Origin of the sequence: Rhizobium sp. CF080 (assembly GCF_000282095.2) — a bacterium.
In the GTDB taxonomy this organism is placed as follows: domain Bacteria; phylum Pseudomonadota; class Alphaproteobacteria; order Rhizobiales; family Rhizobiaceae; genus Neorhizobium.
On the sequence record NZ_AKKC02000004.1, the window covers coordinates 517,993 to 575,288 of the forward strand.

Here is a 57,296-nt window from a genome sequence, read left to right on the forward strand (position 1 = left end):
GGCCGTCGAGAAGTTCGCCGAGCCGGTCACCACGATCGGATCGGCGCCGAGCGGATCATGCAGCATGAATTTCGAATGGATGTAGCTTACATGGAGGTTGAGGCCGAGCGCCCGCGCATTGGATTCGCGGGTCCAGCGATAGAGCGGATCCTCGATATACGAACCCCATGCGGCATAGACATTGTTGCGCGCACCGAGCCGGACGAAAGGCGTGCGCGCGCCCTTGCGCGCTTCGTCCTTCTTCTCGAGCATGAGGAAGGTGAGCGGCCCTTTGCCGTCGTTGAGCACGAGCTTGTCCTTGAACAGGGCGCTGATGCCGAAGGCAAGTGTGATGCATCCGAGCGTCGAGGACTCGTCGAGGGCCGCCGCGTACATCTCAAGCACCTCGCCGCCGGCCCGCGGGCTGAATACCGGCGTGGTCCCCGAGGGGATTGTCTTCCAGTCGGTCGGGGTCGCCAATAAATCGCCAACGGCCTTGCGGCAGGCGGCCATCACTTTCCTGGCGCCCGTGGCGTCCTCGTCGCCGGTTTTACCCGGATCCGTCGCCAGCAGCTCCCAGTAGGCCTTGAAATGGCCTGCGACGGCGGGATCCCGCAACCAATGGCCAACATTGGTCTGTCCGTGAATGCCACCTGTCGAAAGATTGGTCGATCCCGTCCAGACTTCGGCCGGTGCCGACGCCGCGCCCTTCAGCAGGACCATGAACTTGTTGTGGGCGATCGCGTCGGGATTGCGCTCGCGCCAACACGCGACCGCACTCTTTGGAAGCTTGGCATCCTTCACCGTCGTCAGATTGTCATCGCGCGGGAAGTCGGGATGCACCTTGCCCTTTTTGTCCGTGTAGCCGTTCTTCTTGGCGTCGAGAACGAGTTTCACGGACACGCCGCGGTCGATCGCAGCCTTGAGCCGCTCGGCCACCGGCAGGTAGCGGAATTCGTAGAAGGCACCGAGGAGAGTGTCTCCCGCTTTGGCATTGTCGATGAAGGCGAGGATCGCCTCGTCGAGTGACCTGCTCAGCCATTCGAGCGCCTGCGTGCGATCGGGCTCGGCCAACTTGTCCGGTGCCTTGTTTTTGAATTTGCGCGCATAGGCTTGGCTACTCGCGATGCCGCGATTGAAGAAGACGTCGTGGGTGCCGGTGGTGAAGAGCTTCTCGGTTGTCACCGTGATCGGGATCGGCTTGGCCGAGCGGTCGAGATTCTTGGGCGTGCCCTTCAGTGGGTGGAAATAGTAGGTGTAGGGCCGCCCGTCCTTCGCCGTGAAATCGTCCCAGACGAAACTCTGCACCGGTTGTGAGAAAGTCGAGACCTGAAGGTCCTCGCCAGGATTGGGATAGATGCTCTCGAAGACCTTGAAGCCGTACATGAAGTACCGCTCGTTCTCGACAGTATCCTCGCGCTCGACGGCGAAGCCGAGCAAGCCGTTTACGGTGTTCCGGTCAAAGTCGATGCCAAACGAAACCGTGTTGGTGCCGCTGACCGCGAAGACCTGGAACCCTCCAACCTTCTTTGATTTGAAACGCATGATCATTTCCCCCAAAGGCCCGCGTTCCACATACCACAACTCATGCGCTAGTAAAACAATGTGTGATATGGTCCTTCAGCTATAAGGTACCCCGCTGCCTTCCTCCGAAGATTCGCTTTAGAAACCAGGAAACCGCCGACAAAGGTGACGATAACGACGATCGTCATCGGCTGACGGAAGCTCACATTGCCGCCGCTGAGGCTCGAGGCCACGGGCTGGCCGGCACCGTTACAGGTCATAGGCGTTGTGCGGGGGCCTTGTCACGATGACTGTAAGCGCTGCTGCTTCGTTCTGTTGCGTGAGCGCAGGCTCTGCAGCGGAATAAGGTTCGTACTCAGGAAAGGAGTAAGGAGAAGAGGTGTCGGAATGCTGCCGATACCGACAAGTCTGCGATAGGCGGCCTTCATCGCTGTATATGGTTCCGCCGAGCCAGTCCGTTGGCGATCTCAGTCGTTGAAAAACGAACACGGTCGAAGAAGACCCGCGAATAAGCCAGAACCAGTTCCGGTTGAAGTGTAAAAAGCGCACTTATCACAACGGCCACGGTCGTCGCGACGATCCGACCTCGTTCGGCTGTGACGTAAGGGAAATTCGCTCGGATTGTCCATGTAAATGCAGACTTTGACGGACTTGAATTCGATTGTTCCAGCATGCCTTGGCACCTTCTCTAGTGAAGCCGCTTAAGCTCTACGGGGACAGCCCATGTCGTTGTGCTAGGTAATGTTGAGAAGTGTTATGTTTTGTTGACCGCACTCCGAACAAGTAGCAGGAGACCGCTCGGCGTAGGTGGGGGGCGCCAGCCGCAGCAAACGGCCTATCCCGATGCCGATCGTGAGATAGGAAACCAGCACCGGATAAGGTTGGATGCCGTTGATTTGCTGCGGCTTTCTGGACTTCTAGAACTTGTAACCGACCATCAGCATCGCAGACGGCTGCACGTCGTTCTGAACGATCGGGCTGTCCTTCGCATCGCCGGTGAGGAAGCCCACTCCTGCCTGGCCGCGGATAACCCAGTGTTCCGTCGCCATATATGTCACGGACGCCTCGATATCGAAACGTTTCAGCCCGGCGCTGGCCTCATATTGCCGCAACCCCGATCTTGCGGACTGGGCAGCGGTGACTCCAAAATAGCTTTCCATATGGTTGTCGTCGGCGAAGGTCGCGGAAGCGCCTGCGGAAAAAATAAAGCGATCATAGTTATGGGAGACATTTGCTCCGACCTGACCGAGGAGGCCGTCGCTGCCGCCGATCGTTTTGTCGATGGACGCATAAAGTTCCATCGGTCCCCATTCATACGAGAGCTTCGTTCCGACGACAGCGCCGGCGTCGATATCACCGAGCCCTTTCAGATGAGAGGAATCGTCTTCATCGCGCCCACCCCCTAACTCGTAACCGCCCTTCGCCGTGAGCTTGAAACCCTTGGCTGCCAGCACGTCGATGCTTAGCCCACCCGGATCGACGGTGACGCGATCACCGAAGGTTGCGGAGATCATTGGGATGGGGACGATTTCAAACTCGTCGGATCCTTCGAATTTCGGCGCATAAATGGCTCCGGCGCCGACCATGACGTTCCAGTCGGAAAGCTTCTGGCGGATGCCGCCGAAGCGCCCCTTGTCGAAGTTCTCCGACGGGGGAATGGCCGCCGCCTCACTCTCGTAAAGGTCGGCAGCGCGTGCCTCAAACAGGGGGTAGGCAACCACCGCGAGCCCGGCAGCGATGACTATCTGCCGCGGGCAGCTTAAAAAGGGCTTGGTCAATGACATTCGAATTGGTTCCTTGAGTCTGACAGAGAGTTTTCAATGGGCGGGAGTATGAAAGCCCGACGCGCCTTGCCTCTCGCGGTCGCACAATCTCGAACGACGCCGTTAACTTGGGTTTTGTGATGTTAAGAAATGTTGCCCAGATCGACGCTGGCGACCTTGCCGGTGCTTTCGGTATTCAACTCGACCGGCGCGCGGCCGAAGGCGTAGCGGCGCCTGGCGACGGGTCAGTTGCAGCTTAACATATCAAAATATCTTTACCCCGTGACTTCAGGGGTGTTTTCGCGACAATGAAACACGAAGGGTTTGAACACCTGTCGATACACTATGCAGGGCGAATACATGACAGCTCAACATCTCATCGCGCCAGAGGCCGTATCTCGCATTCTTCTTGTCGAGGACGACGACGAGATCGCTGCGATGGTCATCGAAATGTTGACGGAGAATGGTCTCGAGGCTGTTGCGGTTGGCTCAGCCGCCAACATGGATATTATCCTGAGGAAGCAATCCTTCGATTTGGTTGTGCTCGACGCCATGCTGCCAGGAGAAGATGGTTTCAGCATCTGCCGTCGGCTGCGGGCATCATCAACGATCCCTATCGTCATGCTCACGGCGCTCAGCGATGAAATCAACCGCATCGTTGGGATCGAGCTTGGAGCCGACGACTATATTACCAAGCCGTTTCACCCGCGGGAACTCATGGCGCGCATAAAGGGGCTGCTGCGGCGTGCATCATACGGAGCAGAAAGACTTGCACAGCAACCAGCCCTGCAGTTCGCCGGCTGGCAGATCGATCCGCTTCTGCGACAACTCTTGAACCCTGAGGGGGTGCATGTTTCGATGACGACGGCCGAGTTCGACGTTCTCCTCGCATTTTGCCAAAATCCGGGTCGTGTGATGACGCGCGAGCAGCTTCTTCGACTGACCCATGCCGGCCTTGCAGGTCCGGTCGAACGCAGCATCGATGTCCATATCAGCCGCGTTCGGCAGAAGATCGAAGCCAATGTTCGCGAGCCGACCTTCATCAAGACGGTCCGGCTAGGGGGTTACATGTTTACCCCGAAGGTCGAGGCCTGCTGATGTTTACACGTTTTCGGGTTGGATCGATCCGCCGACAGATCGCAGCTCTCGCTATTGGCCCCATCACAGGACTCGTCACCCTGGGTGCCATTTCTGAATGGGCGTTGCGCGACGATCTTGAGAGTATTTCCTATGCCCGAACGACGGCATTGAAGATCGAGACGGTCATCGATCAGGTAAGAGAGTCCGCTTCCGCAGTGCAAAGGGCCGCGATCCTGGACGCAACGTCCAGGACGGGGCTTCGGGTGGAAGAAGTCGCGACGGCGGAGCTTTCACGGGGTGAAGCAGACATTTCCTTTGAGGATGTCCGCCACCTTGTGCAGGACAACCTGCCAGACAGCTTCGCAACGGCTTTCCGCCCGGAGACTTCTGCCGGAAAACTGCACAATGTGCTTGTCGTTGGGATCGGTGACGATCGAGCTCTGGCGTTTCTGCCCGCGTCACCTCCTCCCGATGCCTGGATCAGCGACCAGCAAGTCAGTGTCGTCCTGCAACTGATGGCTCTTGTCCTGCCGGTGATCCTCCTGTCGCTGTATGCGGCACGGGTGATTTCGGCTCCCCTCCTTGAATTTGCGAAAGCTGCAGAAACGCTGAAGCCCGATGACGGGCCTGACAGACCTTTCGACGAACGTGGTGCGGCCGAAATTCGAACTTTGGCCAAATCACTGAACGACATGCGCAGCCGCATACGCAGCATGATCGACGACCGCACGCGCATGTTGCGCGCGATAAGCCACGACCTTCGCACCCCGCTGACGCGCCTGCGCCTGCGCGCCGAACGCTCGACGCAGCCGGAGCTGAAAGCAGCGCTTTTGAAAGATATCTCCGCTCTCGGCGACATGATCAACGATACGCTCACCTATCTCAGCAAGGAAATGGCAACGGAGAAACCGGTCAATGCTGACCTGCCGAGTTTATTGGCAACCGTATGTTCCGACTTTACCGACATAGGCTTCAATGTGAATTATGTCGGGCCGGAACGCTTTACCTATCGCTGCAAACCGCGATCGCTGGCGCGCGCGATTACAAATCTCGTCGAGAATAGCACCAAGCTCGCCCAGGATATCTCGGTAGAGCTTTCGGTCCTTGAAAATGGGACCGTGCGAATGAGCGTTGTCGATGACGGCCCTGGCCTTCCAGGCGGTTTGCGCACCCGCGTGTTGGAGCCCTTTTTCAAAATCGATGCGGCGCGAACCTCCTCCGACCGCAGCGGGTTCGGTCTCGGGCTCTCGATCGTCGACGACATCGTGCGGGCCCATGGCGGCACGATCGAACTTCTGAACAGAGCGCCGCACGGCCTTGCGGCACATATGGATTTTCCTGCCGAGGGGCATGCTGGGTGCGCCGCCGCACCCAAGAAATCGGCTGGCAATTTCGCCCGTGCCGGTTGACCGAAGTCCAAAGGTGGACTGTAAGATTGACGTCAGCAAAGGCGTGAGAGCTATTCGGTTCCCAGCGCTGATGAGTGTTCTGTCGATGGACGCTGGCCATCATCGCCAAGGCGATATAAAAGCCGACACCACCAACAGGCAGATCGCGATGGATGACTCGATCAAGATAGACAATCGCGGCGACTTCGGGCTCTGGGCCATCGAAGTGGCCAAGCAGATCGTCAGCGAACAGGGTTTTGAATTGGCCAGAGCCGCGCGAGACGGCACGGACGACGAGTTGCGCGTCGCCGGCAACGCGCTGGGGCAGGCGATCACCAATGCACTCATCGAGGTTTACGATGGTCTGCTCGAAGGAGCGCCTGAAGAATAGAGCCGCGAGTCCTCCATAAACGGCGCCAAGATCATGGTCGATGGCGGCATTCATGTGACGGTTTGGTGAGCCGGGACTTAACCCAGGCGGTGCTGACATGCTCTATTGTGTTTGGACTTGAAGACCCGATACCGGGCAGGCTGGTTTAGTCCGAGACTTGGCCGGCCTCTCGGGTATGGACCGCCACGCAGTTGCGACCGGTCTTTTTTGCAAGGTAGAGCGCCGCATCCGCCTGACGCTGAAGCTGCTCTGCCGACATAAACTCACTGCCTTGCATCAACGCCGCCACTCCGGTGCTGACGGTGACATAAGGAAGGACGCGAGAGGTGGGGTTCGGAAGAGAGGCAGCCTCTACTCGGCTGCGAATTCTCTCAGCGACCACCCTGGCTTGTTGTTCATCAGCGCCCGGGAGGAAGACGAGAAACTCTTCGCCGCCGTAGCGGGCGACCTGGTCCCGCTCGTCTCTCATACTGCTCTGAATGATGCCGGCAACCTTCACGAGGCAGCGGTCGCCTTCGGCATGCCCGAGATTGTCGTTGAGGCGCTTGAAGTCGTCGACATCGCACATCAGCATGGCCGCGCCTCTGGTTCGGGTCAGGTCCTCGTTCCAGAAACCATGCAGCGTTTCCATCATCGAACGCCGGTTGGCGACACCAGTCAGCGGGTCGGTTCGCGCAAGCAATTCCAGCTGGGAATTGGCATCAGCAAGTGCCGCGAGGCGACTTCGATCTCGCAGCTCGAGCAGGAAAGTCTTGTGCGCCAAGATCGTTGCGGTGCGTCGGGCCACGATGGTTGCGACCACGCCGCTCGCAAAAAACAGCGTGCCAGCCAGGGCACTTCCCATGTCGATGTCTGGATTGCGCAGTTGAAACACCAGGTAGATACCGAGGGCAGAAGCGCCGATCACCATCGCCCAACGGAGGGGAATGGGAAATATGATGATGGCAGTGACGGCCACAAAAAGCATGATGGTCAAATGGCGCTCGTAGAACTCGCCACCGGTGTTGACGCCCACCAAGGCGACAGACAGGAGGATGAGAAAAACAGCCGAGAGGATGCAAATTCCCTGCAGCCACAAAGCATGTGGCCGCCGGAAGACTATCGCCGCAAAAAGAGCTGCGGGGGGAAGGATAGACGCCGGCCAAAGCATCGACATCACAGTTCCGGTCGGAAGCAGGATCGCGTTGAGGCCCAACGTCAGCCCGTCGAGCACGATGACCCAAACCATCCACGCGCGGATGATCTTGGCAGTCTGCGGCCATGAGCGTTCGCGAAAAAGCTGGGCCAGGTCCCCATTGAGCCGGATATCACGTGTGCGACCACCAAGTAAGCGCTCGACTTCGGCCACAATGGGCGGGCTCAACCTCTGGAGAGGCTTCCGCGGAGACGCTCTTACCGGATTGACAGAACCTGTGGTTCGCTCGGCGTCCATGTGTCGGATCTAGGGTGCAGATCATCGGAGACAAGACGGGCGCTGAGTCGGCCGGAAAAGACGATATGCTTGTCCGATGATTTTATCGCGTGACGTCGGGTCGGGCGCCTAGCCTGGCAGGCATGCGGGTCCGATGGGATCGAATGTCTTATAGGTCAGGATGAACTCGCGATGGCCGAGCAGTTCGGACTTGGTTGCCTGGCCGTTCGCGACGGAAAGGACCAGGTCAAAGATCTCGTCTCCAACTTCGGATAGTTTTGCGCGGCCTTCCAGGATGCGGCCGGCATCCACGTCCATGTCGCCCGAGAGCCGACGGTAGGTTTCCGGATTGGCGCAGATCTTGATGACCGGCGCGATCGCCGAGCCGGACACGGAACCGCGGCCGGTGACGAAAAGGGTGAGATGACAGCCGGTCGCGATCAGCTCGACGATTTCGGCATTGTCCGAGACATTCGGAAAGCCGAAACGCACGTCGCCGTCCGGCACGACATCCATCAGGTAGAGCCCGCCGCGCGGCGGAATGTCGCCCGGCTTGATCAGGCCCGAAATAGGCGAGGAGCCCGACTTGGCATAGGCGCCCATCGATTTTTCCTCGATCGTCGAAAGCCCGCCATCGGCGTTGCCGGGCGCGAAACTGCCATAGCCCAGGGTGGCATAGTAGCGGGCGGCCTTCGCCACGGAGGCCCGCAGCTCGTCGCCAAGCTCCAGCGTCACCGCCCGGCTGGCCATGATTTCCTCGCATCCGATCAGCTCGCCGGTCTCCTCGAAAATGCACGCGGCGCCCGCCTCTACCAACCGGTCAAAGGCAAGGCCGGCGGCAGGGTTGCCGGTCATGCCGCTCGTGCCGTCGGAGCCGCCGCAGATTGTGCCGATGATCAGTTCGCTCGGGTCCATGGGCACTCTCGTGACCCCATCCAGCTCTTCCAAGCGTTGGGCGACCCAGTCGATGCCGTCGGTAATCGTCGAAAGCGTTCCGCCATTCTCCTGGATCGTGAGGGTCGCAACGGGTCTGCCGCTCGTCTCCACGATACGGGAAAGCGAGAACTTGTTGAAGCTCTCGCATCCGAGCGACAACAGCAGGGCTGCGGCAACGTTGGGGTGCGTACAGAGCCGTTCCATCATGCGCTGGGCATAGGGGTTTGGAAAACAGCCCGGAAAGCCGATCAGATGGACGTCCTTGCCGCGGAAATGACTGACGATTTCCCGACCGACGTGATGAGCGCATTCCACCAGATAGGCGACGACCACGATGTTGCGGATACCCTTGCGGCCATCGGGCCTCAGATAGCCGAGAATGGGGGCCCGTTCGCCTGTCATGACGCGGTATCCGCGATCAGGTGCGTCCTGATGTAGTCGCTCTTCAGATTGTGGATGTGCACGTGCTCGCCGGGCTCGATCGCCCGTGTCGCGGAGCCGATCGGGACACCGTATTTGACGACCTTTTCACCCGCTCCGATTGAACATCGCGCCAGCTTGTGGCCGAGTTCGATCGTCTTCGCCAGTACGTGTGGTTTGCGGCCGATGACGATCTTCTCGCCGGCATCGATGCGCCGGCAGGCTATCAGGACATTGTCGCGGTCAGAGAGCAGAAGCAGGCGCGGATCGTTCATTGCCGGCTCACATGACGCCGAAGGTCTGGAATGCGTCGCACGCGCTCATGCCGTTGCGGATGGCCGTTGCAACCTTGTTTTCCGTGCTGACCTTTTCCAGCGCGCGCTCGATCGCCTCTTTTTCGGCCTCGCGGGGAATGACCAGCACGCCCTCGCGGTCACCGAAGATGAGGTCGCCGGGCGTCACCCGGATGCCTTCGATCTCGATCGGACAACCGTAGTCGATGACCTTGCCGCGCGGACCCTGGTCCTGCGCATAGATGCCGCGCGAGAAAACGGAGAAGCCGAGCTTTTCGATCTCCCAGGAGTCGCGAACATAGCCGTTGAGCACTGCCCCGGCCGCCTTCAGCGTCTGGGCTCTTGTGGACATCAGGCCACCCCAGAGGGCATAGCGGAAGGAGGAGCCGCTGGCGATATAGACCTCGTTCTCGGTCAGGCTATCCAACGCTTCCATCATGATGCCGAACGGCTTGTTGGCAAGCGGTCCCTGCGCGTCGGGCGAACCATCGGAAAAGACATCCGCCTCGAGCACGGGCATTGCCCGGCCGATGACCTTCATCTCCGGCTGCAGGGGAGCGATACCGGCCGGCAGGAACTGCCGGCGATGGCCCATGACATCGAGTACGTCGCCGACAACGGCCGTGAAAAGCTCCTTGCGGATAACCTCGAACATCGCCTTGTCGGCTGCGTTTACGTCGGTCGTCATAGTGTTGTTCTCCCTTGAAAGTTTGTCTCAAAAGCCGTGCAGCGCGCCGCCATCGACCACGATGATGTGGCCGGTAACATAGGCGGCGGCACGCGAGGCGAGATAGGTCATGGCCCAGCCAATATCGGCGCCTTCTCCGAAACGGCCCATCGGAATGCGGCTGTTGATCTTGCGAGCCCGTTCCGGATCGGCAGCGGTTGCCTGGCGCAGCAGGGCGGTGTCAATCCAGCCCGGCGCTACGCCGTTGACGCGAACGCCGACGGGCGCAAGTTCTGTGGCCAATGCCCGCACCATGCCGACATAAGCGGATTTCGCAGCGGAATAGCCGATCACGTTGGGAATGCCGAGGAACGAGCTCATCGACGCGGTGAAGAGAATGCTGCCTTCTGCTTCGGTCACTTGCGGCAGGAAAGCGCGCGACAGGGCGAACGCACCTCCGACGTGGACGTTCAGCACGGAGTTGAATGCCTCAACGCTCATCTCGCCTAGCGGCTTCTTGACCGTGTTGCCGGCATTGTTGACGAGGATCGAGACTTTCCCGAATTTTCGTTCGATGTCGCGGGCGAAGTCTTCCGCGCCCGCCGTGTCGGTCACGTCGAAGACATGATTTTGAGCGGAGGGGCCGAGCGTTTCGCAGGCCTTTACCAGCTTGTCGGCATTGGTGCCGACGATCGTAACCCTGGCGCCGGCCTGGACAAAGCAGGTGGCGATCGCAAGGCCAAGTCCGCTTCCGCCGCCGGTGACGAGCGCATGCTCGCCCGTCAGTCCGAAGATATCCTGAAGGCTCATACGTCTTCCCTCGCGTCGATCCGGACGACGATCTTGGTAAAGCCACCGGGGTCCTTGTCCCAGGCCTCCATGGCGGCACCGGCCTCCTCGATCGGCACGACACGCGAAATGATGCGGTCGCCGGCATCCGGATGTTGCTTCAGATAGGCAATGACATCCTGGAAATCGGCAAGCTCCGATCCGCGGGAGCCGCGGATATCCATTTCCTTGAGCAGGAAATATTTGGTGTCATAGGCGATCGGGTTCTTGGCGTAACCGACATAGACGACCCGGCCGCAGGATGCGACGAGATCGATCGCCTGCCGGAAGGTCACATCCGCGCCGACCGCCTCGATCACGGCCTCCGGGCCGTCGCCGTTGGTGATATCGAGAACATGCTTCAGCACGTCCTCGCGCGATGCGTCGATCGTTTCATCGGCGCCGAGCGCTTCGGCTACGGAGAGCTTGTCGGCGCTTAGATCGACCGCGATCACCCGTGCGCCCCGCCTGACGGCGCCGAGCAGGGCGCCGAGACCGATTACGCCACAGCCGAGGATGACGACCGTTTCCCCCGCCTTCAAGTCGGAGCGGCGGACGGCATGGAAGCCCACGGCGATCGGCTCGATCAGGGCAAGATCCCGCTGGCGCATGCCTTCGACCGGGACGATCTTGGCTACGGGGACGACCACCGTGGAGGTCATCGCGCCTTCGCGCTGCACGCCCATGGTCTGGTTGTTCTTGCAGGCATTCGGCCGGCCGAGGCGGCAGGCATGGCATTTGCCGCAGTTGAAGTAGGGCAGGATGGTCACGGACTGGCCGATCGCCAGTGAGCTGACGCCATCGCCGAGAGCGGCGATCGTGCCGGAGATCTCATGGCCGGGAACGCGGGGGTAGGAGATCAGCGGATTGAGGCCGCGAAACGATGTGAGGTCGGAACCGCAATAGCCCACATATTCCATTCGGACTGCGACTTCGCCGGGGCCGGGTGTCGGTTCGGGCAATTCGACCAGCGAAATTTTTCCGGGTTCATCAAGGCAGACTGCTTTCATCATCTGCTCAGGCCTCGCAGATCGTGCTGTTTTCGATGAGGTCCCAGTCGAGTTCCACCCCGAGGCCGGGACCGGAGGGCGGTGTCGCATAACCGTCCTTGATCGGCAGCGGCTGCTTGAGGCCGAACGCAAAGTTCTCCATCGGATAAAGCACTTCGAAGAAGTCGCAGTTCTTGACCGCCGCCGCGCAATGCAGGTTGACGATCTCCATCGGGTGGAAGATCGAGGTGTGGATTTCGCAGTTGACGCCGAAGGCCTCCGCAAGGCGTGCAGTCTTCATGACGCCCGTGACGCCACCCGTCCAGGACACATCGGCCCGGACACGATCGACCACCCGCGTCGATATGCACTCGGCAATGCTGTAGGGGTGCTTGGCAAGGACTTCCGTTCCGACGACCGGAATCTCAAGCGTGCGCGTCAGCTCGCGAAGCGAATGGACGTCCTCGTCGTAAAGCGGCTCCTCGAACCAGTAGAAGTCGAGGCGTTCCAGCTCGCGGCCGAGGCGGATCGACTGTTCGAGATTGAACATCGAGACCGGATCGGACATCAGGGTGAAATCCGCCCCGACCGCGGCGCGGACCTGCCGGTGTACGTCGATATCGTAGTCGAGATCGAGGCCGGGCGTGTGAAGCTTGTAGGCCTTCAAGCCTTCGGCCTTGGCGCGCAGGGCCTCGTTCACGTAATCCTGCGGTTCGGAGAGGATCATTGAGCTGCCATAGACCGGCACGTTTTCGCGGTATGCGCCGAGATATTTGTAGAGAGGCTGGCCGGCGGCGGCAGCTGAGAGCAGCCAGAGGCAGGTGTCGAACGGTCCATAGGCGTAGATCGGCAGATGGCCCCACCAGCGGTCGGCCACCCGGAAATCATGCCAGGCCTTTTCCCGATCCAGCGGATCGCGACCGATGAAGAACGGGCGGAGCGTATCGGCGATCAGCCTGCCGGCCCCTGGCGCGGATCGGCCCGCAAATCCAAAAGCAGTCGCTTCCAGCCCGATGTCGGTGACCATCGTCACGGTCAGAAATTCAAATTTCTGGAAATCTCCGGTTCGAAATGCGCTGGCGGCAAAGTCGCCTGGTTTGCGCTGGCAGCAGCGCACTTTCACGTCCGTGATCTTCATGGGAAAGCCTTCAATAAGCCGATCGTGGCGGTGTCGGGGCCCGAAATAACACCGGACCCCGGTCATTCTCAGAAACGGGGCAGGTCGACCTCGACGCCCATCCACTTCTTCTGCAAGGCTTGCAGCTCGCCCGTCGACTGGAGCATGAAGAGCTCGGTGTTCAGCCAGTGCAGGAAGTCTGGATCGTTGCGGCGCAGGCCTATGGCCATCGGGGCGGACGCCACCACGAACTGCTTCTTGAGCTTGGGGTTGCGTTCTTCGACGGCACGGGCCAGCGCGCCGCTCGTCACGATGCCTTCGACCTGACCTGCGAACAGAGCCTGCGACGTCGACGCGTCGTCGTCATATCGCTGCAGCTGGACGCCTTCGACGGCCTTCTTCGTCATGACGATGTCATTCGTGCTGGCGCGCGTGACACCGAGTTTCTTGCCCGATAGGTCTTCGATCCTGTTGATTGGCTTGTCGGCCGGGCCGACATAGACCTGCTGATCGACATAATAGGTGTTTGTAAACGCGATCGCCTTGGCGCGCTCGGCCGTGATCGAGAACGAATAGATCACGATGTCCAGCTTGTTGGCCGTCAGATTGGGAATGCGGTTGGCGGCCGTCGTGTCGACCAGGTTGACCTTGACGCCGAGATCACGGGCGATCAGCTTCGCCACGGATACATCGTAGCCATCGGGCTGCATGTTGCCGTCCATGAGGCCATAGGGCGGCGTTCCGAGGCCGACCCCCACATTGATGGTGCCGCGCTGGATGATCGTATCCAACGTACTTTGCGCCTTTGCGGGCAATACGGTCGCCATCACGACAGCAAGCCCGATAGCAAGTTTCTTCAACAGCATGCACTTTCCTCCCTCTAGTGATGAATGAAGCTCAGTTGGTAGTCAGTTGCAGCCGCCGCTCCAGCCGCCGGCTGGTGTAGGACAGGACGGAGCAGATAACGAAGTAGATCGCGGCAACCGTCAGGTAGACCTGCAGCGGCTGGAATGTCGCGCTGGAGACGATCTGGCCGGCCCGCGTCAGCTCGACGAAGCCGACGATCGAGGCGAGCGCCGTATTTTTGACGACCTGGACGGTGAAGCCGACCGTCGGCGGTATGGCGACGCGCAGCGCCTGCGGCACGATGATATCCGTCATCGTATGCCTCCAGCCGAGCGCGAGCACAAACGCGGCCTCCCATTGGCCCTTGCTGATCGACTGGATCGCGCCGCGCCAGATCTCGCCGAGGAACGCGCTACCGTAGAGCGCGAACCCGATGCCGGCCGCATAGATCGCCGGCAGGTCGTAGCCAAGGTTGGCGATGCCGAAATAGGCGATGAAGAGGATGACAAGCAGCGGCGTGCCTTGGATGACGTAGATATAGGCCTGTGCGATCCAGCGAAGCCAGGCGAAGCGCGACAGCCGCATCAGCGCAATCGCCACGCCTCCAAGGCCGCCGCCGATCAGGGCGATCACCGAAAGGACGACTGTCCAGCTCGCGCACTGCAGCAGAAACCCGACATGATTGATGTTGAATGTCTGGAACATGATCTTGCTCAGCGGCCCGCGTAACGGAAGGAAAAGAGGATGCGGTCGAACGCGGCGAAGGCACCTTTGAAGGCGGCCGTCAGGGCCAGATACAGTGCCGCGACGACGAGATATGCCTCAAGGCTGCGGAAGGTCAGCCCCTGGATATCATTGGCGACGCCGGTCAGTTCCGGGACCGAGATAACCGACACGACACTCGAAGCCAGCATGATCAGCACGAACTGGCTGGTGAGCGCCGGGAAGATGGCTGAGATCGCCGGCACCAGGACGACATAGCGAAAGGTCAGGTATGGCGACATGCCAAGAGTCCGCGCTGCCTCCCGCTGGCCCTTGCCGATCGTCTGAATGCCGGCGCGAACGATCTCGGTCACATAGGCTCCCGCGTAGAGCGTGAGCGACAGGATGGCGGCGGTCATTTCCGAAATCCGGATGCCGACCGAGGGCAGCCCGAAATAGACGATATAGATCTGCACCAGGAACGGCGTGTTTCGGATGATTTCCACGTAGGCGGCGGCGATGGACGACATCACTTTGGAGCCCGATAGGCGCATCAGCGCTCCGATCACGCCGACGCACATACCAAGCACGAGCGCCGCGACCGATAGCGCAAGCGTCAGCAGGACGCCGTGTACGAAGAGATCGCTGCGCGCGAACGTCCCGGAAAAATCTAGGTACCCCATACTCGATCCTCAAACTTCAAAAGAGGTTCGGCTCCAACGTCTCCGCAAGAACCTTCACCTGACGAAGGGTGTTCTGGCGGCTTCTCTCGAGGTGTCGTTGCAGCGCGCTGACGATCTGGCTTTTCTTGCCGGCAGTGACCGCGTCGAGAATGTCCTGATGCTCTTCGACGGAGCGGCTGTAGTCCCCCGGAATGGAAACGAAGACCGTATGCGTCTGGCTGACGATGCGCGCGTGGGTCTCCGATATCATCGGTATTCTGGCGGCGCCGACCAGCGCACTGTGAAATGCGCGGTCATACGTGAGCGCTTTCGTGAGATCATCAAGCGACGCGCCTGTCGCAAAACGCCGATGGTTTTGAAGATTGTCCTCGAGTTTCGACCGCAAGGCCTCGTCCAGTCGTCCGGCATCGAACGCCGCCTCGACAGCACCTCGCTCGATCAGCATGCGGGCCGCATAGAGCTCCTCGACGTCTTCCTCGTTGAAGCTGCGGACGACCATGCCGCGGCGCGCGGAGTTCACCAGAAGCCCGTCGGCCTCCAGCCGAAGGCAAGCCTCCTTCACCGGCGTCGGACTGATACCCAGCTGCGAAGCGAGTTCGTTTGGCAGCAGCCGCTGTCCGCCTGAGAGGCGTCCGCTCACGATAAGGGAGCGAAGTTCCTGATAGGCCTGTTCGGCCAAAGTCGTCTTGATCATGCTCATGGCCGGAACATCATCCAGCTTTAAGCACGACGCAAGAAAAAAATTAAAAATAGAAAATTTTTTATTTTCTGTGTTCGGGATTTCAGGCTACAAGGCAAGCCGCAATGAATGAGGAGGGTCCTATGGACGCAAACGGCGGTGCTTTCGTAAAGCTGCGCGATGCGGTGAAGATGTTCGGCGCTTTCCAGGCGCTGGATCATGTGAGCCTGGATGTGGCAAAGGGCGAGAAGATTGTCGTCTGCGGGCCATCCGGTTCCGGCAAATCCACCCTGATCCGCTGCATTAACGGGCTGGAGGAGCTGCAAGCGGGCTCGGTGGAGATCGACGGCAAGCCGCTGGCAGAGAAATCCCGCGGGCGGATCGCCCCGCGCCGTGACATCGGCATGGTGTTCCAGCAGTTCAACCTATTTCCGCATCTCAAGGTGATCGAGAACTGCACGCTCGCACCGATCCGCGTGCTCGGAAAATCGAAGGCCGAGGCGTACGAAAGGGCAATGGAAATGCTGCACAAGGTGCGGATCGCCGACCAGGCGGACAAATTTCCATCACAGCTTTCGGGTGGTCAGCAGCAGCGTGTCGCGATTGCGCGGGCACTCTGCATGCAGCCCAAGATCATGCTTTTCGACGAGCCGACCTCGGCGCTTGACCCGGAAATGGTCAAGGAGGTGCTGGATACGATGGTGTCGCTGGCTTCCGAAGGCATGACGATGATCTGCGTGACGCATGAGATGGGCTTCGCCGGGCAAGTGGCCGACCGCATCGTCTTCATGGACAAGGGGCAGATTCTTGAAGAGGCCGCTCCGAAAGACTTCTTCGCCGCACCCAAACACCAGCGTTCCCGCGAGTTCCTCTCGCAGCTCATTCATTGATCGAATCGGTCGAGGTCAGACATGAAAATCGCTTCCGTCCAACCCTTCATTCTTCATCTTCCGCTCACCTCAGCCTCCATCTCGGACTCGACCCACAGCATCACCCATTGGGGCGTCGTCGGTGCGAAGATCGTCACCACCGACGGCCTGGAGGGTTACGGTTTCACGGGCACGCATGCCCATCTTGCCTCCGACCGGCTGATCACCTCCTGCATCAGCGATTGTTACGCACCGCTATTGGTCGGCGAAGATGCTTCCGATCATCAGCGCCTCTGGACGAAGCTCGCCCGTTACCCGTCGCTGCAATGGGTCGGCCGGGCCGGGATCACCCATCTGGCGCTCGCGGCGGTGGATGTCGCCCTTTGGGATCTGAAGGCGAAGAAGGCCGGAGTGCCGCTCTGGAACTATCTCGGAGGCGCGCGCACGGATGCCCTTGAGGCCTACAATACCGATATCGGCTGGATCTCATTCGACCTGGAAACGCTTTTGCGTGGTTCGGCGAAAGCGGTCGAGGAAGATGGTTTCACCCGGCTCAAGATCAAAGTCGGACACGATGACCCGAATGTCGATGTCGAGCGACTTGCGGCGGTGCGCAGGCGTGTCGGATCGAAGATCCGCATTGCCATCGACGGCAACGGCAGATGGGACCTACCGACCTGCCAGCGCTTCTGCGTACTGGCGCGCGATCTCGATATCTACTGGTTCGAGGAACCGCTCTGGTACGATGACGTCAAAAGCCACGCGACGCTCGCCCGCAATACGTCGGTCCCGATCGCGCTCGGCGAGCAGTTGTATACGCTTGATGCCTTCCGATCCTTTATCGACGCCGGAGCCGTGGCCTATGTGCAGCCGGATGTCACGCGTCTTGGAGGGATTACGGAATATATTCAGGTGGCGGATCTGGCGCTAGCCAACCGGCTGCCCGTCGTGCCGCATGCGGGCGAGATGAGTCAGGTGCACGTGCACATGAGCTACTGGCATCCGGCCTCGACGATTCTCGAATACATCCCTTGGATCAAGGATCATTTCGAGGAGCCTGCGAATGTCGAGGAAGGCGTTTTCAGGCGGCCGCAACGGCCCGGCGCAAGCACGACACCGCTTGCCAAGAGCATGGAGAATTTCGGCAAGAGCCTGCGCTGAGATGGCTTCTCGGTGTCTGTTCCGGTTCACGGGTTCGATCCCGCATCAAAACCGGCGGTTGGCTCTCGGCCAACCTCAAGAATGCCCGCCGCGCGACGTGGCATTCACAGGCTCAGACGCTTACCACTTCCAGCATCGAAAAGGTGCAGTGCAGAGATGCCGCCTCGGACATGCATGACATCGCCCACACTCATCTCCTGGTCTCGGGGAAACTCGACCGCCAGCATCCTCGTGTGCCCGATCTCAATATAACCATAGGTCTGGCTGCCGAGCTTCTCGGCCACCATCAACTCACCGGTAAACCAAGCCTGCTCGGCGGGGCATTGCATCAGGTCTTCCGGCCTTATCCCGAGGACGATGTCCTCGGCCCCATTGCTCGCCAATTCAAGGCCATCCAGCTTGATGGTTCTTCCGAGGACCTGAGCCTCGCCTCGTGGCCTGGAGAGGCTGGCGGGGATGGTGTTCATGGTCGGACTGCCTATAAAGCGGGCGACGAACAGGCTCGACGGCTTGTGATAGAGATCGAGCGGCCTACCGATCTGCTCGACCACGCCTCCGTTCATCACCACGATCCGGTCCGCGAGCGTCATGGCTTCCACCTGATCATGGGTCACGTAAACGGTGGTCGCTTTCATGCGGCGATGGAGTTTTGCAATTTCGAGGCGCATCTCCACGCGCAGGGCCGCGTCGAGATTGGAGAGAGGCTCATCGAAGAGAAACGCCGCAGGCTCGCGGACGATGGCGCGTCCCATAGCGACGCGCTGGCGTTGGCCGCCTGATAGTTGCGCCGGTCGCCGGTCGAGATAGTCCTGGATCTTCAGGATGTCCGCCGCGTGGTTCACGCGGTTGTCGATATCGCGCTGCTCGCTGCCGCGCATCTTCAGGCCGAAAGACATGTTTTCCCGCACGCTCATGTGGGGATAGAGCGCGTAGTCCTGGAAGACCATGGCGATATTACGCTCCGCCGGGGGCAGCAGATTTACCGTTCGCCCTTCGATATCGAGTTCACCGCTGGAGATTTCCTCCAGTCCGGCAATCATGCGCAGCAGGGTCGATTTTCCGCAGCCGGAGGGGCCGACGAGGACCAGGAACTCCCCGCTTTCGATCTCGATATCAATGTCGTGGATGACCCGCAGAGCTCCGTAGGATTTCTGGATTTTCTTCAATGCAATGCCGGCCACGTTTTTCCTCCTCCACACGACTTTCGCGCTTGACGCCAATTATCGATATCAATATCAATAATGATAAGTTCAGGAATGTGCAACCGGCTGGATCGACCTACATGGCGTATTTTTCGTCTCGACCGACATCGAGCAAACCTCCAAAGGCAGGCGCCGCCTTCAACGCCTTGAAGCGCGACATCATGCTCGGAACGCTGGCGCCCGGGACCGGGCTGACCGAGTTGGAGCTGGCCGCGCATTTTCAGTGCAGTCAGGGAACGGTGCGCGAGGCGCTGCTTCAGCTCCAGGAAGAGGGGCTTGTTCGCCGTCAGGGGCATCGAGGCACGCAGGTTTCGGAATGCACCGAGGACGAGGCGATCGAAATGTTCCGGCTGCGCCAGCAGATCGAGGGCAGCGGCATGGTGCGTGTGATGGGTGCGCCGAGCCGGACGCTGGTCAAGGAGCTCAATGTCCTCCTTGAGAAGATGCTTGTTGCGGCCGGTGCGGGCGATGAGCTGGAGCTCGCCTCTTTCGACCGCGATTTCCATCGCCGCATTTTCGAGGATGCCAACCTGCCGGCACTCGATCCTATCCTGCATCGCTGCCTCGTGCACAATCACCGCTTCAAGATTTCCCGCAGCCCGATGGCGCGTGATCTCGAGGCGACGGCGCTGCGCCATCGCAGCATCATCGAGGCGATCGAGGGTGGCGACGTCAGGCGCGCCACCGCCGCCATGCATCATCATATCGCGACGATCGTCGATTTCGGGCCCGAAGTCTTCCCGGAGGTGATCCAGTGAGCGATGGTGTCGAATTATCGGATGTCTTGTCGGACGAGATGGCAGCGCTCATGGAGCGGGTTCTCGCCGAACTGGGGCCGTTACCGGATCCGACGACGCTGCCGCCTCCGCAAGGTCGAGCGCAATCGCTTGCCGCTAATATCCGCTGCAACGTCAACCTGCCGCCGATGGAGAGCGTCACTGAGTTGCTGGTTGCAGAGGATCCGGGCCTTGGTTCAGCACGCTGTCGCCTGAAAGTGCTGGTGCCTCCTGGTGCGACAGCTGGTGCCATTCTCTTTGTCCATGGCGGCGGTTTTGCCTTCTGTTCGCCGGAAACCCACGAGCGCTGCGCACGGGTTCTAGCGATCGAAAGCGGCCTGCCGGTCGTCATGCCTGATTATCGTCTGGCCCCGGAAAATGCCTATCCAGCGGGCCTGGAGGACGTTGTTGCCGCTCTGCGCAACCTCTTTGAGGTGACGGCTGGTGTCGGCGTTCGCCGCGGCCCCTTGTTGATTTCGGGCGACTCCGCAGGCGCGAATATTGCTCTTGCAGCGATGCTGCACGAACAGGCCGAAGGCCGCACATTGCCGGATGCGGCGCTGCTTTTCTACGGCTGTTACGCGCGAAGCTTCACGTCGCCGTCCTATGTCCGCTTCTCCGAAGGCCCAGGACTGACGCTGGGAAAGATGCAGCGCTACTGGTCGTTCTATGCCGGTGGGCGCGTGGTCGAGGAGGACCCGCTTGCCTGCCCTCTCGTGGCGTCCGATGCGGCTCTGGCCGCGCTGCCGCCGCTTTATCTGATGGCGGCGGCCGTGGATCCGCTGCTTTCCGACACCCTGAGCCTGAGCCAGCGCCTCAGGTCTCTTGGCCGTGATGACGAACTGCACATCGTGCCGGGCGTCATCCACGGTTTCCTGCAGAACACCAACGAACTTTCGGCCGCAAGGGAGGCTCTGGCGGCCGCGGGCAATGCAGCAAGGCGACTGACACGACGTCCATGACGTAAACGATCAAGAGGAGGAGACTATGAAATTTCTGAAGACACTGGCGCTCGGCGCCGCTCTTGCGGCGTCGGCCGCTTTCAGCCAGGCAAAGGCGGAAACCGTCCGTTTCTGGTACCATTTCGACAATCCGGCGAACCCGATGTCGGACCTGGTCAAGAAATTCGAGGCAGCCAATCCCGGCATCAAGGTCGAAGCCGAGAACGTGCCGTGGAACAGCTACTACGACAATCTCTACACCGCGCTGGTCGGCGGCAATGCGCCCGACGCGGCGATGGTGAAGCTTTTCGCCCAGCCGCGGCTTGCCGAAATGGGCGCGCTGGAGCCGATCGGCAGGCAGATCGACAGCTGGAAGGGCAAGGCCGACCTCCTGGACAATCTGCTCGAGTTGAACAAGGGGCCTGATGGCAAGCAGTACTATCTGCCGATCCAGTACGTCGTCCTTTATCTCTACTACCGTACCGATCTCTTCCAGGCAGCCGGCCTGCAGCCGCCGAAGACCTGCGAGGAGTTCCGCAACGCCGCCGTCAAGCTCACCAATGCGCCGCAGACCTATGGTTTCGGCCTGCGCGGCGGCAAGGGCGGCTGGGACCAGTGGGGTGCCTTCGTACTGTCGCAGGGCGCCGAACTGAAGCCCGGTGGCCTGACCAAGCCGGAGGCGATTGCCGCCAATCAGTGGCTGGTCGATCTCTTCCAGAAGGACAAGGTCATTCCGCCATCTGCGCCGAATGACGGTTTCCAGGAAATCGTCGCTGCCTTCAAGTCCGGCAAGACGGCGATGACCATCCACCATATCGGTTCGTCCAAGGATCTCGTCGCCGCGCTCGGCGACAAGGTCTCCGCCGTGCCGGTTCCGAAATGCGGCAGCGGCCAGTGGACTTCCTACGGCGACGAGTCTCTCGCGATCTTCTCTTCGTCCTCGGTGAAGGATGCGGCCTGGAAGTGGATTTCCTTCCTGGCCGAAGGCCAGAACAACGTCGCCTTCAACAGCGCGACTGGTCAGCTGACGGTCACGAAGAGCGGTTCCGCCGACTGGAAGCTCCATGAGCGCCGTTTCGTGGAGGCGACCGTCCAGTCCCTGCCGTTCGCCAAGGTGCTGCCGCAGACCTCGGCGGTCTCGGAATTCGTCAACACGGCCTGGCAGACGAACATGCAGCAGGCGCTGACTGGCCAGATTACGCCGAAGAAAATGATGGAACAGCTGCAGACGCTGTTCGCTCAGTAAGGTCGCTCCGGTCCCGGCACAATGTGTCGGGACCTCCTTCTCCGCCTTGATCCGCAGGCAGGATAAGCATGTCCCTATCGATCTCTTCTCCCGTGCAACGCAGTGCCACATCGATCTGGCGTTCCGAGCGGCTGCTGCCCTACCTGCTGCTTGCTCCCGCCGTCGTGGTCACCGTCGTCATCGTCTTCATGCCGATGGTGCAGGCGGTCTTCACGAGCTTCTACGATCTCATCCTGTTCCGGCCGAACGCCAGCAAGTTTGTCGGTTTCGGAAACTACGTGAAGCTGTTCAACGATCCGGTTTTCTGGACGGCGCTCTGGAATACGATCATCTGGATCGGCCTGACCGTGCCGCTGCAGATGGGGCTGGGGCTCGTGGCAGCCATGCTTCTCAACCGTGAATTTCCCTGGCGCGGTCTTGCGCGTGCCCTCATCATCATTCCCTGGGCATTGCCGAGCGTTGTGATCGCACTGATGTGGCGCTGGATCTATGATCCGAATACGGGCGTACTCAACGACATCCTCATCTACCTTTCGATCGTCCAGTCGGCGGTGCCGTGGCTCGCCGATCCGAATGTCGCGATCTACGCGATCATCGCGACGCTGACCTGGCAGGGTTTTCCCTTCTTCGCGGTGATGATCCTTGCCGGCCTGCAGGGCATTCCACGCAGCCAGTATGAGGCAGCCTCGATCGATGGAGCATCGACCTGGCGGCAGTTCGTGCATATCACGCTGCCGGGTATCGCGCCGGTGCTGGCAACGGCCGGGCTGCTCCGGGTGATCTGGGTCGCCAACTCCATGGACGTCATCTTCGTCATGACCGGCGGCGGTCCGGGCTATGCGACGCATACGCTGCCGCTCTATGCCTTCGTCAAGGCGCGCCAGAATCTCGATTTCGGATACGGCACGTCGATCGCCGTCACCTTCACCATTCTTCTGGGTGCTTTCGTGGCTCTCTACCTCGCCCGCACCATGCGCGAGGTGGAACGATGAGACAGCAGAGCACGCTTCGCCGGATCCTCACCACGGACCTGCCCGTCCTCGCGATCGTCCTCTTCGCCATGGCGCCGTTCGCCTGGATGATCCTGACGTCGCTGACGCCGACCGCCGCGCTTTCTGCCACCGGGGTATCGCTGTCGCCCCGGGGCTGGAGCCTCGACAACTATGTGCGGCTCGTCGAGCAGACGTCCTTCCTCAAGAACATGCTCGACAGCCTGATCATCGCGTGCGGCACGGTGGTCGTCGGCCTGATCGTGTCGGTTACAGCCGCTTACGCCTTCTCGCGGTTCCGCTTTCCGGGCCGCAAGCTGCTGATGCTGCAGTTCCTGCTGATCAACATGTTCCCGATCGTGCTTCTCATCCTGCCGCTCTTTGTGTTGATGCGCCGCTTCAACATCCTCGACACCCATTTCGGCTTGATCCTTGCCAACGCGACGGTGGCGATCCCGTTCGCGGTGTGGATGCTGACCAGCTATATCGGTGCCATCCCGAAGAGCCTCGACGAAGCAGCCATGACGGACGGATGCTCGCGGCTGACGGCGCTGCGCAAGATAGTCCTGCCGCTGACCATGCCTGGCATCATCTCCACCGGCATCTACATCTTCATCACCGCCTGGAACGAATATCTCTACGCGCTGACGCTCGGCGGGCGAAACGTGCGGCCGGTCACGGTCGCGATCCAGACGCTGATCGGCGAATACCAGATCGAATGGGGCCTGCTGGCAGCCGGCGCCGTGGTCGGCGCCATGCCTGCGACCATCCTTTTCCTTCTCGTTCAGCGCCGTCTCATCGGCGGCCTGACCCAGGGCGCGGTGAAAGGGTGAAGGTAACCAATGACGAACGCCCTGAGCCGAAGCAAAGGGTCGGGATGACGGACCGGAATGTAAAAAAGGAAATGACAATGAACCCCATCGGGTTGATTTCCATGCAATATGCGAGGCCTTTTACGGCCGAGCATTTCCCGCTGTTTGAGAAGATGCGTGAGCACGGTTTTGATTTCGTGGAGCTTCTGGTTCCCGAAATCGGCGAACTCGACATCAGGGAAACGAAAAAGGCGCTCGATGATGCCGGCCTCGGCGTGGTGCTCGCCGCCCGCGTCAACCTGCAGCGCAATCTCGCATCGGCAGATGCCGAGGCTCATCGCGCCGGTATCGAATACCTGAAATACACGGTCGATTGCGCGGCCGGTCTGGGTGCGACGATCGTCGGCGGTCCGCTGACCGGAAATCCGCTGGTTTTCGCCGGCCGCCCGCCGCAGCCGGTGGAAGAGACCGAGCGTGTGGCCCGCAAGGATCGCTGCGTCAGGGGCTTGAAGGAAGCTGGCGACTATGCGGGCAAGGCAGGCGTACTGCTGGCCGTCGAACCGCTGAACCGCTTCGAAAGCGATGTGCTTTGCACCACCCAGCAGGCGATGGAACTGCTGGACGCGGTCGATAACCCGGCTGTCAAGCTGATGCTCGATACGTTCCACATGCACATGGAAGAAAGCTCCATCGCCGAGGCGATCCTGCTTGCCGGTGACCGTCTCGTGCATTTCCAGGCCAACGAGAACCACCGCGGCTTCCCGGGAACGGGAATGACCAACTGGGTCGAAGTCTGCCGCGCACTTCACGAGGTCGGCTACAAGGGGCCGGTATCGCTCGAGCCGTTCCGGCGCAACGACGACCGTTTTGGCGTGCCATTCGCCCAGTGGCGTCCGCCGCACGAGGACGAAAGTAATCGCCTCGCAGCCGCCAGCGCATTCATGAAATCCCACCTCCTGCTTACGGAATATCGTCGATGACTTTGAAAATCGGTTGGATCGGTTGCGGTATTCACGCAACCCAGATGCTGCTCCCGCAGCTCGTGCGCCATGATGTTGAGCTCGTGGTTATGTGCGATATCGACGGCAAACGCCTGAAGGACGCCGGCCGGCAATTCGGCGTCACCAATCTGACGACGGATGCGCAGACTCTGCTATCGACCTCCGGGATCGATGCGGTTGGAATGGCCGTCGGGCCGGATCAGCACCTCGCCTTCGGCAAGGCGGCGCTCGAACGGGGCCTGCCGGTCTTTATGGAAAAGCCGCCGTCCGGTTCTGCCGCGGGTGCGCGGGAGCTGCTGGCCGCTTCGGAGAAGGCGAAGAAGCCGCTGCTCGTCGGGTTCATGAAGCGATATTCGATCGGCAATCGCATGGCGGCGAATATCGTGAAATCCGGACGCTTCGGAGACGTGCTGGGCCTGACCGGCTACTACATGACGGCCCCGGGCTATTTCGTCGGCAATGTCGACTACACCGGGTTCTTCCTGCACCATTGCGTCCACTACATGGACCTCGTGTCCTTCCTGGTTTCACCGGTTCGTTCGATCTCCACCCGCAAGGTCGAAAAGACGCCGGGGCGCCTGCTTTTCCATGTGGCTTTCGAATTCGAATGCGGTGCCATCGGCAATATCGCCATGGGGACGGTTCAGTCGCGGGGTACGCCGGTCGAGCGGATCGAGCTGATGGGCGATCATCAGCGCATCGAGGTGGATGACGTGATCGAGATCCGCTGGCATCGCAACCCGCCCTTCAAGATCGGCGACCTCGGCGCGACGCTGAAGGAGGATTGCGACACGCTGACCTGGAAGCCGAATTTCACGGCCGCCGCCAACGAGGACCCGAAAGGATATCACGCCTTGCTGGCCGACGTCGTCCCGGCCCTGGGAGGAGCTTCGACGTCCGCTCCGACGATCGCCGAAGGCGTCATCGCCATGGAACGACTGGAAACGATGCGGCGTGAACTGGCACTTTGACCTGACTTGGGCTCGCTCGCCCGGGTTCGACAGTGCGGTGCCTCATGGCGCCGCCTGTAAGAAACGTCTCAAGCAGCCCGGTCCGATCTCGCGCGGGATTGTACCCGCTTGTCGATGCGGAACAGATTGACGATCTCGGCCAGTGCCTCCATTTCCCGGCTTGTCCTCTCGGTGGAGGCTGAAAGATCACCAACAAGCCGGTTGTTATGGGCATTGAGTTCGTCGAGAGCTTTCATGGCGCTCGACAGTTGCCGAAGGTTGGTGCTTTGATTGTTGCTCTCGGTCGTGATCCCGCTGGAAAGCGAAGAGACAAATGCGATGGACGACACGATCTGGGAAAATTGCTCGCTCGCCTGGCGAACCAGTTCGGCACCTGCCTTCACCTCGGCCTGGCTTTTCTGAATGAGTGCTTTTACTTCGTTGGAAGCATTGGCCGTCGACTGGGCGAGAGAGCGCACTTCGGTTGCGACGACCGCGAATCCTTTGCCACTTTCGCCTGCACGCGCCGCTTCGACCCCTGCATTGAGCGCCAGCAGATTTGTTTGAAATGCGATATCCTCGATGACGCCGATGATCTCGGAAATCTTGCCGGAGGAGACCGTGATCTGCGCCATGGCGCTTTCGGCGCCGCTCATGACCTGGCTGCCGTTCTCGGCCATGTGGCTGGTGTCCGAAATCACGCTGGTGGCCTCACCCGCCCGCTTGGAGTTCTGGCCGACAGTTTCGGCAACGGCGTTTGTTGTCACAGTCGTGTCCTGAAGCATCGACGACTGACGCGTAGATCGGGCATTCAATTCAGTCGTCCCGCGCAGAATTTCGTCGCTGGATGAGGAAACGGAGGCGCAAGCATCAGCCAGCCGCGACACGACGTCTGAGAGGCGGCTCGTCACTGCGTTCGCATTGTTCTGCAACTCGGCAAATGCGCCTTTGTGGATGCCTTCAAACCGGATCGTCAGATCGGCATTGGCAAGTGCATCCAGAACGCGGCTGGTTTCATTGAGCCCGCCTTCGAAGCTCGATATCAGTGTATTGAGGCTCTGAGCAAGCTCGTGATGTTCGGGACGGTCGAACGGTCCGCTGACGCGGCCGGAGAAATCGCCCTCGGCGGCCTTGTGGACAACGCCACGCACCTGGCTCTGCAGCAGCCGGGCCTCCGCGGAGACATCGGCGAGATTGGCCGTCTGGGCTCGAGCTTCCTGCTCCAATGTATCACGCATGCGCGCATTTTCACGGAACACGGCCAGGGCATCGATCATGGCGCGAATTTCCTTGGCACCTCGACGCTTGGGCACGACGACCTCGATATTGCCGCCAGCAAGCAGCTTCATCGACGCGGTGATCCGCAGGATCGGACCGGCAATCCGCTGGGCGACAAACAGCAGAAGGATGACGCCCAGTACCGCGAGAGCGGCGGCGGTCGTCAGTTCTTTGCGGATCTCGGTCTCGAGCGCATCCCCGGCGGAAGCAACGCTATCAGATGCCGTCTTGTCCACGAGCGTGTTGATGTCGAGGATCTTCGTCAGGATGGCCGCCCGTGAGCGCGTAAGCTGTTCGGCGGTCGGAATTGCTTTTGCCGGATCGAGTCCAAGCATGATGCGCACATTACGGCGCCACGCAGCATGCAGATCAGTAAGTTTCATGACATCCGCCGATACGGCAGGCGACAGCGAGTTACGGCTAAACTCGGCAAGCGTAGCCTCAAGAGCGCCGTTGGTCGTGTCAAACCGTTTATTGACCTCATCGGCCGAAACAAACGTGGTCATCGCCAGGAGATTTGCGACGACGACCGACACATTCTCGAATTGTGCCCCGGTCCTCGCAGCCAGCGTCTTGGCGGAAATAGCGTCTTGCACGACTCGCTCAACATGTGCCTGTCCGTCAATCGCCTGCGATCCAACGAGAGCGGCAGCACCCAGACCCGCGAGAATGGAGAGAATGAGAGGGAGAAGGATTTGGAAACGGACTGAAAGGGCCATGGCGTGCTACTCAGTTTGGTAATGTCGGCAGGAGCAAATCCTGCTGCTCAGGAGTCAGGGTCTTCAGGAAAGCGATCAAATCTTCCCGTTCGCGATCGGTGATGAAAAATGGAGAAATATCATCCGAGCGTGACGGGCTTTCGACGCCGCCGCTCTCATAGTGAGCAATCACGTCCTCCATGGTCGTCAGACTGCCGTTATGCATGTAAGGGCCCCGATAGAGAGTGTTGCGCAGGCTGGGCGTCTTGAAAGCATACAAGGCTTTGGGATTGTTCGGTTCCAGTTTGGCGCGCCCTATGTCGTTTGTGGGCAGCCCCGTATTGTGAAACTTGTTGTCGGTGAAATTCCAACCGGTGTGGCAAACGGAGCAATTGGCTTTGCCGGTAAACAGTTCAAAACCCCGCTTGGCGCTGTCTGACACCGCGGTTTCGTCGCCGTCCACCCAGCGGTCGAACGGCGACCACGCGGAAACAACGGTGCGTTCATACGTTGCGATCGCCGTCAACATCGTCTCGCTGGTGGCGCCCTTGTCCGGGAATATTTGTTTGAACCAACTGTTGTAGTCGGGAATATTTCTCAAATCGGCGACAATCTGATCAAGCTTGCCGTTCATCTCCGCCGCCGCCGTGATTGGTCCTGCGGCTTGAGCCTCCAGCGTCGGGGCACGGCCATCCCAGAACAAAGGGGTTGTCCAGGCCAAGTTCAGAATGGTCGGCGACTGGCGGGCCAGAGGTGTGTTGGCTGCACCAACCGGCGTCTTGACCGGCACTTCGAACCCAAAGGACGGATTGTGACAGCTGGCGCAGTTCATGTTTTTTGCGCCCGACAGCCGCGGATCGAAAAACAACATCTTTCCCAGGGTCGCCAACTGCAACGAATATGGTGCGACCTTGTCAAACGGAATTGCGAGAGGCCGCTTGAAATCAGCGAGATTACCAGCGGCCGCGCCTTGCAGAGACACGACCGAGAACAGGGTTATGCAGAGAACCGAACGGCGCATGATTGATTATCCAGAAAATGAATTTAGCGCTCGAAGACCGGATTGGCTTGGGCTGGAGCCATCTGGTTGTCGTCTGAGATGAAAGTAACCAGAAAGGGTAAATTTCTGCATAACGGATTTCTAACTCAACTTTTTATTGAAAAATTGACAAATGAAAAAAAGCGGACCGGGCCGGAATTCACCTCGGGATGATCGCCTTATCCAATTGAACAGAATTGATATATTTCAATTCGATTGCATCGCCCGCGCCCAATTTTAGTGGACCTTGCCTTCACCTTCCGGATGGCGATGCGATTGTGGATATACAACCGATGTGCTGGGACGACATTGGTGCCGTGCAGTGCTCTACCACTAGCTTCGGCCCTGCTCCCACGCCTATCGCAACCGGCATTTCGGCCGGCGCCCTTTCCAAGACCCAATAGAGGAGATGCTCAGTTCGCCGGATTCTTGAAAATGGAATCTACTGCGTGAGCGGCACGTGATCATGGCGTTCTTGCAATCTCCGACAGTTCAGGTAATTTTTCAAAAAAAGCATCTTAGACGCGTTTTTATGTTATTTTCACATAATCAGCTTGGGGTACGGGAATGCAGGATCGAAATCGACCAGCAGATCTTGAGGCGCTTGAAGCGCGTCTCGCCCTGGATTTGCTGTGGTTGAATCAGCCGCCGAAGGCCTGGATGCCGTCCCGGGACGTCAACAGCTCGCCAGTTCTCGATGTTGCCGTGATTGGAGCGGGTTTGTGCGGGTTGGTCGCTCTGGCGGCGCTGAAAAAGGTCGGGATATCGAATGTGCGGGCCTACGACCGTAGCCCTCAAGGGTTCGAAGGACCCTGGATGACCTATGCGCGCATGGAGACCCTGCGGACGCGCAAGGATGCCGTCGGTCCCGCACTCGGCATTCCGTCGCTGACGTTCCGGGCCTGGTTCGAGGCGCAATATGGCGCTCAGGCCTATCTCGACATGGGGCTCATCCCGCGTCCGATGTGGATGGAATATCTTGTTTGGTATCGTCGGGTGCTCGGTCTTGATGTGGCCAACGAGACGGTGTTTTCGGGCCTTGAATTTCGCGAGGATGGACTTCTGGCGCTGCAGTTGGAAACCGGCGGGCAGATGCAGAAAGTGTTTGCCCGCCGCGTGGTGCTGGCGACCGGTCTCGATGGATTGGGCGCACCCACCCAGCCGGAGGTCGCTACCCGGGTCTCCCCGTGCTTCGTGAAGCACGGGGCCGACCTCATCGACATGACCTCGCTGAGGGGCAAGCGCGTTGCGATCGTGGGGGCCGGTGCCTCGGCCATGGACAATGCGGCCGCGGCCCTCGAAGCCGGTGCGGCGCGTGTCGATATCTTCGTCCGCCGGCCGGATATCCCGCGCATCGACAAGTTCACCGGTGTCGGCAGCCAGGGAATGACACATGGCTATCTCGGCCTGCCCGATGCGGACAAATGGACCTATATGGTAGCCGGCGAGCGGGCGCAGATTCCGCCACCGCGTCACAGCGTGCTGCGCGTCTCGCGGCACCCGAACGCCTTCTTTCACGTCGCAAGCCCGGTGGACGATCTCGTCGAGACAGGCGACGGTATCGACGTGGTGACGCCGAAGGGCCGCTATGCCGCCGACCTGGTGATTTTTGCCACCGGCTTTTCGGTCGATTTCGGCAAGCGTCCGGAATTTGCGGCGCTACGAGACAGGATCCTGCTCTGGCAGGACGTCTACACCCCGCCCGCCGGCTGGGAACATGCCGGCATCGGCGCAACACCCTATCTCGGCCCGGCTTTTGAGTTCCGGCCCAAACCCGATCTCGACACCGCGACGGCCGACGCGGTCTCCCGGATCTCCTGCTTCGCCTATCCGGCAGTCCCGTCACACGGCAAGATCACGAGCGGCATTCCTTCCATCAGCGAGGGGGCAACGCGCCTTGCGACTGGACTTGCCCGCTCGCTGTTTGTCGAAGACCGAGCCTATCATCTCGGTCGCTTTCTCGGGTTCGATACGCCGGAGCTTCTTGGCGACGAATGGACAGATGCAGACCTCCATGAGGAAATGAGCCGCGCCAATGGATGAACAAGTTCCGGAGCTGCAGATTTTCTACGGCATCTCATCCCCCTGGGCATATTTCGGGGCACGGAAGGCGATCGCCGTCGCCAGCGGCAACGGTGCCCATGTGCGTCTGCGCCCGATCCGCATCATCGAGGCCAATGGCGGCATACCGCTGCGCCAGCGGCCGGACGCACGTCAGCTCTATCATGAGGTCGAGTTGCGCCGCTGGCGGGAATATCTCGGTATCCCGCTGAATCTTAAACCGAAATTTTATCCCTGCCGCACAATCGAACCGGCTGCACAGGCGGTGATCGCACTCCAGAACGCCGGGCTCGACGCCATCTCGTTTTCCTTCGGCGTCCAGCGCGCCCTGTGGGCCGAAGAGCGTGACATCGCCGACACCGACACCTTGCGCGCCATCGCCCGTGCCACGGCCGGCGAAGAAGCTGCCGCATTGGTGGTCGATCCGCAGCCGCAAGCGATCGTCGATGAGTGGCAGGGAAACCTTGCCGCGGCCGAGCGGCTCGGCATTTTTGGGACGCCGACCTATGTCGTCGGCACGGAACTGTTCTGGGGCCAGGACCGCCTCGATTTCGTCGACCGGGCACTGAAAGCCAGCCGAAAAACGACTGAAGCACCGAAGGAATCTGCGTGATGCCCGACACCGAAAAACTGAGCGCCCAGAAATTGCACGAAGATGCCATCATCGTCGATGGCTTGCAGACCTGCCAGTGGAGCCGGTCGATCTTCGAGGAAATGCGTGCCGGGGGCCTGACCGCGGTCAATGTCTCATCGCTGCTCTGGGAGAATTTCCGCGAGGGCATCGGCTACGTTTCCGAATGGAAGCGCTTCCTGCGCGAGAACGACGACATTCTCCGCCCGGTTCGCACCGTCGCCGATATCCATGCTGCCAAGGCGGAGAACAAGACCGGCATCATCATCGGCTGGCAGAACACGTCGCCGCTCGAGGACAAGCTCGACTATGTGGAGATCTTCAAGGATCTCGGCGTCGGGATCATGCAGCTCACCTACAATACCCAGAACTACTCGGGTGCCGGTTATCTGGAGGAGGTCGACAGCGGCCTCACCGGTTTCGGCAAGGAAGTTCTGGCAGAGATGAACCGCGTCGGCGTGCTCTGCGACCTCAGCCACGTGGGCGACAAGACGACCGCAGACGTCATCGCGCAGTCGAAGAGCCCGGTCTGCATTTCCCACATCCTGCCAAGGGCGCTGAAGGACGTGAAGCGCAACAAGCCCGACGAGCTCTTCGTTGCCTGCGCGCAAAAGGGTGGCCTTATCGGTGTCAGCCTGTTCGCACCCGGCCTTGCCGCCGGCAATGATGCCACCGTCGAGGACTACCTCGATGCCATGGCCTATATCATCGACCTGGTCGGCGAAGACCATGTCGGCATCGGCACCGATTTCTCGCTCGATCGCCCACGTCCGGGACCCTGGCTGCTCTGGGCCAACAAGGACAAGGGCACCGCCCGCACGCTCACCGAGTTCGGCTCGGTCAAGATTTCCAAACCGAAGGGCATACAGCGCATGACCGAGTTGCCGAACCTGACGACCCGCATGCTGGCCCGCGGCTGGAGCGAGGACCTGGTGCTGAAGCTGCTCGGAAAGAACTGGCTGCGTGTCCTCGGCAAGGCCTGGACGCCAACCGCATAAATGGAACCGGAAGAAAACTGCAACGCGCCGGATAGCGGTTCGCGTTGGCGCGCTCGATGAATTGCAAACCGATAGACGGCAAGCCTCGGCTAAAACTGGAGAGACGGACATGACGACAAGCATGGAGAATGGGAATTCACGGAACGCGGTTTCGCGGGGCTTGCTCCGTGCTGGCGCGACTGTCGCCGGGCTGCTGGCGCTTCTGGGCGTGGCTCAGGCGCAGGATGCCTCCACCAAAGGTACGGTCAACATCGTCGGCTTTTCCGGCGTGTTCGCCGACAACTACCAGAAGTTCATCATCGAACCGTTCAAGGCCAAACATCCTGGCATCGAGGTAACCTATCAGCAGAGCAAGAACTCCGCGGAGACCCTGGCGCTGTTGACCCTGCAGCGCGCCGATCCCAAGATCGACATCGCGCTGATCGACGTTGCTGTCGCCATCAAGGCCAGCAAGGATGGCATTTTCGCCAAGCTCGACCCCGCCAAAGTCAAAGTACTCGACGAGATGCCCGCCTGGGCCCGTCTCGACGGTGATAAGGCCATCGCCTTTTCGCAGGATAACCTGGCAATCCTCTACAATACGGATACCGTCAAGCAGCCGCCGACCAGCTGGAACGACCTGGCCGACCCCAAATACAAGGGCAAGATCGCCGCAAAGCTTGGCGACACCCGCGGTGTCATCCTGCTGCCGATTCTCGACAAGCTGGCGGGTGCCGACTACAAGCAGAGCATCGACCCCGCGCTCGGCCTCCTGAAGAAGATCGCGCCGAACGTCTCGACCTGGGAGCCGGCTCCGGACTGCTATGCGGTGATCCAGAGTGGCGAAGTCGATCTTTCGATTTGCTGGAACGGCCGTGCGCAGTACCTGCACGACACTCAGGGCGGCAAGATCGGCATCGCCGCCCCGAAGGAAGGCTCGATCGGTCAGACCAACACGATCGGCCTCGTCGAAAACTCCAAAAACGCCGCGGCGGCCCAGCTCTTCATCAACTATGCGCTCGGCACCGAAGCGCAGGCGGCGTTCGCCGAGAAGAGCTTCTATGGTCCGGTCAACACCAAGGTGAACCTGCCGGACGCCGTGGCTGCCCGCATCTACGGCTCGAAGGAGGCGCAGGCTGCGCAGATGTCGCTCGACTGGAATTTCGTCGCCGAGAAATACTCGGCCTGGATCCAGCGCATCAACCGCGAAGTCATCGCGCTCAACTGATCCAACTTGAGGAATCTGGCCGCCATGGCTGATCATCACGTCGTCATCGACAATCTCGTGAAGACCTATCCGGGCGCCCAGAAGCCTTCCGTGGATCATGTCAGCTTCTCGCTGCCGCGCGGCGAGATGCTGGCCCTGCTTGGCCCCTCGGGCTGTGGCAAGACAACGATCCTGCGCATGATAGCGGGCCTGATCGCCCCGACATCGGGGGCGATCAGGCTTGAGGGCAGGGATGTGTCGTCGATTGCCGTCTACAAGCGAAACCTGGGCATGGTCTTCCAGGCCTATGCCCTGTTTCCCCATATGACAGTCGCCCAGAATGTCTCGTTTGGCCTTGAAATGCGCAAGGTCAGCCGCGCCGAACGGGAGGAGCGTGTCCGCAAGGCGCTCGATCTCGTGAAGCTCACCGGACTTGGCGACCGCAAGGTCAACCAGCTATCCGGTGGTCAGCAGCAGCGTGCGGCGATTGCCCGCTCGCTGGTGATCGAGCCGGAACTTCTGCTCCTCGACGAACCGCTTTCCAATCTCGATGCCAAGCTTCGGGACGAGATGCGCGATGAGATCCGCGATATCCAGGCGCGCACGGGCGTCACGGCGATCTTCGTTACCCATGATCAGGACGAGGCCCTGTCCATGGCAGACCGCCTGGCCGTCATGTCTGCAGGGCGTCTGGAACAGGTCGGCACGCCGCGCGAGATTTTCGATCGGCCCCAGACCGAGTTCGTCGCGTCCTTCATCGGAGCCGGAACCTTCTTCGAAGGCCGGGTGGCCGAACCCGGCCTTGCCGTGGTCGAAGGGCTGAAGCCGCTGCGCTTCGTCGGCGAAGCGCCGGTTGGATCAATGGTCAAACTGATGATCCGGCCGCACAGGCTGGTTCTCGCCGGCAGTTCCGGCCTGCCGAACAGCTTCACCGGAACCGTGGAGCACATCGTCTATCGCGGCCAGATGCTGACGCTGAACGTTCGCTGCGGGGGCAGGCTGCTACAGGCCGATCTTCCCACCCATGCCGGCGTATTGCCCGAGAAAGGCAGCGAAGTGACGCTCGCCGTCGCCCCGCAAGACGTTACCCTGGTCGGGCAGGTGGCACCATGAGCGCCGCCGCACTTCCGGCCGCCGGGGCATCATCGGCAAATGCGTCGCGCGGTGTATTGCTGATGCTGCTGTTGCCGGGGCTCGTCGCCCTGGTGATCACCTTTCTCCTGCCGCTGATCTGGCTTTTCCGTGCCTCCTTCGCATCCTCGACGATGGGTGCGTTCAGCGGTGGAGACTGGACGGTGCAATCCTATTCGGCGGTGCTGTTCGATCCGTTTTACTGGCGGGTGGCCTGGAACACGCTGGTGCTCGGCTTCAACGTGGCGATCTTTGCGGTGATCCTGTCCTATCCCATCGCGCTGTTCCTCGTGCGCACGGAAAGCCGCTTTCGCGGTGTCCTGACGGCACTTGCCGTCGCACCGCTGCTGACGTCGTCGGTCGTCAGGACCTATGGGTGGATGGTCATCCTCGGAGATCGGGGCGTGATAAACAGCACGCTCCAGTCTCTTTCGCTGACGGGCGGGGTTATCCGGCTCACCAACAACAGCTTCGGTGCCACTGTCGCGCTGATCGAAATCCTGATGCCCTACGCCATCCTTGCGATGCTCAGCGGCTTCGGGCGGCTGAACCCACAACTCGAGGAGGCTGCCGCCATGCTCGGGGCGAACCGCGTGAAGGTCTTCACGCGCATCATCCTGCCGCTCAGCGCCCCCGGCGTGCTCACTGCAGCGCTTCTGGTCTTCGTGCTGGCGATTTCCTCTTTCGTCACGCCGCGGCTGATGGGTGGCGGACGCGTCTTCGTGCTCGGCACCGAAGTCTTCAACGAGGCAACGGTCACGCTCAACTGGCCGCTGGCGGCGGCTCTATCGGTGATGCTGCTGATCCTGTTCAGCAGCATCATCCTGCTTTACCAGCGCGCCCTGCGCGCCTTGGAGACGTGAGGGGCCATGCAGAGCAATCCACTCCTCGGTCGCATCGCCTGGAATACGCTGATCGCGCTGCTTTACCTGTTCCTGTTGGCGCCGATTATCGTTGTCTTCATCATCTCCTTCGATACACGCCAGTATCTCGCCTTCCCGCCGGAGAGCTTCTCCTTCGGCTCCTATGTAAAGGTCTTCCAGAACGTCAAGTTCATCTCGGCCTTCTGGCGGAGCCTTGTCATCGGCGCGATTGTCGGTTTCGTCGCGGTTTCTGCCGGAATGCTGCTGTCGTTGTCGCTGGTGCGTTACCAATTCCGTGGCAAGGCGGCGGTGGGCTTCCTCATCCTCGCACCGTTCCTGGTGCCGCATATCGTCCTTGCCGTCGGCATCATGCTGGTGATCGCGCCACTCGGCCTGCTGGATAGCTATCCGGGCATCGTGCTCGCCCATCTCGGTATCACGATCCCCTATACCGTCAGAACGATCACCATGAGTCTGATGGCGGTGGATACCCGTGTCGAGGAAGCAGCCCTCGTCCATGGCGCATCGCCACGCATGGTGTTCTGGCGTATCACTCTGCCGCTGGTGCGGCCCGGCCTGATAGCGGGCGGCGTGATTGCCTTCCTCATATCCTTCGACGAGGCGACGATCTCGCTTTTCATCGTGTCGGTCAAGGCTTCGACCCTGCCGACGGAAATCTACCACTATCTCGAATATTCCACCGATCCGCAGATCGCCGCACTCTCCGTCATCCTGATCCTGATCTCGGTCGCGGTCGTGATGATGGTCGAAAAGCTGATCGGCCTACGCAAGGCGCTCTGACATGCTCGTTGAGACAACTGCCGGCACCGTCGAGGGTTTTGAAGAAAACGGCTACGCTGTTTTCCTTGGTGTTCCCTATGCGGCACCGATTACTCCCGAGCGGCGTTTCGCCGCGCCGCAGCCCGTGCCGCGCTGGTCCGGTATCCGGTCCGCCAAGGCGCTCAGCGCGGTGTGCCCGCAGATCCCGACCTATGGTCCCGTGGGCAAGGCAGCCGCTTCGACGCTGGAATTCGGCACCGACTTCCTGACGGTCAATATCCGCACGCCGTCCGTCACCGGCTCGGCACCGGTCCTGGTCTGGATTCACGGAGGCGGTTACGCGGTCGGTTCCGCCAACGAGGCAGTGTTGCAAAGCGGCGCATTCGCCGCCAGCGGCCTCGTCGAGGTGACCGTCAACTATCGGCTCGGGGCACTCGGCTTTCTGCATCTGAACGACGGCTCGCCGGACAATCGCGGTCTTCTCGATCAGATCGCGGCACTGGAATGGGTCCGCGACAACATCTCTGCCTTCGGAGGGGATCCGAAACAGGTAACGTTTGCAGGCCGCTCGGCGGGGGGCTTTTCGATCGCGGCTGTCATGGCGATGCCCGCGGCGCACGGATTGTTTGCCCGGGCGATGCCGCAGAGTGGCGCAAGCACCGGCGTCTCGACGATGGACGATGCGCAGAAGCTCAACAGGCGCATGCTGGACTATCTACAGGTGACCGAAGCGGAGCTCTCAAACGTGCCCTTCGAGAAACTGCTTATTGCACAACGCGACATCTGCAACGAGTCCTACGAACAGCATGACTTCGAGCGGGATGGCTCTGCGTCTATGCTGGGCGTGCCTTTCGTTCCGGTCATTGATGGGGTCTCGCTTCCGCTGCATCCGGAAGACGCGGCCGCGTGCGGAAAGACAGCCGCTGTCCCGATGATGATCGGCTGCACGACGGGCGAATACGTCACGCATGCGACAGCGCAGCCGGAAATGAATTTCGAGCTTGCGGCCCAGCTGCTGCATCAGCGCGTCCTGCCTGCGGGGCTGACCGGTGTCGAGGTCGTTCGGCGATATCGCGAGGTTCTTCCGGAGCACACGGCACGCGGCATCTGGAGGGCCATCGGCGGTGACCTGGTGTTCCAGAACCCGACCACCCGGTTCGCGCGCCTCCATGCCGCGCATCAGCCGGTCTATAAATATCTCTACGGTACCATCGAGCCGGACGAGCTTGGCGCACCGCACGGTGCGGAGGTCGGGGAGGTCTGGTATCGTCAAGGAATGGATGTCAGCCATCTGCCGCCCCGTCAGTCCGTCAAGGACAGGACCTTTGCGACAGCGGTTCACGAGGTCTGGGTTTCGTTCATTCGCGATGCGGCGCCCGAGACGCCTGCAGGCAGGTGGCCTCCCTATTCCGGCGCGAAGCCACAGATCCTGCATATGGAGAAGGGCATGTTCCATCTCCCGATCGATCCCTTCGACGGCAGAACGGCGCTTTGGGAAAGGCCGCTTGCCTAGTCGGGCTTCCTTAGACCCAGCCTGCACCCTGGAGATTGCCGATCTTGTTCAATCCGCCTCTAGCTTCCGTCAAGCAAATCGACCTATGGGTATTGTCGGGCGATCCGAGCCCCTTCACGGAGCCATCTGGTCGGCTTCCGACGAATGCTACGCTGTATGTTCTTGCCGAATGCAGGATTTTGGATGCCCCCTGACTATCTGGATACGAAACAGCTCGAGGCATTCGTTGCCGTGATCTCGATCGGCAGCATGACGGGAGCTGCCAAGGCGCTCGGCAAGTCGCAGCCGGTGGTTACCCGGCTGATCCAGGATCTGGAGCAGGAACTCGGATTTCCAATCCTGCATCGGAACGGCCCACGGATAGCGCCGACGGAGCAGGGGGTCGCCTTCTTTGCGCAGGCGGAGCTGTTCTTAAGCGGACTACGCACGATCAGTGAACGTGCACGGGCGATCGCAACTGCACGGGCGACGCCTATCGAGGTGGCCTCGATCCCGGCCATCGCCGCGAGCATCGTCCCGCTCGCCCTGAGCGACTTACCCGCGGACCAGTTTCCGGATCACGTCCACCTTCAGAGCACGTCGGCTGAAAATGTCGTGCAGGCGGTCGTGGCGCGAACCGCCGATATCGGCATCGCAAGCCTTCCGCTGGATAACCCGGGAGTGGATGTGCATTGGGTGGGCGAAGTGCCTTGCGTTGCGGTTGTCGCCGCAAACGATCCCTTGGCGGGTCTCGATCTGCTTCGCGCGGAAAACCTGAAGGGCCGCCGCCTGATTGCTTCCGCAAATCCGTATCGGCTGAGGATGAGGATCGACAAGGCGCTGGCGGAGCAGTCGATTGAAACGGGTGGCATTATCGATAGCAATGCCACCTATGTCTCGCTCGCGCTGGCCCGATCGGGACTTGGCGTGGCGATCGTCGAGTCCGTGACCCTCACGGGCCTCCCGATCAAGGACGTCGTCATCCTGCCGCTCGCCTTCCACATTCCGTTCTACTGGGGCGTCATCACCGCGACCGGCGTACCGCTGCCTGCGACTGTCGAGCGGCTGATCTCCTCCATCGAGCGCAGGGCAATGGACTTGCCGCATTTTCGCAAGCTCGACGGGATACCGCCGGTTTAACTTTCGCCTAAGGAATAGGCCACACAGGGACACCTGCAACTGGAGTCCTATCCAGGTGAGCGCATATCTGGAAGCAACCATGCCTACCGCCATGTCTCCATGAGCTCTGGAAGTGCAAGCTGTGCGACAGCGCGCAGCCTAGTGGCCTGTTCGACATCGACGAAGCGATAGGGCCATCGCAGCCGCGTGCCCACCGGCCCCCAATCGCCGATCGCCGCGAGCAGTTTGTCGAGTGCCGCGTTGGAATATCCCTGATCGCGACGAAACGGAACGATGTGATAGTCCATGAAGGCACAGATGCGGCTTTCGATCTCGAGCGCTGTGCCGATATCGGTGCGCATGAGGTCCGTCCAGGCTTGCGCTCCCCGGGGGCTGAGGCAGGCGACGTTTGAAAACGCGCCCGCGGCGACCCCGTGTTTTGTGCCGGTTGCCAGATGATGGCCGGGAACGAACAGCGAAAATTCCGCGAGATTCGCACGCGCATCGGCATACCACCGGGCGTCCCCGTCGGCGAGCTTGATGCCGACGACCGAAGGGCAGGGGCCGCAGACATCGGCGAGCTCGGCGGGCGTGAGGACCCGCTTGGCATGCGGTGGATTGTAGAGGATGAGCGGGATACCGTCCGCGACATCCGATGCGCGGTGCAGGAAGTCCATGGCTTCCGGGTTGGTCAGGGGCCACCAGTCGGGAAGGATGACCTGGATGGCCATCGGCTTCAGAGGTACCGCACGGCGCAGGCGATCCAGCATGATATGCGGATCGGGCTGGCAGGCGCCGATGACAAAGGGCATATGGGCCGCTCGGCAACGGCTTGCCAGCGTCTCCTGGATACGGTCGTATTCCGCTTCCGTCTGGTTGTGGAATTCGCCGGCCGTACCATTCGAATAGATGCCGTCGACGTTAGCCGCGATCAGGATGTCGACCTCTTCGCCGAGCTTGGCAAAATCGATGCTGTCGTCTGCCGCGATCGGCAGCAGCAGGCTCGCCCAATTGCCGGCGATCGGGTGTCGGCGCGTCTGCATCGTCATCTTACCTCCCTCAGTCCAGGTCATCGCGGATGCAGGCCTTGAAACGACCAGGCGTCATTTCCCGCAGTTCCGGCACGGTCTCGGTACAGGCTGGCAGCGCGTTCGGACAGCGGGTGCGGAAAACGCAGCCGCTCGGCGGATTGGCCGGGCTCGGGATGTCGCCTTTCAAGATCTGGCGGTTACGGGGCGCGTCCGGATCGGGCGATGGGATCGCCGAGAGCAGCGCCCGCGTATAAGGATGCTGCGGTCGGGCGTAGAGTTCGGCGCTCGGTGCGATTTCCATGATCCGGCCGAGATAAAGCACGATCACCCGGTCGCAGATATATTCGACCACCGCGAGATCATGACTGATGAACAGCATGGTCAGGCCGAGACGCTGCTGCAGGTCACGCAGGAGATTGATGACCTGAGCCTGGATCGATACGTCGAGCGCCGAAACCGGTTCATCGGCAACGATGAATTCCGGTGCCAGCGTCAGAGCGCGGGCGATACCGATCCGCTGGCGTTGACCGCCGGAAAATTCATGGGCGTAACGATTGACCGCATCGCCGGGGAGATCGACCTGTTCGAGCGCCTTGCGCGCCCGTTCAAGTCGTTCCTTCGACGTGCCGAGGCCCTGGATCTTCAGTCCTTCTGTCAGGATTTCCCCGATCGTCATGCGCGGTGAAAGGCTCGCGAACGGGTCCTGGAAGATATACTGCATGCGCGGCCGGGCGCGGCGCATCTCGGATGCCGAGAGGGTAGTCAGTTCGGTGCCGTCGAAACGGACGCTGCCCGCCGAAGGCTCGACGAGTCGCAGGACCGAGCGGCCGATCGTCGTCTTGCCGCTGCCGGATTCTCCGACCAGTCCGACAACCTCGCCCTTGCCGATATCGAAGGAGATTCCCTGCAGGATCGTCAGTTTCGTGCCGCGGGACTTATAGTGTTTCGCAAGGTCGCGGACGGAGAGGAGGGGATCGCTCATCTAAATCTCCCGCCAACGGATGCAGCGGCTCTGGTGGCGCGGATTGACATCGGCAAGCGGCGGCACCGCCACGCGACAGTCCTCGATCGCAAACTTGCAGCGGGGCGAAAAGGCGCAGCCGGCTGGCATATCCATCAGGCTCGGCACGACGCCCGGAATCGCGGCAAGCTTCTCGCCGGCCTGCTTCATGCGGCTTGCATCGCCGAGCTTCGGCATCGAAGCGAGTAGGCCCATCGTATAAGGGTGTTTCGGGTTGCGGAAAACCTCGTCCACCGGCCCGGTCTCGACGATCCGGCCGGCATACATGACCGCGACCCGATGGGCGATTTCCGCGACCACGCCGAGATTATGGGTCACGAAAAGCATGGCCATGCCGCGCTCCCGCTGCAGCTTCTGCAGGAGATCGAGGATTTGCGCCTGGATGGTCACGTCGAGCGCCGTCGTCGGTTCGTCGGCAATCAGCAGCGTCGGATCGCAGGCAAGTGCCATGGCGATCGTCGCGCGCTGGCGCATGCCGCCGGAGAGTTCGTGCGGATATTGCCCGGCTCGGCGTTTCGCATCCGGAATTCCGACGCTTTCCAGAAGGGTAATGGCCGCGTTCATCGCGGCTTTCCGGTCCGCCCCGCGATGAACGCGGATCGGCTCCGAAATCTGGTCGCCGATCGTGTAGACAGGGTTCAGGCTCGACATTGGCTCCTGAAAGACCATGCCGATATCGTCACCGCGAATGGAGCGCATCTCCTGTTCGCTCAATGAAACGAGATCGCTGACACTGCCGTTCTTGCGCTTCAGCTGGATACTGCCCGCGGCGATCACGCCGATCTTCCGGGTCAGCAGCCGCATGACCGAAAGGCTGGTCACCGACTTGCCCGAACCGGATTCACCGACAAGCGCCAGCGTCTCGCCGGCCGCGACTGTCAGATCGATGCCATTGACCGCCGTCATTTCGCCGGCGCGGATGCGGAAGACAGTCCTCAGCCCCTTGACGTCGAGTATGGTGTCGGCGGTCTGTCGCATGGCATCCATCAGGAAAGAAGGCCGGTCGCGCGCAGGATCGCGTCGATCTTCGCGGTTTCGGCTTCGTTGAGGGCGGCACGTGGACGGGGCATGAGCGCGGTATCGATGATCCCGAGGCTCTTCATCGCGGCTTTGAAGGCACCGATGCCGGAGGCTCCGCCGCTGACACGCCCGGCGCCCACCCAGACGATTTCGAAAAGCCTGCAGAGACGCTCCTGTTCCTTGCGGGCGGCGGCCCAATCGCCGCGCTGGGCGGCATCCCAAAGCCGGACATAGCCATGCGGATCGACATTGGCGATGCCGGGCACAACGCCATGGGCACCCATCAGCAGCGCGGTGTCGACGACTATCTCGGAACCCGTCATCAGGAAGACGTCCTTGTTGTCGGCGAGATCGAGCATCACGTAGCGGAAATTGCCATCGTCACCACTGGAATCCTTGACGCCGATGATCGTGCCTTCCCTTGCAAGGGTGACGGTTGTCTGACGCTGCAGTTTGACATGAACGCATACGGGGATGTCGTAGGCGATCAGCGGCACATCGACGGCGTCGCGGATATAGCGGAAGTGATCGATGATCTCGGATTGACTGGTGACGGTGTAATAGGGTGCCGTAACAACAACCGCGTCAGCGCCGGCGGCCTTGGCAATCCTGGCGTGGTTGATGACAAGATCGGTGGTGGCATCGATAACGCCGACGATCAACGGCACCCGGCCGTTGATGACCCTGGCGGAATGCTCGATGATTTCCCGCCGGGTCTTAGCGTCGTGGAAAACGACTTCGCTGGTCGAGCCCAGCACGAAGAGACCGTTGCATCCGGCTTCGATGAGGTTTTCCAGAACCCGTGTATAGGACGGATAATCGACAGTGAAATCCGCATTCAGCGGGGTAATGACGGGAGGAACGACACCCTTGAACTTGCTCATTTTCGCTTTCTTTCGATCGTCAGTTTAGTTCGGCGCGAGGGTCGAATGCATCGCGAAGACCATCGCCAATGAAGTTGATTGCAAGGACGGCGAGCACCAGCGCACCGCCCGGAAACAGCCATTGCCAGGGATATTGCTCCAGCACTGCCGTGGAGCGGGCGGCGTTCAGCATGTTGCCCCAGCTCGCCGCGGGCGGTGCAATGCCGAGCCCGAGGAAGGAGAGGCCTGCCTCCAGAAGGATGGCATTGGCGATCTGCAGCGTCGCGAAGACGACAAGGATGTCGATCGAGTTCGGCAGACCGTGGCGGAAGAGGAGGTGCGGGAGACCGGCACCCATGCCTCTTGCTGCCAACACGAAGTCGCGCTCACGAAGTTCGAGGAGCCGAGACCGTACCATCCGCGCCAAGAGGGGCCAGGAGAGGAGCGAGATCACCAGGACCGTCGGCCGGATGCCGGTGCCGGCGATCGAGGCGAGCACCAGCAGGAATATGACCGGCGGCAGCGTCATGACCAGATCGACGAAGCGCATGGTGACGGCATCCGCCCAGCGACCGGCAAGCGCCGAGACTGCCCCGACCAGAAAGCCGATGATCGCGGAAATGATCGTTGAGGTTATCGCCACCAGGAGTGAGATCCGCCCGCCATCCATGACGCGGGCGAAGATGTCGCGACCGACGCCGTCGGTGCCGAACCAGTGTTTTGTGGTCGGCCCGGCATTCATCGCCAGCAGGTCGATGTCATTGGGCTTGAAGCTCCACCACAACGGATAGGAGAGGATCAGCAGGATCATCGGCACGATCATGCACATGCCAAGGACGGCTGCCCGGTTGAGCAGGAACCGGTGAAGGGACCGTGCGGTCGGACCCGGGCTGCGGGAGGGGGTGCGGGCCAGCATCGTTCAATCCACTTTGATGCGCGGATCGACCACCGCGTAGGCGAGATCCGTGAGGAGGTTGACGATGATGACGCAGGCGCCGATCACCAGTGTCGATCCCATGATGACCGGGTAGTCGCGGTTCTCCACTGCATTGACCATCAGGAGGCCCATGCCCGGCCAGTTGAAGACGCTCTCGATGAAGATCGCGCCACCGATGGCAAGACCGATGGTCGAGCCGATCAACGTAATGACGGGAAGCAGCGCATTGCGCAGAGCATGTTTGGTGATGACCCAGAACTCGTAGACACCCTTGGCGCGGGCGGTGCGCACATAATCCTGATTGAGGACCTCGAGCATTGAGGCGCGCATGTAGCGCATGATCAGCGCCGTCTGGGCGATTGCCAGCAGCATGGCGGGGAGGATGAGATGGTGAAGGAGGTCGCCGATCGAGAACTCTCCTCCGGGCGTCAGCATGCCACCGGACGGCAGCCAGTTGAAGTAGACGGAAAAGAGGTAGAGACCGACGAGGGCGCTCAAGAACGGCGGGCTGGAAATGCCGGTCACGGCAAGCACCGAGAACGAGAAGTCCGCCACCGAATTGCGACGCACGGCGCTGATCATGCCGGTCGCAATGCCGGCAATGATCGAGATCACGATCGCGGTTCCCATCAACAGCACGGTCGGGCCGACGCGCGACAGGACGAGGCCGAGCACCGGCCGGTCGGGCCGCTGGATCGAATAGCCGAGATTGCCCGTCACTGCCTGCTGCAGCCAGGCGAGATATTGCACCGGCAGAGGCTGATCGAGACCGAGCGTCATGCGCAGTTCCGCAAGGTCGGAAGGCGACATAGGCACGTTCGGATCGATATAGGCGTCGATGGGATCGCCGGGTGTGAGGCGCAGCAGTACGAAGATCAGCACGCTCAGAGCAAGCAGCATGCCTACTCCGATCAGCAAGCGCCGGAGACTGTATCTCAGCATGAATTCGTTCCCGTGAGGGGGTATGGCGAGGATGGCCGGGTTCGCGCCCGCGCCATCCTCGGCTTTCACATAGGCTCAAGCCTTATTCGGCAATCGCCCACTTTTCCGGATATGCCTGGTACGGCCCGCCGCCGGGGGCGGGCGTCCAAACAAAATCCTTGAGCTTGGAGGAGGCGATGCCGTAACGATTTGCCACCCATAGCGGCCCCCAGGGGAGCTGGCTGTTCATCACCTTGCAGACGTCCTGGTAGCGGGCGCCGCGTTTGGCGGCGTCCGTCTCGCCGAGCGCGGCATCGAGGGCGGCGGTCAGCTCCGGCATGCGAACGCGCGCAACGTTCGGGCCGGCCGGCGGGATCTGCTTTTCGTTGAGGCCGACATTGATACTGCCCGGGTCCGGACCGTTCTGCAGGCCGGCATAGACCATCTGGAACTGCGCGGTGTCCGGCGTCGGGTTGAGCACGATGCTGTTATAGGTCGGGGTATCGACGGCACGTGGCGTTACGTTGATCCCGACCTGGGCGAGCATCGCCTGGACGGCCGCCATGACGTTGGCCGCGAGCGGCGTGGTGTAATAGGTCAGAAGCGTGATCGGCTTGTTGCCGTTGATCTGATCCCAGCCGGCTTCCTTCAGCAGCTGCTTGGCCTTTTCCGGATTGTAGGCGTAGGTCTCGATGCCCTTCGGCACGACCTGGTCGGCGACATAGGCGCAGTTAGCCGGTTTTGCCGCACCGCCATAGAGGCTCTGGATAATCGCATCGCGATTGATCGCATACATGACGGCCTGGCGGACCTTGATATCTTTCCAGATCGGGGAGTCATGGTTGAACCCCAGATAATTGACGACGAAGGAATCGCCTTCGATGATGCGGAAATCCTTGTTGTTCCTGAACGCCGTCAGATCGTTCGAATCGACGTAGGTAAACTGGATCTCGCCGGCGCGCAGAGCGGCGATCGCCGCCGCCGGGTTGGCGAAATAACGGTTGATGATCCTTTCCAATGCCGGCTTGCCGCCGCGGTAGTCGGTATTGGCGGCAAGTTCGACATACTGGTCGGTGACGTATTTCGTGAATTTGAACGGACCGGTGCCGATCGGCGAAGTGGACCACCAGCTGTTCTTGGCGAGCTGGTCCGGGGCGATCTGCGACAGAGCGTGCTCGGGCAACATCATCACCTTGGTTATCGTGTCCATCAGGCTTGCGGACGGAGTCGACAGCTTGACGACGAGGGTCTTGTCGTCCTTGGCCTCGACCGAGGAAACCGCGCCCAGGCGAGCCGCCAGAACCGAGCCGGTCTTGGCATTCTTGGCAAGCTCCATCGTGAACTTGGCGTCCTTGGCGGTAAACGGCTTGCCGTCGTGCCATTTCGCGTCAGTCAGCTTGAACGTGTAGGTGAGCTGATCGGCGCTGACATCGTAGGACGAGGCAAGCACGCCGACCACCTTCTGCAGCTTTTCGTCATAGGTCACCAGCGGCTCGAAATAGACGCTGAGCCAGGTGAAGCCGCCTGTCGCGGCAAGTGGATTGAAATTGCCCTGGAAGCCGCCGGGGCCGACGTCGAAACCGCCGGACAACGTGGCGGCCTGAGCCGGGGCGATGAAGGCCGGAATGGCCGTGGTCGCCATCATCGCAGCGAACGCGATGGCGGACGATAGTATGGACAGTCTGTTCATTATGCTCCTCCCACATGTGAACTTGTTTTGTTGGCGGCAATCACCCGGGAAATGCCCTCGTAATGGCGATCCAGGCGCATCTGTACTTCCGCAAGATCCTTGACCTCGATGGCATCGACGATCGCCGCGTGATCCCTCCAGGTCGCGACGGGGTCCACGTTCTCGAGGTTCACGAAATCGGATGCCTTGTAGAAGGCCAGCCAGAATACATCGATGAGCCGGGCAAGGGTCTCGTTGTTCTGGCAGCGGAAGAGCAGGGTATGAAAGAGCTGGTCTTCGTCGGCGAAGGATTCTCCACGCTCCGCGTGGATGCGCATCCGATCCACCGTGGCGCGAAGTTCCGCGATATCTTCGTCACTGATCATCTCGAGCGTCTTGCCGATCAGCCCCACTTCCAGCGTGCGACGGATCTCGATCACTTCCTCGATCTGGCGAAGCGCACCACCGAGACCGTAAGCGAGATTGTCGAGCAACGGCTCGAACGAGAAGGCCTTGACGAAAATCCCGACCCCGCGCCGCGATTCCAGCACGCCCAGCGATTCCAGCGCCTTGATGCCTTCCCGCAGGGAATTTCGGCTGACGCCGAGCTGGTTTGCGAGCTCGGATTCGGCCGGAAGCAGGGTGCCCGGCTTCAATCCGTTGTCGCTGATATAGCCGCGAATACTCTCCTGCACGGAAACGTGGAGGAGAGGCGCGCGGGTCAGGGGCTTGATCGATTTCAGCTGCATGCCGGTCTCGTTTCGGGTGTGCACTCGGGATGAATGAGACATATCCACTTGTAGGATATCTGTCAATTGGATATCTATTGAGCATGATCGAGGTAGAAGATGAGCAGCCAAATGATGGTGCAAGGTTTGGTCGTGTCCTGTCAGCCCGTTCCGGGCGGACCGCAGGACAATGCGGATTTCGTGATTGGTTTCGCCAGGGCGGCGCTTGCCGCCGGCGCCACGGCGCTGAGGATCGAATCCGTTGCCTATGTCGCGGCCGTGCGCGCGGTCACTGGCGTCCCGATCATAGGGCTTGTCAAACGTGACCTGACGGACAGTGCGGTGCGGATCACGCCCTTCATCGCCGATGCCGAAGCGCTGGCCGATGCCGGAGCCGATATCATCGCGTTCGACGCGACCGATCGCAAGCGCCCGGCTTCGGTCGAGGCGCTGGTCAAGGCCGTTAAGGGCAGGGGCAGGCTTGCCATGGCAGACTGCTCATGCCTGGAAGATGCGCGCCGGGCTCTTGCAGCCGGTGTGGACTTCGTCGGCACGACCCTGTCCGGCTATGTCGGCGGGCCTGAGCCGGAGGAACCGGATCTGGCACTTATTGCCGCCATCCGCCGCCTGACGCCACATGTCATTGCCGAAGGGCGCATCCGCTCTCCGGAACAGGCAGCTGCCGCAGTTCGGGCAGGGGCATCGGCGGTCGTTGTCGGTTCGGCGATCACCAGGACCGAGCATGTCACGTCCTGGTTCAATACGGCGGTCTCGCGGGCTTTGGCGACAAGGGCGGAAGGCCCCGTATTGGCGATCGATATCGGCGGCACCAAAACGATGGCCGCTCTGGTCTCCGGCTCGGACGTACTTGAGGAAATCAAGATCGCGACTGTACGAGAGGCCGGGCCGGAGGAATGGCTCTCCACCATTGCACGCGAAACGGCGGCGTGGGCCGGCCGCTATAAACGGATTGGAATCGCCGCGACAGGGTTGATCCGAGATGGTCGTTGGTCAGCTCTCAATTCGGAGACACTCGCCATACCGGATAGTTTTCCGCTGGTGCAGAGGGCCGAAGATCTGTTCGGCGTCCCAGTCCAGGCGGTCAACGATGCACAGGCGGCAGCCTGGGGAGAATACCGGTTCGGAGCGGGCCAGGACGCTGACATGGTATTTCTGACGATCTCGACAGGGATCGGTGGCGGCATCGTTGTCAATGGACGCCTGTTGACGGGAATGGCCGGGCACTTCGGCCTCATCCGCAGCCCCTCCCAGGGTATGCATCCGTTGGAAGATCAAACATCCGGCCGATGGATGGCCGCGCAAGCGGCGAAAGCCGGTCACGCGGTCGAGGCGACGGAAGTTTTTGCCCGATGGCGAGCAGGCGACACGTGGGCGAGGGATATCATTTCATGCTCCGCGCGGCGGGCGGCAATGCTCTGCGGCGATATCAAAATGATCCTCGATCCGAAGACAATCGTCATCGGCGGAGGTATTGGTTTGGCCGAGGGTTATCTCGACGAGGTTCTTAAGCATTTGCCCCACCATTTCGACCTCAAGATAGTACCGGCGATGCTCGGCCCCCAAGCAGGGGCGATCGGCGCCGCTGACATTGCAGGAGCGGCTATGGCGCACGACACCCACTCGAAGATCCGTGCAGCTTCGGCTTGACGGCGGTAGCGGAAAAAGGCCGCTGGCGATAAACGCGCTGTCGTGGGCCAGTTGAGCCGTTGCACCTAGCGCATTTCACGCATGGGGCTTGGCAGAAGACTTTCGGGGTATGAGGGTCGGAGCCGAGACGCGGATCCGATCGTCAGCTGAAGCGGCCCCATTTGTGAGCAGATCCAAAGCGTTTGACGCAATCTGCTCGAAGGGAACGCGCAGTGTCGTCAGCGGTGTCGGAAGATGGCTGACGATAGGGATATCGTTGTATCCGACCACTGAAACATCGTTGGGTACGGACATTCCGAGACGCGAAAGACCGGACAGTGCGCCGATCGCGGTGTTGTCGTTCACTGCAAAGATCGCCGTAGGACGATCTTCCAACCGCATGAGCTGCTCGGCCGCATCCGCTCCAGCGTCGATCCCGAAGGTCGACGGAACAATGCAGTCCGGACAGACCGAGACGCCTGCCTCTTCCAGTGCCTGCCTGTAGCCCTCGACGCGTCCGAGCGAGCTGGAGGCATATGACGGACCAGCAATCACGCCGATCCGACGATGACCCAGGTCCAGGAGGTGACGCGTCGCCAAATATCCCCCCAACCGGTCGTCGCCAATCGAAGAAAGGCTCCGTCCGTCGGTGCGCAGAGCCAGGACAAAAGGTACACCTCGGGCCACCAGCTCGTCAGGGAAATCATCATCCTCACGGGCGGTCGAAAGGATCAATCCGTCAACGCCTCGTTTCAGAAGCGACTCGGCAGCAAGCCTGTCGGCCTTGGGCTTGTCATCGGTCGTCGCGACAACGGCGAAGCGGCCGCTTTTGCTGCACGCTTTTGCCAGGGATTCGTAGAGCATTGCCATGACGGTATCGGTCAGCCGGGGCACGATCACGCCGACCGTCATCGTGCTGCCGCGTCTGAGGCTCGCAGCGGAGACATCGCGGACATAACCCATATCCTCCGCGATCTTGCGGACGCGGCGCGCCGTTTCATTATCGGACCGGGGAAGTCGCTCATCGAGGATGCGCGATACTGTCGATTTCGAAACGCCAGCAGCCGACGCAACATCAAGGATGGTCACCCGTGTCTGGCGGCTCGCTTCTTCGGCCATTGAATCCATTTCACTTTTTCCGTTTACAGCTGTCTCGCGATTAACGCCCTCAGCATGCATCAAAAAAAATGTTGACTCCAGTAAAATCGGAAACGATAGTGGGAACGTTCCCATTAACGATCCCATCGCTGGTCGCCAAGGCGGACAGCGTCTATCAAGGAGGAGACAACCTATGCCATCGATGGATTTGAGAGGCCTGAGCCCGGCACCCGTCACCGCGTTCACCCGCGACGGAGAGGTCGATTACGCGGCCAATGCTCGTATCGCCAAGTGGCTTGCAGGCATGGACGGCGTGAAGAGCCTTGTCATTCTTGGCCATGCCGGTGAAGGCACGTTCCTGACCGAGGAAGAGCGCCTGAAGCTCATCCGCACCTATGTCGAAGCCGTCAAGGGCCAGGTTCCGATCATCGCGGGCATTACCGGGGAGGGCACCAGGGTCGCCGCTGAAGAAGCCAAGAAGTGCAAGGCTGCCGGCGCGACCGGCGCGCTCGTCTACCCGAACCACGGTTGGCTGCGTTTCGGGTTTCAGAAAGGCGCGCCGCAGGATCGTTACAAGGCGATCTGGCAGGAATCGGGCCTGGAGTGCATCCTGTTCCAGTACCCGGATGCCACCAAGGCTTCCTACGACCTGGACACCCAGCTTGCGATCGCGACCCAGGACGGCGTCGTTGCCACCAAGAATGGCGTTCGCAACATGAAGCGCTGGTATGTCGAGATTCCGGAACTCAAGAAGGCCAACCCGAACCTGCAGATTCTGAGCTGCCATGACGAATGGCTGCTGCCGACTATGTTCGATATCGACGGCCTGCTTGTCGGCTACGGCAATATCGCACCGGAGCTGCTGATCGACCTGATCAAGGCAGGCAAGGCGCAGAACTATCCGGAGGCCCGCCAGATCTTCGAACGTCTCCTTCCGGTCACCCGTGCCGTCTACCATCGTGGCTCCCACATGGAAGGCACAGTCGCCCTGAAGCTCGGTCTCGTTCATCGTGGTGTGCTTGACCATGCCACCATCCGCGAGCCGCTGAAAAACCTCGGCGAAAAGGCCGAGGCCGAAATCTTTGCGGCCTTCGACGCCGCGGGAATCGGCCGGGTCGAGCAGCTGATGGCGGCTGAGTAGTCGAGAGCGCCCCCGCTTTTCACGCGGGGGCGTTTTCAGGGGGGAGAAAATGCGGCCGCATTCGGGACTGATGCGTCGCAGCCGCACCATCTGTGAGGCTGGTGCAACCCTCGCCGATGAGAGAGCCATGCCTTCCAGATCCGCGGGCAACGTCGTGCCCAAGGATCCCGAAGTTTAAGACATCCAACGCGCAGGTTCGACGCCAGGCCGGGAGGGCCAGGCAAAGGGAGGAAACATGAACATCGAACAACGGATGACCGCGCCGTCGCCGGTCGTCGATACCCAAGCTGAAATCAGCGCCCGCCTTGAACGGCTGCCGGTCACCCGGGAGGTCTTCTGGGCCCGAAACATCGTCGGCGCCGCGACATTCTTTGACGGTTACACCGTCATTGCCATTGCCTATGCCATGCCGGTTCTTGTCCGCGAATGGGGCCTGACCCCAGGACAGACGGGAATGATCCTGTCGATGGGCTACCTCGGGCAGCTGATCGGCGCCATCTGCTTTGGCTGGCTTGCCGAAAGGGTCGGCCGCCTCAAGGTGCTGCTGTTCACGATCCTGCTATTCGTCAGCATGGACATCGCATGCCTCTTCGCGGCCGGCGCCGGCATGATGATGGCATTCCGCTTCATTCAAGGCATCGGAACCGGCGGCGAAGTTCCGGTCGCGAGTGCCTATATCAACGAGCTGATCGGTTCGAAGGGGCGTGGCCGCTTCTTCCTGCTCTATGAGGTCATGTTCCTGCTCGGCCTCGTCGGCGCGGGCTTGATCGGCTACTTCCTGGTCCCAGCCTACGGCTGGAAGGCGATGTTCGTCGTCGGACTGATCCCCGCGATCCTGATGATCCCCCTGCGCTGGTTCCTCCATGAATCACCCCGCTGGCTTGCCGCCAACGGCCGCTATGAGGACGCCGACCGCATCGTCACCAGGTTCGAGAACAGCGCTCGCGCTGCCGGCACGGAACTGCCGAAGCCGAAAGTCGTGGCCGCTCCCCTCCGCCGCAGATCCGACTGGCACGAACTTTTCCAGGGCATCTACCTCAAGCGCACGTTGTCGATCTGGGCCATGTGGTTCTGCGCCTATATGGTCGCCAACGGAACGATCACCTGGCTTCCGACCCTCTATCGACAGACGTTCAACCTGCCGCTTGAAACCAGCATCTTCTACGGCTTCATCACCTCGGTCGGTGGCGTCATCGCGGCGGTTATCTGCGCACTGCTCATCGACAAGGTCGGCCGTAAGCGCTGGTACACAGGTGCCCTTCTGATCGCGCCGATCCCGCTTGTCATCCTCGCCTGGCTGGGTGCGACGTCCGCGATCCAGGTTCTCGTCCTCGCGGGTCTCGCCTATGCTATCGTCCAGACCGTGACCTTCTCGCTCTACCTCTATTCGGCAGAGATCTACCCGACCCGCCTTCGTGCCATTGGCACGGGTACAGGCAGCGCCTGGCTGCGTCTCGGATCTTCTGCGGGGCCTATTGCTGTGGGCTGGGTGATGTCCTCGATGGGCATCCAGTATGTCTTCGGCGCTTTCGCCGCGATCCTTCTGATTGGCGCGCTGGTCACGGCCGTCTTCGCGGTTGAGACCAAGGGCAAGGTCCTGGAGGAACTTTCGCCATGACGACCTGAAGTGTCAGCGATCAAAAAGAGCAAGGGATCAAAGGCTCGGCGAAGATCGTCCGGGCCTTGATCTTTTCTAGAGAGCTTCCGTACGTGCGGCGGAATGCTCCGCCTTCATAGAGCACTTACTCCAACGAAGGGGATGCGCCCATATCGCTGGATCGTTCGATTTCCTTCAAAAGTACCGAGACTGTTGGACGGACCTCGCCCTTGCGCCGAAAGACCGCATATATGTCGCGCGTCAGCGAAATCTCGTTGAAGTCGAGAGCCACCAACCCCAATCCGCTTCCTTGAAGGTTCGCGCGCGTCAGATAGGCCAGATGGCGGGTCCGCGAGATCATCGAGGTCAGAAAGTTTATCGATGTCGTTTCTACGGCCACCACGGGTTTGGGCAAGCTGGCACTGCGGAAAAGAGATTCGAGCAGCAGCCTGTCGGTCTCGGGTAGGGGCGGCAGGACCCAGCTGTATTCCGCGAGATCTGCGACCGTCAGATTTTCGCGATTTGCCAGCGGATGCGATTGATGGGCAACGATCTGCACGGGCTCCTTCGCAACGAGCCTCCATTCGAAATCCTCGTTCAGGATCTCGCTGGGTTTTACGGTGAAAACGACGTCGAGCTTTCCGGCGAAGAGCTGGGGAAGCAGGACTTCATTTGTGCCCTCATGCACCATGAGACCGACATCCGGGCGCGCGACCGCAAACTGGTTCAACGCATCGGGGATAAGCTGCCGCAAGGCGGCAGCCATGCTTCCAATTCGAAGGGAGCCGCGCCGCGCGCCGCGGAGCGCATCTATTTCATCGACGGCCTCGTTGGCCAACGACAGCAGCAGTTCGCTGTAGCCGATCAGGCGCTGTCCGAACAGTGTCGCCTGAACTCCGCTCGGTCCGCGGTCGAGCAAGCGAACGCCAAGCGCCTGCTCCATGCTACGGATGCTCTTGCTGAGCGCAGGCTGGGTCAACCGCAAATTCTCGGCCGCCATGCTGAAGCTGCCGGTATGAACAACTGCCAGGAAATGCCGCAACTGACGAAGATCGAGTCTGTGTAGGTTGTTATTCATGCTTCCCGCTCTGTGCCAGCCTATTCTGCAGCCACTATGGACAAAGGCGACATCCCGGGCAAATCTCAGCTGTTCGACGAGGGTGGATCGGGGAGCGGCGGCACTTCCGGATCTTCGCGGTCTCCTCGTCAATTCGACCGAAGACGAAAGCGCTGGGCCAGTCTACGAGTGACGGAGCGGTATTTTCAACCGTACTATTAGGCCATGAGGCTGGCGCTCGAGAAACTCCAAGGTGCCTGCATGCCCTTGGACGATTTCAGAGACGATGGATAAGCCCAATCCAAATCCCGTACTGTTTACCGAACGGGCGGCATCGATCTTGTAAAACGGCTCCAGTACCCGCGACCGCAAGGCCTCGGGGATGCCGGGGCCATCGTCGGCTACCTCGATGACGACGGTTTCCGCAACGACGCTCAGGGAAATGTCGACGTTGCTGCCAAATTTGACAGCGTTCTCACAAAGATTGTTGACGGCCCGAGTTATCGCAACTGGCTTGAAACGTGCCGGCAGACGATTTGGGCCGAAATAGCTCACGTTGTGGCCGATGTCGCTGAATTCGTTGCAGATCGTTTGAAGCATCGATGCCAGATCGACGGTTTCCGCTGTCTCGCGGTTATGATCGTCGCGCAGGTAGCGAAGACTATCCCTTAAAAGGCTGTCGATCCGAGAGATGTCGGCAAGCAGCATGTCTCTCAATTCACCCTCGCACGCACGCTCCGCACGCAACCTCAACCGTGTCAAAGGGGTTCGCAGATCATGGCTTACCCCTCGCAGCATTCGCGTGCGGCCTTCGATCATCGTCGTGATGCGATCGCTCATACCGTTCAGCGACCGTGCGACGGCGACGATTTCAACGCTTCCCTTTTCTTCGAAAATCATTCGTCCGGATGTGATGTCGGCATTTGCTGCTGCCGCCGCAATCTTCCGCAATGGACGCGTGATTGCCCTCACGGCGAAGGAGGAAAAGAGGACGATCAATGTAATAAGCGCTACAAGGTAGTGCGGGCCTCGGGCCAGGAGTTCATTCCAAAAAGCCGTGTCCTGAAACCCTCCCAAAACCAGCATCGTCTGTTCATCGACCTCGGCGGAAACGACGCGCTTGCCGTTAAGAAACGTCTTCCACCCACCCACCGGTGTCTGTGTTCCGTCAGGCGCGAACAGGAAGTCAACCACAGCCTCAAACATGCTTTCCGCGGGAGATGTCGTGGTGAATGTGGTTTTGAGTGAACTCGGTTGCAGGGTCAGATCCCAGCCAGCGCGACGGGCGGCCAAAACGACCACATCACGTTCTTCGAGTGTTGCCGTTTTCAGGATGGAACTGAGCGCAAAGACCCGATCCGCATAGGTGTCGACGGTGTCGATATCGAGCATCGGGTAATCATTGCCAACCCTTTGCTCAAGCATGGAGCCACCCACGACGATGATGATGAGACCAAAAAGTATGATCGCTGTGATCTGACTTTGAATAGTCGAAAGCGTAAAAAGGTGGCGGTGCGGCATCCAAACTCCGGTGCACGATCTGCGCTGACCAATAAGTGTCGCGCCTATTTGGCAGGTGGCGAGGATACCCGAATTGTCGCTTGCGGTCGCGGATGTTTCGTTGATCAATCATTACGTTTTGTTGCGATTGGAGAAGGTTTACTCTGTCATTCCGGGCATCCAGGGATCCGTAACAAAGCGTAACACAAATACACGTTCCCCATGGCTCCACCATGCAACAACCGCCTCGCAGGACCCGCTTGCGATCTGGAACGGCGGGCTGATCACGCATCTGGAGCCCTCATGTCATACCTTAAACCAAACAAGCGGCGTCTTTTCCCGGTCGCACTATGTGCCGTCATCGGCTTTGCAGGACTGGCCTCGAAGGTCTCCGCCGCCGATCAGACCGCGTCGAGTGACGCGCCTGAACCGTCCTTCGATGGCGCTCGGTTCGACAACACCAAACCCAAGCATGACTGGAGCCTGATCGTCGGCGCCGGCGCTTCCTACGATCCCAAATATGAAGGAAGCGACGAGTTCGAGGTGAGCCCCATTCCCTTCGTCGTTTTCACCTACGGAGACTGGCTGGAGATTGATCCCGGCGGCGTCAGCGTGACGGCTTACAAGGCTAACGGATTTTCCGTCTCCGGGAATGTGGGCTATGAAAGCGGCCGCGACGAGGGTGACGGAAACCGGCTCAGGGGGCTCGGCGACATCGATTTTGCGGCGACCGTAGGCGCCAAGGTTGCCTATGAATGGGGTCCGGTCGAGCTTTATGCAAGCGTGGATCAGACCATCAATGGTAGCGAAAGCCTGATCGGAAAATTCGGCGTAGAATATTCGGCGCCGGTGACCGAACGGCTTATCATTGGTGCGAAAGCAGAGGCAACCATCGCGAATGCGAAGCATATGCAGGCTTATTTCGGGATAGATGCGGCACAGGCAGCGCGCTCGGGCTTGCCCGAATACAAAGCGGAAGCAGGCCTCAAGCGCGTCGACGTCTCCGCATCCGCCACGTATGCCTTGAGCGAACATTGGCTGGTTCGTGGCGAAGTGGGGGTTGGCGTCTTGACCGGAGACGCTGCCGATAGCCCGATCGTCGAAGAAAAGGTGCAGCCCTCGGTATCGGCCTTTGTCGGTTATAAGTTCTGACCGGCATCCAGGCCCGGGAACGCAGGTAATATCAACAGAAACAGCCGGGCTTGACCCGGCTGTTTCTGTTTCGCGAGCTCGCCGCCATGCATGTCAGAATTCCTCTACCACAGCGGTAAACGTGTATCCCCCGAGCCTGACCGTCTGCAACATCGTCGGCTCCCTCGGATCCGCTTCGATTTTCTGGCGCAGCCGGCTGATATGCACATCTATGCTGCGCTCGATAGGGCCGGCCAGCCCGGCATGGGTGAACTGCAGCAGTTCCTCGCGGGTAATGATCCGGCCAGGATTGCGACAGAAGGCCAGCAGAAGATCGAATTCTGTCGTCGTCAAAGAAATGCGGGCGTTGCTTGGATCATAGACCTGCCGACGCATCGGATCGATCAGCCAGCCGTCAAACCTTAGCTTTCTCTGCCCCGAGCCGTTCGTCAATCCGTACGATGCCCGCCGAAGGAGGCTGCGGACGCGAGCCACAACCTCTCGGGGGCTGAATGGCTTGGTGATATAATCATCGGCGCCGACTTCGAGCCCGACGATCCGGTCGACCTCCTCGCCAAGGGCGGTAAGAAGGATAATGGGGACGGTCCTTTCCGAACGAATGCGCTTGCAGATGCTGAGGCCATCCTCGCCTGGCAGCATGATGTCCAGGATGATGAGATCGAAGGAATTGTTTCGAAGCAGAGATTGCATCGACCGTCCATCTTCGGCGACGGTGGGGTGCATGCCGCTTTCCTGGATTGTCAGCGCCAGAAGATTGCCGATAGCCGGATCGTCCTCGACGATCAGTATCCTGGCGTTGGCGAAATTCGGCTGCATCGAACTGTTCCTGTCTGGGTGTGGGCAAGGATGCCTGCAGGATAACGTCCCAGATATTTCGCTTTGTTAAGTTTTATTGCGATGTCTCCGGTGCCGCGGTTTCAGTGTGGCCGCCGGCACCGATTCTGGTTCTACCAGAATCTCTGGGCCGGCCAAATGGCCGGCCCAGACGTCTAGCG

53 protein-coding genes (1 of these 53 running past the window's edge) are annotated in these 57,296 nt (G+C 60.5%); 25 read left to right on the top strand and 28 right to left on the bottom strand.

The features are described 5' to 3' along the window. Together PMI07_RS09455 and PMI07_RS09460 are read right to left on the bottom strand one after the other, a co-directional pair. A protein-coding gene (locus PMI07_RS09455; protein WP_007753869.1) for a phospholipase D-like domain-containing protein crosses the window boundary here: on the bottom strand, window positions 1-1,524 show its 5' portion. It extends 294 nt beyond the left edge of the window; the window shows 1,524 of its 1,818 coding nt (coding positions 1-1,524); it begins with the start codon at window positions 1,522-1,524; the stop codon falls past the left edge of the window. 896 nt (window positions 1,525-2,420) lie between these two features. Beyond that, window positions 2,421-3,287, bottom strand: coding sequence for a MipA/OmpV family protein (locus tag PMI07_RS09460; RefSeq protein ID WP_007753867.1), 867 nt, complete (start codon window positions 3,285-3,287; stop codon window positions 2,421-2,423). A gap of 339 nt (window positions 3,288-3,626) precedes the next feature. Here PMI07_RS09460 and PMI07_RS09465 point away from each other — a divergent pair, with 339 nt between their 5' ends. From PMI07_RS09465 to PMI07_RS09475, 3 genes are all read left to right on the top strand, one after another. Further along, window positions 3,627-4,364, top strand: a complete 738-nt coding sequence (locus PMI07_RS09465; protein WP_007753864.1) for a response regulator transcription factor — start codon at window positions 3,627-3,629, stop codon at window positions 4,362-4,364. Further along, the gene (locus PMI07_RS09470; protein WP_007753862.1) at window positions 4,364-5,755 is read left to right on the top strand and encodes an ATP-binding protein; all 1,392 of its coding nucleotides are present in this window, start codon (window positions 4,364-4,366) and stop codon (window positions 5,753-5,755) included. The genes PMI07_RS09465 and PMI07_RS09470 overlap by 1 nt, the downstream gene beginning before the upstream one ends. Before the next feature lie 148 nt (window positions 5,756-5,903). Next, window positions 5,904-6,125 (top strand): hypothetical protein, encoded by a 222-nt coding sequence (locus PMI07_RS09475; RefSeq protein WP_007753860.1) that lies wholly within the window; start codon window positions 5,904-5,906, stop codon window positions 6,123-6,125. A 145-nt stretch (window positions 6,126-6,270) separates the two neighbouring features. Here the strand turns inward: PMI07_RS09475 and PMI07_RS09480 are convergent, their stop codons facing one another. The 11 genes from PMI07_RS09480 to PMI07_RS09530 all read right to left on the bottom strand — a co-directional run bounded on the left by PMI07_RS09480 (window position 6,271) and on the right by PMI07_RS09530 (window position 15,717). After that, on the bottom strand, window positions 6,271-7,557 hold the full coding sequence (locus tag PMI07_RS09480) for a GGDEF domain-containing protein (protein WP_051484110.1): 1,287 nt from the start codon (window positions 7,555-7,557) through the stop codon (window positions 6,271-6,273). A gap of 108 nt (window positions 7,558-7,665) precedes the next feature. Further along, the gene (locus PMI07_RS09485) at window positions 7,666-8,874 is read right to left on the bottom strand and encodes a UxaA family hydrolase (protein WP_007753856.1); all 1,209 of its coding nucleotides are present in this window, start codon (window positions 8,872-8,874) and stop codon (window positions 7,666-7,668) included. Next, window positions 8,871-9,167 carry a UxaA family hydrolase gene (locus tag PMI07_RS09490; protein ID WP_007753854.1) on the bottom strand — a complete coding sequence of 99 codons (297 nt, stop codon included), beginning with the start codon at window positions 9,165-9,167 and terminating at the stop codon, window positions 8,871-8,873. The genes PMI07_RS09485 and PMI07_RS09490 overlap by 4 nt, the downstream gene beginning before the upstream one ends. Before the next feature lie 7 nt (window positions 9,168-9,174). Continuing rightward, window positions 9,175-9,873 carry an RraA family protein gene (locus tag PMI07_RS09495; protein ID WP_007753852.1) on the bottom strand — a complete coding sequence of 233 codons (699 nt, stop codon included), beginning with the start codon at window positions 9,871-9,873 and terminating at the stop codon, window positions 9,175-9,177. A 27-nt stretch (window positions 9,874-9,900) separates the two neighbouring features. Then, complete coding sequence (locus PMI07_RS09500; protein ID WP_007753849.1) at window positions 9,901-10,662, bottom strand: SDR family oxidoreductase; 762 nt, start codon at window positions 10,660-10,662, stop codon at window positions 9,901-9,903. Further along, window positions 10,659-11,693: a zinc-binding alcohol dehydrogenase family protein gene (locus PMI07_RS09505; RefSeq protein ID WP_007753847.1), complete on the bottom strand. Its 1,035-nt coding sequence runs from the start codon at window positions 11,691-11,693 to the stop codon at window positions 10,659-10,661. Before PMI07_RS09505 ends, PMI07_RS09500 begins: the two co-directional genes overlap by 4 nt. Before the next feature lie 4 nt (window positions 11,694-11,697). After that, the gene (locus tag PMI07_RS09510; RefSeq protein WP_007753846.1) at window positions 11,698-12,807 is read right to left on the bottom strand and encodes an enolase C-terminal domain-like protein; all 1,110 of its coding nucleotides are present in this window, start codon (window positions 12,805-12,807) and stop codon (window positions 11,698-11,700) included. 68 nt (window positions 12,808-12,875) lie between these two features. After that, complete coding sequence (locus tag PMI07_RS09515) at window positions 12,876-13,652, bottom strand: transporter substrate-binding domain-containing protein (protein ID WP_007753844.1); 777 nt, start codon at window positions 13,650-13,652, stop codon at window positions 12,876-12,878. Window positions 13,653-13,683: 31 nt separating this feature from the next. Further along, entirely contained in the window at window positions 13,684-14,337 is a 654-nt protein-coding gene (locus PMI07_RS09520) for an amino acid ABC transporter permease (protein ID WP_024163694.1), read from the bottom strand. Window positions 14,338-14,345: 8 nt separating this feature from the next. Continuing rightward, the gene (locus PMI07_RS09525) at window positions 14,346-15,017 is read right to left on the bottom strand and encodes an amino acid ABC transporter permease (protein WP_007772425.1); all 672 of its coding nucleotides are present in this window, start codon (window positions 15,015-15,017) and stop codon (window positions 14,346-14,348) included. 16 nt (window positions 15,018-15,033) lie between these two features. After that, window positions 15,034-15,717: a GntR family transcriptional regulator gene (locus tag PMI07_RS09530; protein ID WP_007772424.1), complete on the bottom strand. Its 684-nt coding sequence runs from the start codon at window positions 15,715-15,717 to the stop codon at window positions 15,034-15,036. Between the two features lie 122 nt (window positions 15,718-15,839). Between PMI07_RS09530 and PMI07_RS09535 the strand changes: the two genes are divergently transcribed. Continuing rightward, entirely contained in the window at window positions 15,840-16,586 is a 747-nt protein-coding gene (locus PMI07_RS09535) for an amino acid ABC transporter ATP-binding protein (protein ID WP_007772423.1), read from the top strand. Window positions 16,587-16,607: 21 nt separating this feature from the next. Beyond that, window positions 16,608-17,726 carry a mandelate racemase/muconate lactonizing enzyme family protein gene (locus PMI07_RS09540; protein WP_007772422.1) on the top strand — a complete coding sequence of 373 codons (1,119 nt, stop codon included), beginning with the start codon at window positions 16,608-16,610 and terminating at the stop codon, window positions 17,724-17,726. A gap of 104 nt (window positions 17,727-17,830) precedes the next feature. On the opposite strand, the gene ugpC is transcribed toward PMI07_RS09540, so the two are convergent. Continuing rightward, the gene (gene ugpC, locus PMI07_RS09545; protein WP_007772421.1) at window positions 17,831-18,907 is read right to left on the bottom strand and encodes a sn-glycerol-3-phosphate ABC transporter ATP-binding protein UgpC; all 1,077 of its coding nucleotides are present in this window, start codon (window positions 18,905-18,907) and stop codon (window positions 17,831-17,833) included. A 101-nt stretch (window positions 18,908-19,008) separates the two neighbouring features. Between ugpC and PMI07_RS09550 the strand changes: the two genes are divergently transcribed. The 7 genes from PMI07_RS09550 (at window position 19,009) to PMI07_RS09580 (ending at window position 25,664) form a co-directional block, all read left to right on the top strand. Beyond that, entirely contained in the window at window positions 19,009-19,686 is a 678-nt protein-coding gene (locus PMI07_RS09550) for a GntR family transcriptional regulator (protein WP_007772419.1), read from the top strand. Then, on the top strand, window positions 19,683-20,666 hold the full coding sequence (locus tag PMI07_RS09555) for an alpha/beta hydrolase (protein WP_024163695.1): 984 nt from the start codon (window positions 19,683-19,685) through the stop codon (window positions 20,664-20,666). Before PMI07_RS09550 ends, PMI07_RS09555 begins: the two co-directional genes overlap by 4 nt. Before the next feature lie 25 nt (window positions 20,667-20,691). Then, the gene (locus tag PMI07_RS09560) at window positions 20,692-21,891 is read left to right on the top strand and encodes a sugar ABC transporter substrate-binding protein (protein ID WP_024163696.1); all 1,200 of its coding nucleotides are present in this window, start codon (window positions 20,692-20,694) and stop codon (window positions 21,889-21,891) included. 68 nt (window positions 21,892-21,959) lie between these two features. Next, the gene (locus tag PMI07_RS09565) at window positions 21,960-22,883 is read left to right on the top strand and encodes a sugar ABC transporter permease (RefSeq protein ID WP_007755674.1); all 924 of its coding nucleotides are present in this window, start codon (window positions 21,960-21,962) and stop codon (window positions 22,881-22,883) included. Further along, the gene (locus tag PMI07_RS09570) at window positions 22,880-23,713 is read left to right on the top strand and encodes a carbohydrate ABC transporter permease (RefSeq protein ID WP_007755672.1); all 834 of its coding nucleotides are present in this window, start codon (window positions 22,880-22,882) and stop codon (window positions 23,711-23,713) included. The genes PMI07_RS09565 and PMI07_RS09570 overlap by 4 nt, the downstream gene beginning before the upstream one ends. A 77-nt stretch (window positions 23,714-23,790) precedes the next feature. After that, window positions 23,791-24,672: a sugar phosphate isomerase/epimerase family protein gene (locus tag PMI07_RS09575; RefSeq protein WP_007755669.1), complete on the top strand. Its 882-nt coding sequence runs from the start codon at window positions 23,791-23,793 to the stop codon at window positions 24,670-24,672. Next, a complete protein-coding gene (locus PMI07_RS09580; RefSeq protein WP_007755666.1) occupies window positions 24,669-25,664 on the top strand; it encodes a Gfo/Idh/MocA family oxidoreductase in 996 nt (331 codons plus the stop codon). Before PMI07_RS09575 ends, PMI07_RS09580 begins: the two co-directional genes overlap by 4 nt. Before the next feature lie 68 nt (window positions 25,665-25,732). Here the strand turns inward: PMI07_RS09580 and PMI07_RS09585 are convergent, their stop codons facing one another. Further along, the gene (locus PMI07_RS09585; RefSeq protein WP_197032482.1) at window positions 25,733-27,517 is read right to left on the bottom strand and encodes a methyl-accepting chemotaxis protein; all 1,785 of its coding nucleotides are present in this window, start codon (window positions 27,515-27,517) and stop codon (window positions 25,733-25,735) included. Between the two features lie 133 nt (window positions 27,518-27,650). Next, on the bottom strand, window positions 27,651-28,640 hold the full coding sequence (locus PMI07_RS09590; protein WP_007754400.1) for a cytochrome c peroxidase: 990 nt from the start codon (window positions 28,638-28,640) through the stop codon (window positions 27,651-27,653). Window positions 28,641-29,225: 585 nt separating this feature from the next. Between PMI07_RS09590 and PMI07_RS09595 the strand changes: the two genes are divergently transcribed. The 9 genes from PMI07_RS09595 to PMI07_RS09635 all read left to right on the top strand — a co-directional run bounded on the left by PMI07_RS09595 (window position 29,226) and on the right by PMI07_RS09635 (window position 38,940). Further along, on the top strand, window positions 29,226-30,701 hold the full coding sequence (locus PMI07_RS09595) for an NAD(P)/FAD-dependent oxidoreductase (protein ID WP_037086120.1): 1,476 nt from the start codon (window positions 29,226-29,228) through the stop codon (window positions 30,699-30,701). Beyond that, on the top strand, window positions 30,694-31,332 hold the full coding sequence (locus tag PMI07_RS09600) for a 2-hydroxychromene-2-carboxylate isomerase (protein WP_024163698.1): 639 nt from the start codon (window positions 30,694-30,696) through the stop codon (window positions 31,330-31,332). The genes PMI07_RS09595 and PMI07_RS09600 overlap by 8 nt, the downstream gene beginning before the upstream one ends. Window positions 31,333-31,349: 17 nt before the next feature. After that, window positions 31,350-32,348, top strand: coding sequence for a dipeptidase (locus tag PMI07_RS09605; protein WP_348626241.1), 999 nt, complete (start codon window positions 31,350-31,352; stop codon window positions 32,346-32,348). A 109-nt stretch (window positions 32,349-32,457) separates the two neighbouring features. Further along, entirely contained in the window at window positions 32,458-33,555 is a 1,098-nt protein-coding gene (locus PMI07_RS09610; RefSeq protein WP_007761933.1) for an ABC transporter substrate-binding protein, read from the top strand. Between the two features lie 24 nt (window positions 33,556-33,579). Further along, entirely contained in the window at window positions 33,580-34,647 is a 1,068-nt protein-coding gene (locus PMI07_RS09615; protein ID WP_007761935.1) for an ABC transporter ATP-binding protein, read from the top strand. After that, the gene (locus tag PMI07_RS09620; RefSeq protein ID WP_007761936.1) at window positions 34,644-35,528 is read left to right on the top strand and encodes an ABC transporter permease; all 885 of its coding nucleotides are present in this window, start codon (window positions 34,644-34,646) and stop codon (window positions 35,526-35,528) included. Before PMI07_RS09615 ends, PMI07_RS09620 begins: the two co-directional genes overlap by 4 nt. A 6-nt stretch (window positions 35,529-35,534) precedes the next feature. Then, entirely contained in the window at window positions 35,535-36,329 is a 795-nt protein-coding gene (locus tag PMI07_RS09625) for an ABC transporter permease (protein WP_007761939.1), read from the top strand. Window position 36,330: 1 nt separating this feature from the next. Beyond that, entirely contained in the window at window positions 36,331-37,821 is a 1,491-nt protein-coding gene (locus PMI07_RS09630) for a carboxylesterase family protein (protein WP_007761941.1), read from the top strand. Between the two features lie 183 nt (window positions 37,822-38,004). Then, on the top strand, window positions 38,005-38,940 hold the full coding sequence (locus PMI07_RS09635; RefSeq protein WP_007761943.1) for a LysR family transcriptional regulator: 936 nt from the start codon (window positions 38,005-38,007) through the stop codon (window positions 38,938-38,940). Window positions 38,941-39,023: 83 nt separating this feature from the next. Here PMI07_RS09635 and PMI07_RS09640 read toward each other — a convergent pair whose 3' ends face one another. The 8 genes from PMI07_RS09640 to PMI07_RS09675 all read right to left on the bottom strand — a co-directional run bounded on the left by PMI07_RS09640 (window position 39,024) and on the right by PMI07_RS09675 (window position 47,130). After that, complete coding sequence (locus tag PMI07_RS09640; protein ID WP_037086124.1) at window positions 39,024-39,968, bottom strand: dihydrodipicolinate synthase family protein; 945 nt, start codon at window positions 39,966-39,968, stop codon at window positions 39,024-39,026. 10 nt (window positions 39,969-39,978) lie between these two features. Next, complete coding sequence (locus PMI07_RS09645) at window positions 39,979-40,932, bottom strand: oligopeptide/dipeptide ABC transporter ATP-binding protein (protein WP_007761954.1); 954 nt, start codon at window positions 40,930-40,932, stop codon at window positions 39,979-39,981. Continuing rightward, a complete protein-coding gene (locus PMI07_RS09650) occupies window positions 40,933-41,949 on the bottom strand; it encodes an ABC transporter ATP-binding protein (protein WP_037086508.1) in 1,017 nt (338 codons plus the stop codon). A gap of 8 nt (window positions 41,950-41,957) precedes the next feature. Then, a complete protein-coding gene (locus tag PMI07_RS09655) occupies window positions 41,958-42,875 on the bottom strand; it encodes a dihydrodipicolinate synthase family protein (RefSeq protein ID WP_007761964.1) in 918 nt (305 codons plus the stop codon). A 19-nt stretch (window positions 42,876-42,894) separates the two neighbouring features. Beyond that, complete coding sequence (locus PMI07_RS09660) at window positions 42,895-43,770, bottom strand: ABC transporter permease (protein ID WP_007761973.1); 876 nt, start codon at window positions 43,768-43,770, stop codon at window positions 42,895-42,897. A gap of 3 nt (window positions 43,771-43,773) precedes the next feature. Next, window positions 43,774-44,733, bottom strand: coding sequence for an ABC transporter permease (locus PMI07_RS09665; protein WP_037086510.1), 960 nt, complete (start codon window positions 44,731-44,733; stop codon window positions 43,774-43,776). Between the two features lie 82 nt (window positions 44,734-44,815). Then, window positions 44,816-46,402, bottom strand: coding sequence for an ABC transporter substrate-binding protein (locus tag PMI07_RS09670; RefSeq protein WP_007761979.1), 1,587 nt, complete (start codon window positions 46,400-46,402; stop codon window positions 44,816-44,818). Then, a complete protein-coding gene (locus PMI07_RS09675) occupies window positions 46,402-47,130 on the bottom strand; it encodes a FadR/GntR family transcriptional regulator (protein ID WP_007761989.1) in 729 nt (242 codons plus the stop codon). Before PMI07_RS09675 ends, PMI07_RS09670 begins: the two co-directional genes overlap by 1 nt. Window positions 47,131-47,229: 99 nt before the next feature. Here PMI07_RS09675 and PMI07_RS09680 point away from each other — a divergent pair, with 99 nt between their 5' ends. Next, a complete protein-coding gene (locus tag PMI07_RS09680; protein ID WP_007761992.1) occupies window positions 47,230-48,777 on the top strand; it encodes a putative N-acetylmannosamine-6-phosphate 2-epimerase in 1,548 nt (515 codons plus the stop codon). 75 nt (window positions 48,778-48,852) lie between these two features. On the opposite strand, the gene PMI07_RS09685 is transcribed toward PMI07_RS09680, so the two are convergent. After that, window positions 48,853-49,884, bottom strand: a complete 1,032-nt coding sequence (locus PMI07_RS09685) for a LacI family DNA-binding transcriptional regulator (protein WP_007761994.1) — start codon at window positions 49,882-49,884, stop codon at window positions 48,853-48,855. A gap of 163 nt (window positions 49,885-50,047) precedes the next feature. Here PMI07_RS09685 and PMI07_RS09690 point away from each other — a divergent pair, with 163 nt between their 5' ends. Continuing rightward, window positions 50,048-50,995 (top strand): dihydrodipicolinate synthase family protein, encoded by a 948-nt coding sequence (locus PMI07_RS09690; protein WP_007761997.1) that lies wholly within the window; start codon window positions 50,048-50,050, stop codon window positions 50,993-50,995. A gap of 235 nt (window positions 50,996-51,230) precedes the next feature. Next, the gene (locus tag PMI07_RS09695) at window positions 51,231-52,613 is read left to right on the top strand and encodes an MFS transporter (protein WP_007762006.1); all 1,383 of its coding nucleotides are present in this window, start codon (window positions 51,231-51,233) and stop codon (window positions 52,611-52,613) included. Window positions 52,614-52,737: 124 nt separating this feature from the next. On the opposite strand, the gene PMI07_RS33980 is transcribed toward PMI07_RS09695, so the two are convergent. Next, window positions 52,738-53,670 (bottom strand): LysR family transcriptional regulator, encoded by a 933-nt coding sequence (locus PMI07_RS33980; RefSeq protein WP_007762007.1) that lies wholly within the window; start codon window positions 53,668-53,670, stop codon window positions 52,738-52,740. A gap of 162 nt (window positions 53,671-53,832) precedes the next feature. Then, window positions 53,833-55,170 (bottom strand): ATP-binding protein, encoded by a 1,338-nt coding sequence (locus PMI07_RS09705; RefSeq protein WP_007762008.1) that lies wholly within the window; start codon window positions 55,168-55,170, stop codon window positions 53,833-53,835. 282 nt (window positions 55,171-55,452) lie between these two features. Here PMI07_RS09705 and PMI07_RS09710 point away from each other — a divergent pair, with 282 nt between their 5' ends. Beyond that, on the top strand, window positions 55,453-56,301 hold the full coding sequence (locus PMI07_RS09710) for a MipA/OmpV family protein (protein WP_007762009.1): 849 nt from the start codon (window positions 55,453-55,455) through the stop codon (window positions 56,299-56,301). Between the two features lie 93 nt (window positions 56,302-56,394). Here the strand turns inward: PMI07_RS09710 and PMI07_RS09715 are convergent, their stop codons facing one another. Next, window positions 56,395-57,117 carry a response regulator transcription factor gene (locus PMI07_RS09715; protein ID WP_007762011.1) on the bottom strand — a complete coding sequence of 241 codons (723 nt, stop codon included), beginning with the start codon at window positions 57,115-57,117 and terminating at the stop codon, window positions 56,395-56,397. Window positions 57,118-57,296: the final 179 nt, after the last annotated feature.

Bases quoted from the DNA above. Each gene is read 5' to 3' on its own strand.
- PMI07_RS09460 (WP_007753867.1), bottom strand. From the start codon at position 3,287: ATGTCATTGACCAAGCCCTTTTTAAGCTGCCCGCGGCAGATAGTCATC.
- PMI07_RS09465 (WP_007753864.1), top strand. From the start codon at position 3,627: ATGACAGCTCAACATCTCATCGCGCCAGAGGCCGTATCTCGCATTCTT.
- PMI07_RS09470 (WP_007753862.1), top strand. From the start codon at position 4,364: ATGTTTACACGTTTTCGGGTTGGATCGATCCGCCGACAGATCGCAGCT.
- PMI07_RS09475 (WP_007753860.1), top strand. From the start codon at position 5,904: ATGGATGACTCGATCAAGATAGACAATCGCGGCGACTTCGGGCTCTGG.
- PMI07_RS09480 (WP_051484110.1), bottom strand. From the start codon at position 7,557: ATGGACGCCGAGCGAACCACAGGTTCTGTCAATCCGGTAAGAGCGTCT.
- PMI07_RS09485 (WP_007753856.1), bottom strand. From the start codon at position 8,874: ATGACAGGCGAACGGGCCCCCATTCTCGGCTATCTGAGGCCCGATGGC.
- PMI07_RS09490 (WP_007753854.1), bottom strand. From the start codon at position 9,167: ATGAACGATCCGCGCCTGCTTCTGCTCTCTGACCGCGACAATGTCCTG.
- PMI07_RS09495 (WP_007753852.1), bottom strand. From the start codon at position 9,873: ATGACGACCGACGTAAACGCAGCCGACAAGGCGATGTTCGAGGTTATC.
- PMI07_RS09500 (WP_007753849.1), bottom strand. From the start codon at position 10,662: ATGAGCCTTCAGGATATCTTCGGACTGACGGGCGAGCATGCGCTCGTC.
- PMI07_RS09505 (WP_007753847.1), bottom strand. From the start codon at position 11,693: ATGATGAAAGCAGTCTGCCTTGATGAACCCGGAAAAATTTCGCTGGTC.
- PMI07_RS09510 (WP_007753846.1), bottom strand. From the start codon at position 12,807: ATGAAGATCACGGACGTGAAAGTGCGCTGCTGCCAGCGCAAACCAGGC.
- PMI07_RS09515 (WP_007753844.1), bottom strand. From the start codon at position 13,652: ATGCTGTTGAAGAAACTTGCTATCGGGCTTGCTGTCGTGATGGCGACC.
- PMI07_RS09520 (WP_024163694.1), bottom strand. From the start codon at position 14,337: ATGTTCCAGACATTCAACATCAATCATGTCGGGTTTCTGCTGCAGTGC.
- PMI07_RS09525 (WP_007772425.1), bottom strand. From the start codon at position 15,017: ATGGGGTACCTAGATTTTTCCGGGACGTTCGCGCGCAGCGATCTCTTC.
- PMI07_RS09530 (WP_007772424.1), bottom strand. From the start codon at position 15,717: ATGAGCATGATCAAGACGACTTTGGCCGAACAGGCCTATCAGGAACTT.
- PMI07_RS09535 (WP_007772423.1), top strand. From the start codon at position 15,840: ATGGACGCAAACGGCGGTGCTTTCGTAAAGCTGCGCGATGCGGTGAAG.
- PMI07_RS09540 (WP_007772422.1), top strand. From the start codon at position 16,608: ATGAAAATCGCTTCCGTCCAACCCTTCATTCTTCATCTTCCGCTCACC.
- PMI07_RS09550 (WP_007772419.1), top strand. From the start codon at position 19,009: ATGGCGTATTTTTCGTCTCGACCGACATCGAGCAAACCTCCAAAGGCA.
- PMI07_RS09560 (WP_024163696.1), top strand. From the start codon at position 20,692: ATGAAATTTCTGAAGACACTGGCGCTCGGCGCCGCTCTTGCGGCGTCG.
- PMI07_RS09565 (WP_007755674.1), top strand. From the start codon at position 21,960: ATGTCCCTATCGATCTCTTCTCCCGTGCAACGCAGTGCCACATCGATC.
- PMI07_RS09570 (WP_007755672.1), top strand. From the start codon at position 22,880: ATGAGACAGCAGAGCACGCTTCGCCGGATCCTCACCACGGACCTGCCC.
- PMI07_RS09575 (WP_007755669.1), top strand. From the start codon at position 23,791: ATGAACCCCATCGGGTTGATTTCCATGCAATATGCGAGGCCTTTTACG.
- PMI07_RS09580 (WP_007755666.1), top strand. From the start codon at position 24,669: ATGACTTTGAAAATCGGTTGGATCGGTTGCGGTATTCACGCAACCCAG.
- PMI07_RS09590 (WP_007754400.1), bottom strand. From the start codon at position 28,640: ATGCGCCGTTCGGTTCTCTGCATAACCCTGTTCTCGGTCGTGTCTCTG.
- PMI07_RS09595 (WP_037086120.1), top strand. From the start codon at position 29,226: ATGCAGGATCGAAATCGACCAGCAGATCTTGAGGCGCTTGAAGCGCGT.
- PMI07_RS09600 (WP_024163698.1), top strand. From the start codon at position 30,694: ATGGATGAACAAGTTCCGGAGCTGCAGATTTTCTACGGCATCTCATCC.
- PMI07_RS09610 (WP_007761933.1), top strand. From the start codon at position 32,458: ATGACGACAAGCATGGAGAATGGGAATTCACGGAACGCGGTTTCGCGG.
- PMI07_RS09615 (WP_007761935.1), top strand. From the start codon at position 33,580: ATGGCTGATCATCACGTCGTCATCGACAATCTCGTGAAGACCTATCCG.
- PMI07_RS09620 (WP_007761936.1), top strand. From the start codon at position 34,644: ATGAGCGCCGCCGCACTTCCGGCCGCCGGGGCATCATCGGCAAATGCG.
- PMI07_RS09625 (WP_007761939.1), top strand. From the start codon at position 35,535: ATGCAGAGCAATCCACTCCTCGGTCGCATCGCCTGGAATACGCTGATC.
- PMI07_RS09630 (WP_007761941.1), top strand. From the start codon at position 36,331: ATGCTCGTTGAGACAACTGCCGGCACCGTCGAGGGTTTTGAAGAAAAC.
- PMI07_RS09635 (WP_007761943.1), top strand. From the start codon at position 38,005: ATGCCCCCTGACTATCTGGATACGAAACAGCTCGAGGCATTCGTTGCC.
- PMI07_RS09640 (WP_037086124.1), bottom strand. From the start codon at position 39,968: ATGACGATGCAGACGCGCCGACACCCGATCGCCGGCAATTGGGCGAGC.
- PMI07_RS09645 (WP_007761954.1), bottom strand. From the start codon at position 40,932: ATGAGCGATCCCCTCCTCTCCGTCCGCGACCTTGCGAAACACTATAAG.
- PMI07_RS09650 (WP_037086508.1), bottom strand. From the start codon at position 41,949: ATGCGACAGACCGCCGACACCATACTCGACGTCAAGGGGCTGAGGACT.
- PMI07_RS09655 (WP_007761964.1), bottom strand. From the start codon at position 42,875: ATGAGCAAGTTCAAGGGTGTCGTTCCTCCCGTCATTACCCCGCTGAAT.
- PMI07_RS09660 (WP_007761973.1), bottom strand. From the start codon at position 43,770: ATGCTGGCCCGCACCCCCTCCCGCAGCCCGGGTCCGACCGCACGGTCC.
- PMI07_RS09665 (WP_037086510.1), bottom strand. From the start codon at position 44,733: ATGCTGAGATACAGTCTCCGGCGCTTGCTGATCGGAGTAGGCATGCTG.
- PMI07_RS09670 (WP_007761979.1), bottom strand. From the start codon at position 46,402: ATGAACAGACTGTCCATACTATCGTCCGCCATCGCGTTCGCTGCGATG.
- PMI07_RS09675 (WP_007761989.1), bottom strand. From the start codon at position 47,130: ATGCAGCTGAAATCGATCAAGCCCCTGACCCGCGCGCCTCTCCTCCAC.
- PMI07_RS09680 (WP_007761992.1), top strand. From the start codon at position 47,230: ATGAGCAGCCAAATGATGGTGCAAGGTTTGGTCGTGTCCTGTCAGCCC.
- PMI07_RS09685 (WP_007761994.1), bottom strand. From the start codon at position 49,884: ATGGATTCAATGGCCGAAGAAGCGAGCCGCCAGACACGGGTGACCATC.
- PMI07_RS09690 (WP_007761997.1), top strand. From the start codon at position 50,048: ATGCCATCGATGGATTTGAGAGGCCTGAGCCCGGCACCCGTCACCGCG.
- PMI07_RS09695 (WP_007762006.1), top strand. From the start codon at position 51,231: ATGAACATCGAACAACGGATGACCGCGCCGTCGCCGGTCGTCGATACC.
- PMI07_RS33980 (WP_007762007.1), bottom strand. From the start codon at position 53,670: ATGAATAACAACCTACACAGACTCGATCTTCGTCAGTTGCGGCATTTC.
- PMI07_RS09705 (WP_007762008.1), bottom strand. From the start codon at position 55,170: ATGCCGCACCGCCACCTTTTTACGCTTTCGACTATTCAAAGTCAGATC.
- PMI07_RS09710 (WP_007762009.1), top strand. From the start codon at position 55,453: ATGTCATACCTTAAACCAAACAAGCGGCGTCTTTTCCCGGTCGCACTA.
- PMI07_RS09715 (WP_007762011.1), bottom strand. From the start codon at position 57,117: ATGCAGCCGAATTTCGCCAACGCCAGGATACTGATCGTCGAGGACGAT.